This is a genomic window from Nocardioides carbamazepini, from assembly GCF_024614185.1.
GTDB lineage: Bacteria > Actinomycetota > Actinomycetes > Propionibacteriales > Nocardioidaceae > Nocardioides > Nocardioides carbamazepini.
Map to the genome: position 1 here is coordinate 1,142,740 of NZ_JAHTLF010000016.1, position 57,671 is coordinate 1,200,410.

A 57,671-nucleotide genomic window follows, 5' to 3' on the forward strand; every position below is an offset into this window, starting at 1 on the left:
GACGGCGAGCGCGATCGAGCCGCCGAGCAGGCCGATGACCGGCACCGACTTGCCGGCCGCGGCCCAGGCGAGGAAGCCGATCATCGCGACCACGGCGAAGAGCGCCACCAGCCACACCGGCGTACGGCGGCCGCGACCGACCAGCAGTGCGGACACCGCCGTGCAGGCGGCGAGCAGCACGATGACCGTCGCGACCGTGGCGGTCGAGGGGACGGTGATCTCGGGCAGGTCGAAGAAGTCGGTGTCGGCGGCGAGCCGGAACGTCGTCTTGCCGGAGCGGGCCTTGAAGGCGATCAGGAGCGAGACCAGCAGCGTGACCACGCCGAGCATGATCGGCGCCTTGAGCGCGGTCCGCAGGGGCACGGTGGTGGGCGCCGACTCGTCGACGGGGACCGGGACCTTGGCGGTGGTGCTCATGCCGTCGCCTCCTTCGGCAGCCGGAAGATCGCTCGCACCAGTGGGGGAGCGGCGATGAACAGGACGATGAGCGACTGGATGACGAGCACGATCTCGACCGGGATGCCCTCGGCCGCCGCCATCGAGAAGCTGCCGGCCTTGAGGCCGCCGAACAGGAGACCGGCCGCCAGGATGCCCAGCGGTCGGGACCGCCCGAGCAGGGCGACCGTGATCGCGTCGAAGCCGATGCCGGCGTCCAGGTCGACGGTGATGCCACTCGTGGCCGTGCCGAGGATCTGGTTGGCGCCGGCGAGGCCGACGAGGCCGCCCGCGATCAGCATCACGGTGATGTAGGTCCGGCCGACGTCGATGCCGGAGGCGCGCGCGGCGTCCGGGTTCTCCCCGACGGCACGGAACCGGAAGCCCATCGCGGACTTGTTGAGCAGCCACCACACGACGCCGACGGCGACGAGCGCGATGACGAAGCCGAGGTGGAGGTTGAACCGGTCGCCCAGCAGCTTCGGCAGGATCACCGACTCCGGCATCGGCTTCGACTTGGGGTTGAGCGAGCCGGGTGCCTGGAGCAGCCCCTGCTTGGAGAGTGCGTAGAAGACCAGGTAGTAGCCGACGTAGTTGAGCATGATCGTGACGATCACCTCGTGAGCGCCGCTCTGCGCCTTGAGGAAGCCCGCGATCCCGGCCCACAGGGCGCCGGCGAGGGCACCCGCCAGGACGGCCAGCGGCAGGTGCAGCACGAGCGGCAGGTCCATCCCGATGCCGACCCAGCCGGCGGCGGCACCGGCCAGCAGCATCTGCCCACGGCCGCCGATGTTGAACAGGCCCGCGCGGAACGCGAGGCCGACGCCGAGACCGGCGAGGATGAGGGGTGCGGAGAACTTGAGGGTCTCCGTCAGCGGCTTGATCCGGCCCTCGAAGCCCTCGACGTTGGTGTTGTAGATCGCGCCGCGGAACAACGCCGAGTAGGCGTCGGAGATGGACGTCCACACCGCGCTGAGGAAGTCACCCGGCCGGGCCCCGATGTAGCCGACGGTGTCGCGCACGTTCTCGTCGGTCAGCAGGATCATCAGCGAGCCGACGACGACCGCGAGGACGACCGACAGCACGGACACCAGGGCGTTGCCGACCACGATCTCGCGCAGGACACCGTTGAAGCGGCCGGGATCGCGCCGCGGCTCCTTCGGGTCCGGCGCCGGCTCCTCGACGGAGGTGGGCTGGGTCTCGTCGTTCGCGCTCACGAGGGGTCCCTGCGGAGTTGTTCGGGGGAGCGAAGCGGAGGAGAAGAACTCCGTGGGGTGTTCATGCGGCCGTCCCTTCGGGGCGCTCGCCGGCCATCATCAGGCCGAGGGTCTCGCGGGGGGTGTCCGCCGGCACGATGCCGACGACCTGGCCGCGGTAGAGGACCATGATCCGGTCCGACAGCGCGACGATCTCGTCCAGCTCGGTGGACACCAGGAGCACGGGGACGCCGGAGTCCCGGGTCGCCACGACCTGCTTGTGGATGAACTCGATGGAGCCGACGTCGACGCCGCGGGTCGGCTGCGCAGCGACGAGCAGGCTGAGGTCGCGGGACAGCTCGCGGGCGACGACGACCTTCTGCTGGTTGCCGCCGGAGAGCTGGCCGGCCTTCGCTTGGATGCCGGAGGCGCGGACGTCGTACGCGTCGAGGGTGCGCTGCGCGAACTCCTCGAGGACGCCCGAGCGGATGGTGCCGGCCGACACGAAGGGCAGGCCATGGCTGCGGTTGAGCATCAGGTTCTCGGCGATCGTGAACTCGCCGACCAGGCCGTCGACCTGCCGGTCCTCGGGCACGAAGCCGACGCCGGCGTCGAGGACCTTGCGGACCGACCTGCCGACCAGCTCGTGCTCGCCCAGCCGGATCGAGCCGCGTACGTGACTCTGCAGCCCCATGATCGCCTCGGTCAGCTCGGTCTGCCCGTTGCCCTGGACGCCGGCCACGCCGAGCACCTCGCCCCGGGCGATGGAGAAGGTGATGCCGTCGAGATGCGTGTGACCGGTGTCGTCGAGCACCCGCAGGTCGCGGACGACGAAGGCGTCGGGCCCGGGCTGGGCCGGCTCCTTGTGCACGGTCAGCTCGACCGGCCGCCCGACCATGAGGGAGGCGAGCTCGGCGTTGGTGGCGGTCGGGCTGGCCTCGCCGACGACCGCACCGCGGCGGATCACGGTGATCCGGTCGGCGATGGCACGGACTTCGCGCAGCTTGTGGCTGATGAACACGATCGCGGTGCCGGACTCGCGGAGCTGGCGCATGATGCCCATCAGCTCGTCGGTCTCCTGCGGGGTGAGCACCGCCGTCGGCTCGTCGAAGACGAGGACGCGGGCGTCGCGGGAGAGTGCCTTGATGATCTCGACGCGCTGCTGGACACCGACCGGCAGGGTCTCGACCAGCGCGTCGGGGTCGACGTCGAACCCGAATCGCTGGGAGATCTCCCGCACCCGCTCACGGGCGGCGCCGATGTCGAGGGTCCCGGCGAAGCCGGTCGCCTCGTTGCCGAGCATGACGTTCTCGGCGACGGTGAAGACGGGGACCAGCATGAAGTGCTGGTGGACCATGCCGATGCCGGCGGCCATGGCATCGCCGGGCCCGGCGAACTTCCGCACCTCGCCGTCCAGGACGAGCTCGCCCTCGTCGGCCTGGTAGAGGCCGTAGAGCACGTTCATCAGGGTGGACTTCCCCGCGCCGTTCTCGCCGAGGAGGGCGTGGATCTCGCCCTCGTTGACGGTGAGGGAGATCCGGTCGTTGGCGACCAGAGGGCCGAAGCGCTTGGTGATGCCCCGGAGTTCGAGCGTCATGGGGGAATCCTCTCGGAGCGGGGATGCAGAAGCCAGCAAGAGCGCCGGGAAACGATGGGCGCGTCCGACGCGAATGCCTCCGGGGGAGGTCGGAACCGACCTCCCCCGGAGGGTGTCTCCGCCCTGCCGTCCGTCAGCGCGTGGCCGACGGAGGGCAGGTGGGCATCACTGGGTGAGGTACGACGTCACCGGGATGCTGCCGTCGATGATGCCGGCCTTGACCTCGTCGAGCTCGGCCTGCAGCGTGTCGGAGATCTTCGACTCGAAGTTGTGGAACGGCGCGATGCCGACCCCGTCGTTCTCGAGCGTGCCGACGTACGCCTCGGTGTCGAACTCGTCGTTGCCGGCGGCCACCACGGCCTCGGTCGTCGAGATCTTCATGTTCTTCAGGATCGAGGTGAACACCAGGTCCTGGGTGTTCGGGTCGGTCTCGAAGAAGTCGGCGTCGACGCCGACGAGGGCGACGTCCTTGCCGGAGTCGGCGATGGCGGTGAGCGCACCCTGGTAGATCGGGCCACCGACCGGCAGGATCACGTCGACGTTCTGGTCCAGGAGCCCCTTGGCCGCGTTGGTCGCCTTCTCGTTGGCGTCGAAGCCACCGGTGAAGACGCCCTTGTCGTTGCCCTCCCAGCCGAAGAGCTTGACGTCCTTGCCCTTCTTCTCGCTGTAGTACTCGACGCCCTGCTTGAAGCCGTCCATGAAGATGGTGACGGTCGGGAAGGGCTGGCCGCCGTACGTGCCGACGACACCGGTCTTGGTGTAGTCCGCCGCCGCGTAGCCGGCGAGGAACGCGGCCTGCGCGGTGTCGTAGAGGATCGGCTTGATGTTGTCGGCGTCCTTGGTGCCGTCGAAGTCGTTGTCGGCGGCGTCATCGATGAGGATGTACTCGATGTCCGGGTTGGCCTTGGCCGACTCGACCGTCGCCGCGGAGAGCGCGAAGCCGACGGTCACGATCGCGTCGCAGCCCTGGCCGACGAACTGCTCGAGCGCTCCCGCGTAGTCGTTCTCGTTCTTGGACTCGAACTCCTTGTACTCGCTGCCGAGCTCCTCGGCGGCGTCCTGCACGCCCTCGTAGCTGAGCTGGTTGAACGACTTGTCGTCGAAGCCGCCCGCGTCGGAGAGGATGCAGGGAAGGAAGTCGCTCTTCTCCGACGCGTTGTTGTCGTTGTCCTCGTCGGGGGCGTCGCCACAGGCCGCCAGGGCCGCGCTCGCGATCAGCGCCACGGCCGCCGCGGCCGTCGTCCTCTTCCAGGTCTTCACAGATGTCCTCCAGGTCGACGCCCGGCTCCGAGTCGCAGGGCAGCTTTGTCTTCGGTTCGCACAGCTTTGGTTCGGTATCCCGGGGTGCATCCTCACCCACAGACCGCTCCGCGGGAAGCGCATTCGTCGAAACGGTTACCAACTTGGGACATTTCCCGTCGAAACCTGCCCCAGCGGAAGATCCTCGCGGCGGCCCTCCATGCCCTAGCGTGGCGGGGTGGTCGACTGGGACACCCTCACGCAGGCGGCGAACGAGATCGCCGCACGGGCCTACGCGCCCTACTCCGGCTACCGGGTCGGCGCCGCGGCGCTCGCCGACGACGGGCGCCTGGTGGTCGGCTGCAACGTCGAGAACGCGGCGTACGGCGTCACCCTGTGCGCCGAGTGCGGGCTCGTCTCGCAGCTGCACGCCACGGGCGGCGGTCGGCTGACCCACTTCGTGTGTGTCAACGGCGCGGGCGAGGTGATCATGCCGTGCGGCCGCTGCCGCCAGCTGCTGTGGGAGGCGGGCGGCGCCGCGCTGGAGGTGTTGACGCCGCAGGGCGCGCTGCCGATGGACGAGGTGCTGCCGCAGGCGTTCGGCCCCGAGGATCTCGACCACGTGGCGCCTCCTGGTACAAACGCACCGTGAGCAGCCCAAGCGCGAGCAGTCAAGGCGCCCCGCCCCGTCCCCAGCACGATGCCGTCGAGGTGATCCTCGCCAAGCGTGACGGAGGGGCCCTCAGCGGCAGCCAGATCGACTGGATGGTCGACGCCTACACCCGGGCCGCCGTCGCCGACGAGCAGATGTCGTCGCTGCTGATGGCGATCCTCCTCAACGGCATGGATCGCCGCGAGATCTCCGACTGGACGGCGGCCATGATCGCGTCCGGCGAGCGGATGGACTTCTCCTCGCTCTCGCGACCGACCACCGACAAGCACTCCACCGGGGGAGTGGGCGACAAGATCACCCTGCCGCTCGCTCCGCTCGTCGCGGCCTGCGGGGTCGCCGTACCCCAGCTGTCGGGCCGCGGCCTGGGCCACACCGGCGGCACGCTCGACAAGCTCGAGTCGATCCCGGGCTGGCGGGCGCTGCTGTCCAACGACGAGATGCTCGCGCAGCTGGAGTCGGTCGGCGCCGTGATCTGCGCGGCCGGCGACGGCCTCGCGCCCGCCGACAAGAAGCTCTACGCGCTGCGCGACGTGACCGGCACGGTCGAGGCGATCCCGCTCATCGCGTCGTCGATCATGAGCAAGAAGATCGCCGAGGGCACCGGTGCCCTCGTCCTCGACGTCAAGGTCGGCAGCGGCGCGTTCATGAAGGACATCGACAAGGCGCGCGAGCTCGCCGAGGTCATGGTCGCGCTCGGCACCGACGCGGGCGTGCGCACCGTCGCCCTGCTCACCGACATGGAGACCCCGCTGGGCTACACCGCCGGCAACGCGATCGAGGTCGCGGAGTCGGTCGAGGTGCTCGCCGGCGGCGGCCCTGCCGACGTCGTCGAGCTCACCCTCGCCCTGGCCCGCGAGATGCTCGCCGGGGCCGGCCGTGACGACGTCGACCCCGCCGACCGGCTCGCCGACGGCTCCGCCATGGACGCCTGGCGACGGATGATCCAGGCGCAGGGCGGCGACCCGGGCGCCGCGCTTCCCGTCGCCCGCGAGCAGCACGTCGTCACGGCGCCGTCCGACGGCGTGCTCACCCGCCTCGACGCCCTCTCCGTCGGCATCGCCGCCTGGCGCCTCGGCGCCGGCCGCGAGCGCAAGGAGGACCCCGTGCAGGCCGGTGCCGGCGTCGTCTGGCACGCCCGGCCCGGCGATGTCGTGAGGGCCGGCGAGCCGCTCTTCACGCTGCACACCGACACCCCCGAGCGCTTCGAGCGGGCGCTCGCCGCGCTCGAGGGCGGCTACGACGTGGCAGCGGCCGGGACGCCGTACGCGCCCCGGCCGCTGGTCATCGACCGCGTCGACTGATCAGGCGCGGTCCCGCGTACGCCGGGCCAGCTCGGCCAGCGCGGCCGGGAAGATCGACGCCGGGGGAGTGACCAGGCCGGCACCGACCTGGCCGACGCCGGCAACCTTGCCGGCCATGCCGGTGTTGATCTGCGGCAGGATGCCGGTGCGGCACACCGACGAGACGTCGATGCCGGTGGCGGCGCCGGCGAAGTCGAGCACCGGGATCGGCCAGCGGTTGTTCTCGCTGATCGTGATCTCGCGCATCCGGCGGCTGGTGGCCAGGGCGTCGGGGACGGTGCCGCCGACGAAGCGGACGATCGCCGGGGCGGCGGCCATCGCGAAGCCGCCGATGCCGGCGGTCTCGGTGATGGCGGAGTCGCCGATGTCCGGGTTGGCGTCGTCGGGGCCGTAGTCGCCGAGGAAGAGGCCGTCGGCGAGCTGGGCCGGGCCGGTGAACCACTGGTCGCCGGTGCCGGACACCTGAATGCCGAAGTCGGTGCCGTTGCGGGCCATCGCGACGACCATCGTCGAGCCCGGTACGTCGCGGGCCGCGTCGAGCGCGAGCTTGCAGGCCGGCATGGCGACGTTGAGGAAGAAGTGGTCGTTGCCGCCCATGAAGGCGAACGCCTCGGCGACCTCCTCCGAGGACCGCGACGCGCGCACCAGCGAGGGCGCGATGTCGCGCAGCAGCATCAGGGTCCCGGCACGGTTGCGGTTGTGCGCCTCGTCGCCCATCTGCAGCATCTGGCCGAGGATCGCGGTCGCGTCCACCGGGCCGGCCGCGGCAACGGCCTCCCCGAGCAGCGGGCCCAGCAGGTCGCGCATCCAGCGCAGCCGCTCGAGCACCTCGGGGCCGTACGCGCCGTAGCGCAGCACCTTGCCGAGGCCCTCGTTGAGCGAGCAGTAGGTGCGGCGACCGGTGGCCGGGTCCTCGAGGACGAACATCCACATCGACGGCGAGACCACGCCGGCCATCGGGCCGACGGCGCTGCGGTGGTGACAGGGCTCCAGCGACACCTCGGTGCCGGAGGCGAACAGGGCCGCGGCGTCCTCGGGGTCCTCCACGAGGCCCTCGAACGCGGCGGCGCCCATGAGCGCACCGCGCAGCGGGCCGGAGGTGCGCGCCCACTCGATCGGCGGGCCGGCGTGCAGGAACTGGCCCTTCTCGAGGCCGAGCAGCTCCGACGCCGGGGCGACGCCGACGAGCATCGCCTGCACGTCGAGCATCCGCGAGACGGCGAGGGCGTTGGCGTCGCGGCGCAGCGGGTCGGCGGCGACCGTGGCGAGGTCGTCGGCGGTGCCGTCCATCGGGGGCGTCCAGTCGACCCGCTCGACCGGCACGGCCTGGTCGGCGACGGCGGTGGCGAACATGTCGGCGCCGACGGCGGCGACGGCGGCGGGGGTCGCGCTGGGCAGGGACCTGGGTAGTGATGTGGTGCTCATCGGGCTCCTCCGGTGGCGAGGGCGATCGCCCGGCGCGTGGCCGCGGCGTTGGACAGGTGGACCTCGGCGCCGGCGGCCGCCAGTGCCTCGGCCTGGCGGGCCAGGCCCTGCGGGTCGGCCGAGGTGCCGACACAGGCGACGACCACGGGGACGTCGCGGATCGCGCGGGCCGCGGCGATCGCGGGGGCGAGCCCGGCGGCCGGGTCGTCCTCGGCACCATGGCCGAGCACGACGTCCATCACGATGACGGCGGTCTCCGGGTCGGCGGCGACCTTCGCCAGGTGCTCCAGGCGCAGGGTCGGGTCGATCATCGGGTGCGCCCGGCCGCGGGTGAGGCCGTCGTCGCCGAAGTCGATCATCAGGTGGCCGGGCTCGAGCAGGCTGCTGTCGAGGGCCAGCTCGGGCGAGAGCGGGATGTTGCTGCGGATCGGGCCCAGCGTCTCCGCGGCGAGCAGCATCGCCTCGTCGCACAGGGTGCCGCCGACGAAGAGGCCGCGCAGCGCGGTGCCGCCCGACGCGCTGCGGACAGCGGGCGTGCCCCACGTCGGCCAGGCCGGTACGGCGACGCCCAGGTCGCCCAGCAGCGCCTCGACCTGCGTGGTGAGGTCGGGCTGGCCGGCGCCGAGCAGGGCGAACCGCACCGGCGTGGTGAGGCCGGCGGCGTACTTCTCGACGGCGGCGGCCACCTCGGCGGCCGGCGGCTTGGACACGACGACGACCTGCTCGACCGACGGGTCGGCGTCGAGGCGGTCGAGTGCGGTCGTGGTGGAGATGCCGCCGATCGCCGCGGACAGGTCGCGGCCGCCGACACCGAGCGCGGCGGCGACACCGACGCCGGCGGCGTCGAGGAGGGCGAGGATCTGCTGGCAGCCGGTGCCGGAGGCGGCGACGATGCCGACGCTGCCCGGGGAGACCGTGTTGGCGAAGCCGAGGCCGACACCGCCGACGACGGCCGTGCCGCAGTCGGGGCCCATCACGAGCAGGCCGCGGTCGCGGGCGATCCGCTTCATGGCGAGCTCCTGCTCGACAGGCACGTTGTCGCTGAAGATCATCACGTCGACGCCCGCGTCGAGGGCGTCCATGGCCTCGACCAGCGCCGAGGCACCGGGCACCGAGACCAGGGCGAGGTCGCCGCCGGCACGGCGCAGCGCCGAGCCGGTGGTGCGCGGCGGCGCCGTGACCTCACCCCCGGACGAGCCCTTGCGGGCGGCGGCGAGCGCGGCGTCGACCGCGGCGAGCGCGGCGGGCAGGGCCGACTCGTCGTCGAGCCGCACCGCCACGACCATGTCGTTGGGGCTGGCTGCGGGCAGCGTGAAGCCCATGCCCTGCAGCACCTCCACGTTCAGCTCGGTCGCCATCGCCACCTGGGCGGCGGTGACGCCGGGCGTGGCGGCGACGTCCCGGCTGACCTGCAGCAGTGCGACGCTGTCGGCGTACGCACCGGGCCGGATCTCGACGTGCTCGACGGTCATCGAGTACTCCCTTCAAGGGCTTCATGAGTGATGGACACGGACTGACTGTCAGGTGTGGAGAGGGCGAGGTGGGCGCCGAGGAGCATCCCGGTGCCGGAGGTGTGCCCCACGGCGAGCAGCGCGGCGACCGCGGCGGCGTCGCCGGTGGCGAGAGCGGCGCGGAACGGCGCGATCGCCTCCCCGTCGACCGCGTGCCGGAGCAGCGTCGCGGAGAGGCCGGTCGTGCGGTGGAGGTGTGCCCGGACCGCGTCGGCGACCGCGCCGGGGTCGACGCCGCGCGCGAGGGTGGTCGCGAGCCAGCCGCAGAGCACGTCGTCGCCGACCGGGGTCAGGCCGTCGCCCCGGCCGACCAGGTCCGGCACGGCAGCCGGGTCTCCGGCGGCGAGCAGGTCGAGGGCGTCCGGGGGCAGCTGGTCGCGTGCCACGCCCAGGTCGACGGTGACGGCGACCAGCCGACGTGCCGTCTGCGGGGTGAGCGGCGCGGGCCGGAAGCGGACCAGGCGGTCGACGCCGACGGTCAGGGGACCGACCCGCAGCACGCCGTCGCCGGCGGTCGCGGGGGAGCCCACCTCGATGTCGGGCAACGCGTCGAGCGTCGTGGCGATGCCGCAGGGGACGTGCACCGCGCCGTGGGCGAGGATCCCGACGACGCCGCCGGTGGCACCGCCGCCGAGGTCGGCGTACACCGCCTGACGTCCGGAGTGCACGACCGTGCCGGTCGCCGGGGGGCCGTGGAGCAGGCCACGCAGCGCCGGCGAACCGGCGCCTCCGACCTGCGATTCGACCCGTTGCACCTCTGGGACGCTAACGGCTGGGTATCGTGCATCGAATGGTGAGCATTGCCAACGTCGGAGCAGAAGTCGGGCAAGAGTTGATAGCCACTGCGGGGGGCGGTATCGCGGACCATGGCGTGATGGATGTGGAGGAGCTCGCCGAGTCGCTCGCCCAGCTGGTGCTGGCCGGGGCCGACCTCGGCGACCTCGTCGCCGCGATCGGCGACGCGCTCGACGTCCAGGTCGCCGTGACCACGACCGACGGCCGGGAGCGCGCGGCGCGGATCGACGACGCCATGCGGGAGCGGATCACCGCCGCGGGCCTGACCGACGAGACCGGCCGACTGCGGGTCGAGTGGCTGGGCGACCGGGGCGGTCACGAGGGCCAGCCGGTGACCGGTGCCCATGTCCACCGCGAGCCCCTCGCCGCGCCCAACCAGGCGCTCGGCCACCTGGTCGCGATCGCCGAGGAGGGCATGGTGCCGCAGCAGGTCGTCGCCCTGCAGCGCGCGGCCACCGCGGTGTCACTCTCGATCACCCGGGAGCAGGCGGTCTCCGCCGTGGAGAACAAGTACCGCGGCGACTTCCTGCGCGATGTCTTCCTGGGCCGCGCCGGCTCCGACGAGTTCGTCAGCGAGCACGTCGTCGGCTTCGGCTGGGACCTGAGCGGCCCGACGATCGTGCTCGCCGCGCAGATCGACCCGCAGCCGTCGTACCAGCCGCCGGCGTCGGTCGAGGATCGCCGGCACTGGCAGGAGCGGTTCGCGAACGCCTGGCGCCAGGTGGCCGCCTCGGTCGACCGGGCCATCCCGATCGCCGACTTCGGCTCCGAGGTGGTGGCGGTGCTGCCGGCCGAGGACTTCCAGGCCGCCACGGCGCTGGTCCGGCGCCTCGTGCACGCCGTCGCGGGTGACAAGGGTGGCGGGCGGCGTCCGTTCACGGCGGGTGTGGGCCGCGTGGCGTCCGTGCCGTCCGGCCTCCCCGACAGCTACGGCCAGGCACGGCGGGCGCTCGAGGTGGGGCGCCGCTTCCGGGGCCCGAGCACCACGACCTGGTTCGACGATCTCGGTTTGCACCGGTTGATCGCGATGGTGCCGGACATCGACGAGCTGCGGGCCTTCGCCCACGACGTCCTCGGGGAGCTCGCCGGCACCACCGAGGAGGCGATCACGCTCCGCGAGACGCTGCAGGTGCTGCTCAACACGAACTTCAACGTGGCCGAGGCCGCGCGCACGCAGTTCTTCCACTACAACACCATGCGCTATCGGGTCGGGAAGCTCGAGCGGCTCCTCGGCCCGGTCGCGTCCGACCAGAACCTGCGTCTCGACGTCGCCGTGGCGCTCAAGGTGCTCGAGGTCGTCAGCAAATGACAGGGCGGAGCTGAATCACAGGCAAACATCGACAGCAGTTTCCCCGGTTCCTTTGGCGGAAGTGGCCAGTGAGGTGTGATCTCGCCCTCAATAGGTTGGAGAGCCTCGGCGGCACCATCAAGGGAGCACCAAGTCGAGCAGCCCCAGATCAGGAGGACTCAGTATGTCGATGTTCAAGTGGGAGGTAGTCAACCCGGCGCCCGGCGAACCGGTCGCGCCGCACCAACGGCTCCCTTGGGGGCGAACCGTAGGCCTCGGGGCACAGCACGTCGTCGCCATGTTCGGCGCGACCTTCGTGTTCCCGATCGTGATGGGCCTCGACCCCAACCTCGCCATCATGTTCTCGGGTCTCTGCACGATCGGCTTCCTGCTGATCTGCAACAACAAGGTGCCGAGCTATCTCGGCACCAGCGCCTCGTTCGTGGCCGGTGTGGCCGCGATCCGCACGCAGGGCGGTGACTCGGCCGACGTCACCGGTGCCATCCTCGTCGCCGGTCTCGTGCTGGCCGCGATCGGTGTCGCCGTGCACTTCGCGGGCGCCGGCCTGATCAACAAGCTCCTGCCGCCCGCCGTCACCGGCGCCGTGGTCATGCTGATCGGCTTCAACCTGGCGCCCGTCGTGGCCGGCGTCTACTGGCCGCAGGACCAGTGGATCGCTCTCCTCACGGCGGCGTTCATGGTCGGTGCGTCCGTGCTGCTGCCGGGCTTCTGGTCGCGGATCGCGGTGTTCCTCGCCCTCATCTTCGGCTACCTGATCTCCTTCGTCGCCGACAAGCTGTTCGGCGCGATCACCTCCGTGACCGGGGCCAGCGCCGGCGTCGAGGTCGAGCACGACCGCGTCTCCTGGGCGGGCGTCAAGGCCGCCGACTGGATCGGGTTCCCGAGCGGCGACCTCGCCGACGGCGTCTCCGTCGTCCACGGCCCCAGCTTCTCGCTGACGTTCATCCTGCTCGTGCTGCCGGGCGTCATCGCCCTCATCGCCGAGAACACCGGTCACGTCAAGGCCGTCGCCGAGATGACCGGCGAGAACCTCGACCCCTACATGGGCCGCGCGATCGGTGCCGACGGCGCCGCGACCGCGTTCGCCAGCATCTTCGGTGGCTCGCCGACGACCACGTACGCCGAGAACATCGGTGTCATGGGCGCGACCAAGGTCTACTCGACCGCGGCCTACTACGTCGCCGGCATCGTGGCGATCCTGCTCGGCCTGTGTCCCAAGTTCGGGGCGGTCGTCAACGCGACCCCGGGCGGTGTCCTCGGCGGCATCACGCTCGTGCTCTACGGCATGATCGGGCTGGTCGGCGCGAAGATCTGGGTCGAGAACCGGGTCGACTTCGGCAACCCGGTCAACATGGTCGGCCTCGCGGCCGGTCTGATCGCCGGCATCGGCGGCGTCACGCTCAAGATCACCGACGACTTCGAGCTCGGCGGCATCGCCCTCGGCACGATTCTCGTCATCGTCTTCTTCCACCTCGTCAAGGGGCGGAACGCGGACCTCGGCTCGGGTGAGGTGACCAAGAGGCTGTGAAGCCCGCACCGTTCGACTACGTCCGGCCGGGGACCCTGGAGGAAGCCCTCCAGGCCCTGGCCGGGCACCCGGAGGCCAAGATCCTCGCCGGCGGCCAGAGCCTGGTGCCGCTCCTCTCGATGCGCCTGGCCGCACCGGCGGTCCTGGTCGACATCAACGACCTGCCCGACCTCGACCACGTCCGCGCCGACGCGGACGGCGTGCGGATCGGCGCACTCGCCCGGCATGCGGAGGTCCTCAAGGACGCCGAGGTCGCCCGTGTGCAGCCGCTCGTGCCGCTCGCGCTGGCCAACGTCGCCCACCCGACCATCCGCAACCGCGGCACCACCGTGGGCTCGCTGGTCCACGCCGACGCGGCGGCGGAGATGCCGATGGTGCTCCGCCTGCTCGACGGCTCGGTCGACGTGGCCGGACCGGGCGGGCGTCGTACGATCCCCGCAGCGGAGCTGTACGTCGGCCCGCTCGAGTCCAGCCTCCACCACGACGAGATCGCAGTGGAGGCGTTCTTCCCGGCGCTCGGGGCCGGGAGCGGCGTGGCCTTCGAGGAGATCGCCCGCCGGCACGGCGACTACGCCATGTGCGGCGTCGCGGCTGTCGTCACGGTCGAGGGCGACCGGGTCGTGTCGGCGAAGGCCGGCTACCTGTCGGTCTCCGACATCCCGGCCGTGGTCGACCTGACCGAGGCGCTCGACGGCTCCGTCGACGCCACGGCCCTGGCCGCGGCCGCCGCGGCGGCGCTGGAGGAGCTCGACCCCGAGACCGACATCCACGCCACGGCGGACTACCGCGCGCACCTGGCCACCGTGCTGACCGCGCGGGTCGTGACCGCCGCCTACGACGACGCCCGAACCCGGGCGGGGGGAAGCCGATGAGCGAGAAGCAGCACGAGATCAGGCTGAGGATCAACGGCACCGAGCACGATGTGGCGGTGCCCGCCCGGCGGCTGCTGTCTGACGCGCTGCGGCACGACCTCGGACTCACCGGCACCCACGTGGGCTGCGAGCACGGCGTCTGCGGTGCCTGCACGGTCCTGGTCGACGGCGAGCCGATGCGCAGCTGCCTCATGTTCGCCGTCTCCGCCGCGGGTCACGACGTCACCACCGTCGAGGGCCTGGCCCGGCCGGACGGCGAGCTGGGGCCGGTGCAGCAGGCGTTCCGCGAGTGCCACGGCCTCCAGTGCGGCTTCTGCACCCCCGGCTTCCTGACCACGATCACCGCCGGCATCGCCGAGAACCCCGAGCCCACCGAGGACGAGGCGCGCGACATGATCGCCGGCAACCTGTGCCGCTGCACGGGCTACCAGAACATCGTCAAGGCGGTCTGCCGCGCTGCCGAGCTGGCCCGCGACGACCGCGCGTCCGAGGACGGTGCCGCATGAGCACCCCACGGATTTCTCCTCCCCCGCTTCGCTCCTCCGAACAACTCCGCAGGGACCCCGCATGACGACCAAGATGATGGGCGCGAAGGTCCAGCGGGTCGAGGACGACCGGCTGGTCCGCGGCACGGGGCGCTACGTCGACGACGTGGCGCTCGACGCGCTGCACACCGCCGTCCTCCGCAGCCCTCACGCCCACGCCCGGATCCTGTCGATCGACGTCGACGCCGTGCTCGACGTCGAGGGCGTCCACGCTGTGTGGACCTACGACGACCTCGAGGGCGCGATGGCCGAGCCGCTGCCGCTGCTCATCCCGCACCCGACGCTGACCCACGGTCGCACGCAGTACGCGCTGGCCAAGGACGAGGTCAACTACGTCGGCGAGGCGATCGCCTTCGTCGTCGCCGACGACCGCTACGTCGCCGAGGACGCGCTCGCCAGGATCGTGGTCGAGTACGAGCCGCTGCCCGCCGTCGTCGGCCTGGAGGCCGCCCGGACCGCCGCGAACCTCGTGCACGACGACGTGCCCGGCAACGTCGGCGCGCGGATGGAGCAGTCCAACGGCGACGCGGCGGCCGCCATCGCGGCCGCGCCCCACACGCTCTCGCTCGACCTCAAGATCGAGCGCAGCGCCTGCATGCCCATGGAGGGCCGCGGCACCGTCGCGCGCTGGGACCCCGACCAGGGGCGGCTGCAGGTGTGGACGTCGACGCAGACCTCCACCGGCGTGCGCGCCGCCGTCGCGGCCAAGCTCGGTCTCGACCTCGGTCAGGTCGACGTCATCACGCCCGACGTGGGCGGCGGCTTCGGGGTCAAGATCGTCCACCCCTGGCCCGAGGAGCTTCTCGTCCCGCTCGCCGCGCAGAAGCTCGGCCGTGCGGTCAAGTTCACCGAGGACCGGCGCGAGCACTTCATCTCCTCGGCCCACGAGCGGGCGCAGGAGCACCACGTCGAGGTCGGCTTCGACGACGAGGGTCGCGTGCTCGGCCTGGACGTGCGGTTCTGGCACGACCACGGCGCCTACACGCCGTACGGCCTGATCGTCCCGATCATCACCTCGACGCAGCTGCTCGGCCCCTACAAGCCGGGCGCCTACCACGTGCAGTTCGACTCGCTCTACACGAACACCGTCATCGTCACGCCCTACCGGGGCGCGGGCCGGCCCCAGGGCTGCTTCGTCATGGAGCGCACGATGGACGCCATCGCGGCCGCGCTCGGCAAGGACCGGGCCGACGTCCGCGCGGTGAACTTCATCCAGCCCGACGAGTTCCCCTACGAGCAGGGCCTGATCTTCCAGGACGGCCGCGAGCTGACGTACGACTCCGGCGACTACCCGGCGATGCTCGACAAGATCAAGGAGCTCGTCGACTGGGACGGCTTCGAGTCGTTCCGGGCGGCCAAGGCGGCCGAGGGCAAGCGGGTCGGGCTCGGCCTCGCCTGCTACGTCGAGGGCACCGGCGTCGGCCCCTACGAGGGCGCGCACGTGCACATCGAGACCTCCGGCAAGGTCAAGGTCGCCACCGGCCTCACCTCGCAGGGTCAGGGCCACCAGACGGCGTTCGCGCAGATCGTCGCCGACGAGCTCGGCGTGCGGTTCGAGGACGTCGAGATCACCACCGGCGACACCCGCCGGATGGCGTACGCCGTGGGCACCTTCGCCTCGCGGGCCGCGGTGATGAGCGGCTCGGCCATCCACCTGGCCGCCAAGCGGACCAAGGAGAAGGCGCTGCGGATCGCGGCCGACGCGCTCGAGGCCGACGTCGACGACCTCGAGATCGTCGACGGCGTCGTCAGCGTCAAGGGCACCGACAGCTCGATCCCGCTCGGCACGATCGCCGTCTTGTCCAACCCGCTGCGCTACGCCTTCGACGAGGCATCCAAGGCCGCCACCCAGTTCAACGTGGGCGACCCGACGAAGCCGCCGGTCGCCGAGGACGACGAGCCGGGCCTGGAGGGCACGGACTTCTACTCGCCGCCGCGCTCGACCTTCGCCTCCGGCATGCACGCCGTGATCGTCGAGACCGACGTCGAGACCGCCGAGATCCGGATCCTCAAGTACGCCGTCGTCCACGACTGCGGCCACCTGATCAACCCGATGATCGTCGAGGGCCAGATCCACGGTGGTGTCGCGCAGGGTGTCGGCGGCGCGCTCTACGAGCGGATGGCCTACGACGAGTCCGGCCAGCTGCTCAACGCGTCGTTCATGGACTTCCTGATGCCCTACGTCACCGAGGTGCCGACCAGCATCGAGATCGACCACCTGGAGACCCCGTCTCCGCTCAACCCGCTCGGCATCAAGGGCGCGGGTGAGGCCGGCGTGATCCCCGGGTCCGCCGCCTTCGCCGCCGCCATCGAGGACGCCGAGCGGTCTGCCCTTCCGTCCTTTGGCATCACTGCCATGCCCATCTCGCCGTCGGAGCTGTTCGCGCTCCGGGCGGTCCACGCCAGCTCCGAGGAGTCGAAGTGAAGATCTCCGGCCAGAACACCATCGCCGCCCCCGTCGAGAAGGTCTGGGGGGCCATCCTCGACCCGCGCGTCCTGGTGGCGACCATCCCTGGCTGCGAGCGGCTGGAGGCGACCGGCGAGAACGCCTACGCGATGACCGTCAGCGCCGGTGTCGCCGCGATCAAGGGGACCTACTCGGGGTCCTGCGTGCTCGAGGACCTGCGCGAGGGCGAGGGCCTGACGATGAAGCTGAAGGGCGCGGGTGCCCCGGGCACGATCGACGCGACGGTGCTCGTCACGTTCGCGGGCTCGGGCGAGGAGACCGTCCTGTCCTACGACGCGGACGCGGTCGTCGGCGGCATGATCGGCGGCGTCGGCCAGCGGATGCTGACCAGCGTCTCGCGTCGGATGGCGGCCGAGTTCTTCGGCAACGTCGAGAAGGTCATCGCCAACGGGCTGCCGGCCGAGATCGCCGCGGCCGAGCCGGCCGTGTCGGCCGAGGGCGCGCCCGTCTTCGCGGCGGCCCCCAAGGCTGCCGCCGGTGGGGGTCTCAGCGGTGCTGTCGGTGCCGTCGGTGGCGGCGAGTCGTTCCTGATGGGCGTCGTCGTCGGTGGCGGGCTCGTCCTCGCCGGTGTGATCGTCGGTGGCCTGCTGGGCCGTCGTCGATGACCGTGCTCTCGACCGACTCCACCGCGCGGGACCAGGCGGCCGCCGTACGACGCCGCGAGATCTCGGCGCGTGAGCTGCTCGACCTGCACCTGGACCGGATCGCCGAGCGCAACCCGGAGCTGAACGCGATCGTCTCGCTCGACGAGTCCCGTGCCCGGGAGGGCGCGGCGGCCGCCGACCAGGCGCTCGCCTCGGGCGCCGAGGTCGGTCCGCTGCACGGCCTGCCGTTCGCGTTCAAGGACACGCACGCTGTCGGCGGCTGGCGCACGACCTACGGATCCACGGTGATGGCCGACAACGTGCCCGAGCGCGACGAGCTGATCGTGGAGCGGGTCCGCGGCGCGGGCGCGGTGACGATCGGCAAGACCAACGTGCCGGAGTTCGCGGCCGGCTCGCACACCTTCAACAAGGTCTTCGGGACCACGCTGAACCCGGTCGACCCGACCCGCTCCGCGGGTGGGTCCAGCGGGGGAGCGGCCTGCGCGCTGGCGGCGGGCATGGTCCCGCTCGCCGACGGCTCCGACATGGGCGGCTCGCTGCGCAACCCCGCGTCGTTCTGCGGCGTCGTCGGCATGCGGCCGAGCCTGGGCCGGGTGCCCGAGTGGCCGCTCTACAACCAGTGGGAGTCCACGTCCGTCGGCGGGCCGATGGCCCGCAACGTCGGTGACCTGGCCCTGCTGCTGTCGGTCATGGCCGGCCCCGACCCGCGGGCGCCGCAGGCGTTGGGCGCGCCCGGCGCGGACTTCGCGTCGCCGGTGGCGGCCTCCCTCGCGGGGCTGCGGGTCGCGCTCAGCGTGGACCTCGGCGGAGCGCTGGACGTCGACCACGAGGTCGCGGCGGTCGTCGAGGCCGCCGGCAGCGCGCTGGCCGCGGCGGGAGCCTCCGTCGCGTCGGCGTACCCCGACCTGTCGCTGGCGGAGGACACCTTCCGCACCCTGCGCGCGTGGCACTTCCAGGCCAAGCTGGGCCGGCTGCTCGCCGAGCACCCCGACGCGTTCAAGCCGTCGCTCGCCGACAACATCCGGGCGGGGGAGTCACTCACCGGCCCCGACATCGCCCGCGCCTACACCCAGCGCACCGCGCTGTCGGAGACGATGCGGCTCTTCTTCGCCGACCACGACGTGCTGGTGCTGCCGGTCTCCCAGGTCCCGCCGTTCCCGGCGACCCAGGAGTTCCCCAGCGAGATCAACGGCAAGCCGATGGCGACCTATCTCGACTGGATGCGCTCGGCGTACTTCATCACCGTCACCGGCTGCCCCGCCATCTCCGTGCCCTTCGGTACGACGTCCGCCGGGCTCCCCGTCGGCGTCCAGCTGGTCGCCCGGCACGGTGCCGATCGGCAGCTGCTCGAGGTGGCGCTCGCGTTCGAAGGACTCGCTGCCCGCTGATTCGTTCGGCGGCCTCCGGACAGATTCGCCGGTCGACCGGCGAAACTCTTGCTTGACCGACGGAACTTCGTCGGTCAAGCGCCAGTTTCGCCGGTCGACCGGCGAAACTGTCGCGCCCATCCAGCGGACCACGAGGCAACATCTGCCCATCAATACCGAATCCCTCGGCAGATCATGCCGTCGTGCGCAGCGATCTGGCTCACTTGAATGTGAGCCATGACAGCGAGGCGGATCAGGATCGGCATCGACACGGGCGGCACGTTCACCGACGTCGTTGCCTTCGACGAGGACAGCGGTGAGGTCGTCACGACCAAGACCCCGAGCACGCCGGGGAACCCGGCCGACGGGTTCCTGGCCGGCATCGACAAGGTGCTCGGGATCGCGGGGGCGGAGTTCGCCGACGTGGTCGCCGTCAGCCACGGCACCACGGTCGCGACCAACCAGCTCCTCGAGGGCAAGGTGGACGCGCTCGGGTTCATCACCACCGAGGGCTACGAGGCGATGCTGGAGATCGCCCGGCAGTCCGTGCCGGACGGCTACGGCAACTCGTACTTCTGGGTGAAGCCGGACCGGATCGTGCCCCGCGACCTGGTCAAGGGCGTCGGTGGCCGGCTCGACTTCACCGGTGCGGAGATCCGCCCGTTCGACGAGGACGGCGCCCGCACCGTCGCCCGCTGGTTCAAGGCCAAGGGCATCGACACGCTGGGGGTCTGCTTCCTGCACGCGTATGCCAACCCGGCGCACGAGGAGCGGATGCGCGAGATCATCGCGGAGGAGCATCCCGACGCCGTCGTCTCGATCTCGAGCGAGGTGCTGCGTGAGTACCGCGAGTACGAGCGCTCGATGACCACGCTGGTCGACGCCGCGGTGAAGCCGAAGCTGAGCCGGTACGTCAACAACATCAAGGACCGGCTCGAGACCCAGAGCGGCCGGACCATCCCGTTCTACGTCATGAAGTCCAACGGCGGCGTGCTCTCCGCCGACGAGGTCGTCCACCAGCCGATCACCACCGTGCTTTCGGGTCCGGCCGCCGGCGCGCTCGGCGCGGCGCTGATCGCCAAGGTCGCGGGCTTCGACAAGGTCCTCACCTCCGACGGCGGCGGTACGTCGACCGACGTCTCGGTCGTCATCGACGGCGAGCCGACGCTGACCACCGAGGGCAGCGTGGGGGTGTACCCCTCCAAGATCCCGATGATCGACGTGGTCACCGTCGGCGCGGGCGGCGGCTCGATCGCCTGGCTCTCGCCCGAGGGCACCCTCAAGGTCGGCCCCCACTCGGCCGGCGCCGACCCGGGCCCGATCTGCTACCGCAAGGGTGGCACCGACGTCACGATCACCGACGCGCACGTCTTCCTCGGCCGGATCCCTCCCCACCTGCTCGGTGGTGAGATCCCGCTCGACGTCGACGCCGCCACGTCCGCGATCCAGCAGCTGGCCGGCAAGCTCGGCATCTCGCCCGAGGCCTGTGCCACCGGCATCCTCGAGATCTCCGCGTGGAACCAGGCCAACGCGCTGCGCCAGGTCACGGTCAAGCGCGGCCTCGACGTCCGTGACTTCGCGCTGACCACGTTCGGCGGCTCGGGCTCGCTGCTCCTGTGCCGGCTGATGGACATCCTCAACGTCCCGACCGTGCTCGTCCCGCCGAACCCGGGCAACGTCTCGGCCTTCGGCCTCCTCACCGTCGACGTGAAGAACGACTACGTGCAGACCCACGTCGCCCTCCAGGAGAACGTGGATCCCACCGCCCTCCAGCGCGAGTACGACGTCCTCTCCGAGCGGGCCGCGGCCGCGCTCACCAAGGAGGGCTTCGCCGATGCGGACCACGTCTTCGTGCGCACCGCCGACGTCCGCTACTTCGGCCAGGCCTTCGAGGTCCGCGTCGGCGTGCCGGACGGCCCGATCACCACGGAGACCCTGACCGCGATCGCGGACCGCTTCCACGCCGAGCACCGCGTGCTCTACGGCTACGACTTCTCAGGCGACGCGTCGCAGCAGGTCGAGGTCGTCAACCTCCGGGTGTCGGGCGTCGGCCCGATCAAGCGCCCCGAGATCCTGCGCGCGGACGCCGCGAAGCCGGAGCCGCAGCCGACCGGCTCGCGCTCGATCTGCTTCGACGCCGAGGCCGGGTACGTCGAGACGCCGATCTTCTGGCGACCCGACCTGCCGGCCGGCCAGGTGCTCGCCGGCCCGGTGATCATCGAGGAGTTCGGCTCGACCGTGCCCATCCACCCCGGCTTCACTGCTCGGGTCGACGACTACGCCAACATCATCGTGACGCGCACCCAGCAGACTAGGGGAAACTGACATGTGCCTGAGCTGCCAGACCGTCTCTGTCCAGAACCCGGGCGCCCCGCGCTCGTTCACGCACGACGGTGACATCACCTCGCGCCGCGCGCCGACCGACTTCCCGTTCGGGACGCTGACCGCCGACGCCGGCCGCAGCGCCGACCCGGTGCTCGTCGAGATCGTCCAGGGCTCGCTCGCCGCCGTCGAGCACGAGGTCGAGACCGCCATCGGCCGGACCAGCCGTTCGCCGATGATCCGCGACGCGCACGACTTCCGCGCCGGCATCCACGACCGGCTGCTGCGCAAGCTGACCGGTCGCTCGTACTCCGCGCTCGTGCACCCGGTCGCCCGGGACTTCCCGATCGAGGAGATGAACGAGGGCGACGTCTTCTTCCACAACGACGTCTACCTCTCCGAGGGTGGCATCGGCCACCTCCCCGACCTGTGTGTCACCGTCCCGGTGTTCGCGGGTCCGGAGGGGGAGCGGCGCGTCGTCGGCTTCATCCAGGCCTTCGGCCACCACGACGACATCGGCGGCGCGGTGCCCGGCTCGATGCCCTCGCATGCCACCAGCGTGTACGAGGAGGGCCTCGCCGTCCCCCCGATCAAGCTGTGGGACGCCGGCGTGCCCAACAAGGCCGCGCTGCGGATCATGACGCGCAACTCGCGGATGCCCGAGTCACTGGCCGCCGACCTCGACGCCGAGTGCTCGGCCTGCCTGATGGGCGCCCGGCGCCTGGGCGAGTTGTTCGACCGCTACGGCATCGAGACCGTCGAGGCGTGCTTCGACGCCGTCATCGACCGGTCCACGGAGACCTACCGCCGCGAGATCCTCTCGAAGATCCCGGTCGGCACCTGGACCTGGGAGGACTACGCCGAGCACGACGGTGTCGACGACCCGAAGCTGCACACGCAGCGGATCACGCTGACCCGTACGTCGGCCGACGACGCCGACGGCGAGCGGCTGATCCTCGACTTCGCGGGCACCGGCCCGCAGGCCAAGGGCCCGATCAACCACTGTGGCGACTACGCCGACGGCGCCTTCCTCAAGAAGTGGCTCGCGCCGATCCTGCGCAACCTGGCCGACACCCCGGAGCGGATGGCGGAGCTCGACGTCAACGAGGGCGTCGTGCCCCTGATCGAGATGCGGTTCCCGCCCCCGGGCACGCTGCTCACGCCGGTCTTCCCGGCGCCGACCAACGCCCGCACGTTCGTGATCCTGCGTCTGCTCGGCGTCCTCGCCGGTGTGATCGCCAAGGCGGTCGACGGCAAGATGCCCGCCGACCAGGAGACGATCCGCTACACCGGTGTCTACGGCGAGGACCTCGAGGGTCGCTCGTACCTCATGCGCGAGGTGCTCGGCGGCGGCTCGGGCGGCCGCTACTACGCGGACGGCGAGGACACCATCCACGTCGTGCCGGACTCGCGGAACCTGCCCTCGGAGTTCACCGAGTCGCGCTTCCCGTTCGTCGTCGAGTCGCTCGGTCTCGCCATGGACTCCGGCGGCGCCGGTCAGTTCCGCGGGGGGCTCGGCTACGAGAAGCACATCCGGATGCTCAAGGACGCGGACTTCATGTCCATCGCGGACCGCTCGATCCTGGCCTGCTGGGGCGTGAAGGGCGGCAAGGCCGGCAAGCCGTTCCAGGTCACCATCGACGCGGGCGGCCCCAACGAGCGGGAGGTCGACGCCCTCGCCGACGCCGAGCCGGTCGTGGCGGGCGAGACGATCCGGATCCGCACCACCGGCGGCGGCGGCTGGGGCAACCCGCTCGAGCGCGACGCGGAGCTGGTCGTGCGCGACGTCGTGTGGCGCAAGGTCTCCCCGGAGGCGGCGCTCGCCGACTACGGCGTGGTCCTCACCGGCGCGCTCGACGACGACAGCCTCGGGTACGACGCCGCCGCGACCGCCGCCGAGCGGGCCTCCCGTCCGGTGCCGGCCGAGGACGACGCCTTCTTCGACCGGGGTCCCGGCTACGGCACCCTCTCCGGTGGCGCCGCCGCGGCCGCCGTGGACATCCTCTAGGACACGAGGACGACGATGAAGGTCGCGATCCTCGGGGGATCCGGCAAGACCGGTCGCGCGGTCGGCGCGGCCCTGGCCCAGGCGGGCGTGGCGACCCGCCCCCTGGGCCGGGCCGCGTTCGACGACCTCCCGGCCGCTCTGGCCGGGGCGGACGCCGTGCACGTCATCGCCCCCAACCTGCACCCCGACGAGCCGGCCTACGTCGCCGCGGTGCTCACCGCCGCCACCGAGGTCGGCGTCGGCCGGGTGAGCTACCACTCGGTGGCCTCGCCCTATGTCCCCGCCATGCCGCACCACCTCGGCAAGGCCGTGTCGGAGGACCTCGTGCGTCGCTCCGGCCTGGCCTGGACGATCCTGCAGCCCTGCGCCTACCTCCAGAACCTGCTGCCGGCGCTGCGCTCGGCCCGGTCGTCGGCGGCCGGCGGGCTGGAGGTCCCCTACGCCGTCGACACCCCGTTCGGGATGGTCGACCTGCACGACGTCGCGGCCGCGACCGCGGCGGTGCTGACCGGTGAGGGGCACGTCGGCGCGACCTACGAGCTCGGTGGCCCGGCGCTGGTGAGTGTCGCCGACGTCGCCGCCGCTGCCGGCGTCACCGCGCGACGCGTCCCCGCCGACGGCGACGTGCACCCCTGGCTGCGAGCGATGTTCGACTACTACGACGACCACGGACTGCCCACCGGCGGCGTGCCCCTGCGGGCGCTGCTGGGGCGCCTGCCCACGTCGGTCGCCGAGGTGCTGGCGCGCGATCTGGGCTGAGAGTCAGTCCCAGCCCAGGGTCGGGTCCAGATAGCGCGTCGGATCCATCCGCTCGTGGAGGACACGGCCGACGACCAGCACGTCACCACGCCACCTGCACACGAGGATGTGGACCGGATGACGGACTCGGGGAGCCGGGCAGCGGCTGATGCTCTGCTTGAGGTGCCATGTCAGGACGCCGTCGCCCAGGTCCACATGGGTCTGGAAGTCCACCCCGTCCGGATGCTCGGCCGCATGCTGCGCGGCCGCGGCGATGAGGCTCGCGTAGCGCGTTCGAGCGACATCGCCGAAGTCGCGTTGGGATCGGGCGAGGATGTCCACGACGTCCAGGTCGGCGGCGTGGACGAACCGGAAGGACGGCATCAGCCGGCGTCGGCGGCTTCCCGGGCTGCGCGGGCGCTGAGCATGGCGATGTGATCGGGGAGCTCGTCCGCGGTGAGGTCGGTGGAGCGCCCAGCCGCCTCGTCGTCCCAGCCACGTTGTGCCTCCCGTTGGAACGCTGCCAGTCGTGCGCGGAGCTCGAGCTGGTCCTTCTCGACCAGTCGAAGACCCTCGCGCAGCACCTCGCTCGCGTTCTGGAACCTGCCTTCCGCGACGAGCGCCGCGATCAGCTCCTCCTGCTGCCGGGTCAGCACCACGTTCCGTGTCGCCATGACTCTCCACCTCCATTGGCATCTTATGCCATCGCTGGTCCGCTGGCAGGTGTTGCCAGCCTTCGTGCTTCGAGTTGGCTGTTCTCCACGATGAACGCCGGTGATCCGGCTCACTAGGTTCGCTGCATGAGGATCCTGCTGGCGCTCGGTGGCAACGCGATGACGTCCCCGGACGGGAAGGCCCGACCGGAGGACCAGATCGCGGCCGCGACCGAGGCGATGGAGGCCGTGGCCGACCTGGTCGCCGCCGGTGTCGACGTCGTCGTCACCCACGGGAACGGCCCGCAGGTCGGCAACCTGCTCGTGAAGAACGAGATCGCCGCGCCCGTCGTACCCCCGGTCCCGCTGGACTGGTGCGGGGCCCAGACCCAGGGCACCCTCGGCAACATCTTGATGAACGCGCTGGACGGCGCCCTCGCCGCCCGCGGCCTGACCCGGCCGACGGCCGCCCTGGTCACCCGGACCCGGGTCGACGCTGCGGACCCGGCGTTCGCCAAGCCCAGCAAGCCGGTCGGCCGCTACCTGTCCGCCGACGAGGCGCGCACCATGATCGAGCACGGCGAGACCTGGGAGGACCGCGGTGAGCGCGGGTGGCGGCGGATGGTCGCCTCGCCCGAGCCGCTCGAGGTCCTCGACGCGCCGGCCGCCGTCGCGCTGGTCGAGGCCGGCTTCGTCGTCGTCGCCAACGGCGGTGGCGGCATCCCGACCGTACGCCGACCCGACGGCTCCCTCGCCGGCGTCGAGGCGGTCATCGACAAGGACCTGGGCGCGGCCCTGCTCGCCCAGGCGATCGAGGTCGACCTCCTCGTCATCGCCACCGACGTCGCGCACGCGGTGCTCGGCTTCGGCACGCCCGAGGCCGCCGACATCGGTCAGGTCACCCTCGACCAGATGCGGAGCTACGCCGCGGACGGGCACTTCGCGGGCGGCTCGATGGGACCGAAGGTCGACGCGATCTGCCGCTTCGTGGCCGAGTCCGGCCGGCGCGGCGTCATCACCGACCTCAGCAGCATCCTCGCGGCCGCCGACGGCCGCGCCGGAACGATCGTCACGCCCAACTGAAGAACCCGAAAGGAAGCTTGACCATGCCTTCTGCCATCGAGGTCCGCAAGGTCCCGATCCACTCCGTCGCCGACGCCTCCGAGCTGGCCAAGCTCATCGACGAGGGTGTCTTCAAGGCCGACCGCGTCATCGCGATCATCGGCAAGACCGAGGGCAACGGCGGGGTGAACGACTACACCCGGATCATCGCCGACCGTGCCTTCCGCGAGGTGCTCGTCGACAAGGGCGCCCCGGCCGACCAGGTCAAGCAGGTCCCGATCGTGTGGTCGGGCGGCACCGACGGTGTCATCAGCCCCCATGCCACCATCTTCGCGACGGTCGACGTCGCCGAGGACGACCCGAGCCGCGAGGAGCAGCGCCTCACGGTCGGCTTCGCGATGAGCGAGCCGATCCTGCCCGAGGAGATCGGGTACGTCGCGATGATCGAGAAGGTCGCCGCCGGTGTGAAGGTCGCCATGGAGCGCGCCGGGATCACCGATGTCGCCGACGTGCACTACGTGCAGACCAAGACCCCGCTGCTCACCATCCACACCATCCGCGACGCGCACAGCCGCGGCAAGGAGGTCTGGACCGAGCACACCCACGAGTCGATGGACCTGTCCAACGGCGTCACCGGCCTCGGCATCGCCGTGGCCCTCGGCGAGATCGAGATGCCGACCGACGCGGACGTCATGAACAACCGTGAGCTGTACTCGTCCGTCGCGTCCTGCTCCTCCGGCGTCGAGCTCGACGTCGCCCAGATCGTGGTCGTCGGCAACGCGAAGGGTGTCGGCGGGCGCTACCGCATCGGTCACTCGGTGATGACCGACGCCCTCGACCAGGACGGCATCTGGAACGCCATCAAGGACGCCGGCCTCGACCTGCCCGAGCGCCCGCGCACCGCCGACCTCGACGGCAAGCTGGTCAACGTCTTCCTCAAGTGCGAGGCCTCGCAGAACGGCGAGGTCCGCGGTCGCCGCAACGCCATGCTCGACGACTCCGACGTGCACTGGCACCGCCAGATCAAGTCCTGCGTCGGTGGCGTCACCGCCGCCGTGACCGGTGACCCGGCGGTCTTCGTCTCGGTCTCCGCCGCCCACCAGGGCCCGGAGGGTGGCGGCCCCGTCGCAGCCATCGTCGACCTGGGCTGATCACCGGCTCGACCCCTTCACCGATCCCCGTCCCTGCCGCACGCAGGGGCGGGGATCGGTCGTTTTCGTGATCGACATAGGGGACCGGGTCCCGACCGGTCATGGCTCTTTCGGGCCATTGACGGGACGGGAGGGGGCCGAGCACCATCGCTGCCCTGATGTGGCGCCGATCACGCTCGCGTGAGCGTGGTTGGGGGGCCGGGCCGCGGTGAGGGACACTCCGATGGCTTCTCGTGCGCTCGAACTCGTTCGGTCCGTGCTCAGGACCACCGCCGCGCAACGGCGCTGGCTGGTCCGGATCCTCACTCCGACCGGCGCAACGGTGGTCCGTCGGGTCGCGGTGCTCGCCACTGCGGCGTTCGTGCTGGTCACCGGCGTGGTGACCGTCGTGCTGGTCACCGACGAGCCCGGGCCGGATCCGCTCGCGCCGCTGGCAGGAGCGGGCGACGCCTTCGACGTCGAACTGGATCCACTGCGGGCGATGAAGCGTCCGAAGGCCGACCGAGGCACGAAGCTGCCCGCACCGGAGGAGCCGCAGTCGGACGTGGTGGAGCGCCCCGGAGTCACGTCGAAGAAGGTCTGCGTCGAGCAGGGCGGAGCGGGCGGCACCGCAGGCGGGGGCGCCGACGCCACCGATCCGCTCGGCGCCCTGCTCCAGGAGGAGGGCACGGCGGAGGTCTGCTCGTACGACGCGACCCGCCAGGCCGACGACGTGCCGGATGTCGCTCCGCTGACCATCGCGGAGGGATACGAGCCGGCGCCGGCGCCGCAGACGCCGTCGGGTCCGACCGATCAGCCCACGGACTCGCCCACGGACGAGCCGACCGACGAGCCGACCGACGCGCCGACCGATGAGCCGACCGATGAGCCGACGGACGAGCCGACCGACCAGCCGACCACTCCGCCGTCGGACCAGGCGACCGGCGGTGACGACCAGCCGAGCGGTCAGTCACCCGGAAGCCCGTCCGGACGGGTGCGTTCGGCTCGTTCGGAGCGAGACGGGGTCGGGGTGGTCCCGGCGATGGCGACCGTGCGCTCGGCTGCGCGGAGTGGGGCTCCGGCCGCTGGGGAGTACCTGTCGCCGAACTGGGTCCAGTTGAACCCGAGCACGCAACCGGCCGGGTCGGTGGAGGCCGCGATGGCCTACGACAGGATCCGCGGCCAGGTCGTGCGGTTCGGTGGTCGCACCGGCGCGACTGGGCTCGCCGAGACGTGGGTGTGGACCGGCACGACCTGGGTGCAGAAGTTCCCGGTGACGAGTCCGCCGGGGCGGTTCCGTGCGTCGATGGCCTGGGACGAGTCGCTGGGCAAGGTCGTCCTGTTCGGCGGGCAGGCTTCGGCCTCGGCTCCACTCAACGACGTGTGGGCGTGGGACGGCACCACGTGGACGCAGCTCACGCCGACGGGGACGGCTCCGGTGGCCCGCACCGGCGCGTCGATGGCGTACGACGTCGCGCGGGACGGATTGGTGGTCTTCGGTGGTGCGACCACCGCGGGGGAGCGCAACGACACCTGGCAGCTGAAGGCCAATGCCTGGACGCAGATCCAGGCCAACGGGACCGCGGGAGCGCCGGCGGCGCGCAGTGACGCCGCGCTGGCGTACTCCGCGTCGACGGGCCAGCTGGTCCTCTTCGGTGGGGCTGTCGACTGCTGGACGGCCTGTGACGCGGTGGGCGACACCTGGATCCTCGGTCCCAGCACCACCGTGTGGACGCAGCAGGCGCCGGCGCACAGTCCGCCGGCACGAACCTCTGCGGCCGTGGCTCTCGACCGAGGTCTGGGCATCGTCGAGGCGGGGCCCGGCCGGGATCCGAGCAAGGGAGCGATGGTGCTCTTCGGTGGCGTCGACTTCGACGCCGGCGCATCGATCCTGCGCAACGACACGTGGGCGTGGACCGGCGATGACTGGGCGAAGGCCGTGGGCATCGCCTCTCCGGCGGGGCGCGGCGGCGCGGCGATGGCGTCGGACGGCCAGGGCCGGATGGTCATGTTCGGTGGGGTCACCTCGACCGCGATCGTCCAGGAGACCTGGTCGTATGACGTGACGGTGCCGATCCTCGAGATCTCGGTGACGGGCGCGTCCGATGGCACGGCCGAAGAGCCGGTGTTCTGGGTCGGCGACACCGCCGAGGTGTCGATCACCGCCCACAACGCCGGATCGGCGCCGATCACGGGTGTGACGCTCACGTCGGCGCTTCAGGACACGCTGTTGGCGGCGGGAAGCCTGATCAAGCTGGACGGCACCACTCTCCAGCCGTGTGCGCCGGCCGGGCTGGATCCGTGCGGAGCGGTGGCGGACCTCACCGCCTCCCTGGCTCGGATCGACATCCCGCTGGGGGCATCACGGGTCGGAGACTTCCTCGCCTCGGTCGTCGGCACCCAGCGCGGCTGCGAGCTGATCGACGTCCCCGCGATCGCCGCCCAGCTGAGCGGACCTTCAGCAGAGGTCTTCGCCCAGATCACGGTGTGCGGCGGCGGCCTCGGCATCGAGGACTGGTGGACCTATGACAGCACCGACCTGGGTGGCGGTGCGAGCGCCAACGTCAACGTCGCCAACGGCAACCTCGTCATCGAGCAGCAGGACACCACGCCGGTGCAGACCCGTGGGCGACTGGCCCTCGGGCTGGGACGGGTCTACAACTCCCAGGACCACATGTCGCCCGGCGGGCCGATCGGGGCCGGCTGGCAGTTCGACCTCGGCGAGACCGGGGAGTTCGCCGGTGGATTCGGTGTCGGCGGCCTCCCGATCCCGAACCTGCAGACCGTGCTGCAGCCCCTCTCGATGCCCTACATCGACCGCGACGGCACCCGGCACACCTTCAAGCTCCGGTCGGTCGGCGCCTCGGTCGGCGACCTGAGCCTGCCGATCGACCTCACCGGCCAGAGCGGCATTGCCGACTCCGTCCTCGGGCTGCTCAACCCGCAGTCCCTGCGGTTCGCGCTGTCCTCGGCCGTCGAGGGGCTGATCTACGGCAAGCTCTGCATCGACCAGGCCTACACCGGCCCGCCAGGGTCGAACCTGTTCCTGTTCCGCTACATCGGCACCGCGGCGAGCGGCTGCAACAACCCGGCGGAGAACGGCTTCGTCGACGTCGGCTGGTCGCTGGTCCGGCCCGACCGGGTGCGCTACGACTACGACATCCTCGGCCGGATCACAGCGGTCACCGACCCGGCCGGTCAGCAGATCCGCTACGACTACCAGGCGGGCGAGACCCGCGGTCCTTGGAAGATCTACACCGCCTCCTGTGGCGACGGCGGCACGTGCCCGGTCATCACCGTCGACTACGACGCCCCGGGAGCGCCGGAGGACCACCGGCACGTCAAGGTCACCGACTCCGCCGGCCGCGTGACGTCGTACCTCGTCGACGAGACCGACCCGCTGCTCCCGCGGCTGGTCGAGGTCTGGGCCGCGGGCAACCCTCTTCCGCCCGTCAACGGGGCGCCCGGCAGCGCCACCACAGCCCGGCCGTCCGCGAGCTACACCTACTCCACCTCGACGGAGCGCTGCGACGACTCGCCCTCCGGGGCCACCACGGTGGGCCAGCTGTGCTCGGTCACCGACGCCCGCGGGCACCGCACGACGTTCGGTCACGCGCCGGCGCCGATAGGTCCCGACCGCGTCATCGAGGTGACCGACCGGCGCGGCAACGACACCGCCAACGGCGGCGGCGGAGCCACGAAGGGCCTGACCACCGTCTACGGCTGGCACGACAACACGAGCGACGAGCAGGCGCCACCGGTCTATGTCACCGCGGACATGGGCAGACCGGACCAGGTCGCCTCCTGCGGCAACGCGTGTCAGCGGGTGCGCTACTCCAAGATCGACGACTGGGGACGCGTCGGCGTCATCGAGGAAGGGGACTCCGGCGACTCCTACCTCCGGCAGGCCGGGTATCTCTGGGACGGCATGGGGGCAGCCGGCGGCATCGAGTCCTGCGCCCAACCCGCTGGCAGCCCGATGAACCACAACCTGTGTCAGACCATCCGCAAGGCGCAGCCGGTCGACTGGTCCGCCGGCCCGGTTCCCCCGGGCCAGGCGACCACCGCGACCGTCGACGGTGTCACCGTCCACGACGAGGCGATCGCCTACACCTACGGCACGCTCGGTCAGACCCTGCGCCAGAAGGTCCTCCTCGATGCCGCACCGGTACCCACCGAGGGGTGGACCGACGCGAACTCGGCGATCACGACCTGGGGCAGCCACGACCAGTACTTCGACGCCAACGGCGACCAGCGGGCGTTCGACAACCACGTGCGCGGCAGCGGCCAGATCGCGTCGAGCGCCGCGGGCAGCAACTATGTGTCCACCGTCGGCCACGACAGCCCGCTGGGCTACTGGCGCCTGGGCGACGCGAGCGGCACGACCATGGACGCCCACACCGGACCGGACGGCACCTACGGCCCCGCGGTCGGGCTGGGGGCCCCGGGTGTCATCGCCGGTGACGGCGCCGTCACGGAGTCCACGACGAGTACGGGAGCAACCATCCCCGGCCTCACCGGCTTCGCGTCGGGCACCTCGGCGTCCTCGTCGGACTTCACCGTCGAGGCCTGGCAGCGGACGACCGACACGACCAAGCAGGAGCGCACCTTCGCCTGGGGGACGGCGAACGCGTTCGGCCAGGTCGGCCGCAACTTCGGCGGATACCCGATGATCTACCTGGCCTCGGACGTCGCCGCCGGCAAGAGCCTGACGGTGTACTCGCCGGTGTCGATCGCCGACGGCGAGTGGCATCACGTCGCCTACACCTACGACGGCTCCGGCACCGCGTCCGGAGCAGCGATCTGGGTCGACGGCGTCAAGCAGACGCTCGTCGTCTACGACAACGACCTCGCCGGACAGTTCGCGGGCAGCCCCACGCAGGGTCAGACCGCGACCGCCGGTCCCGGATCGAGCCTCGACGAGCTCGCGATCTACACCAAGATCCTCGCCCCGGCACGGATCAAGGCCCACTACGCAGCAGCCGTCGGCGGCGACCGGATCAAGCCGGACACGCTGTATGCCGTCACCGACCAGACCCAGGAGCTCTCCCCACGCGGGAACGCGCCCGCGGACGCGGACCCGAGCGACAGCTGGGGCGACCACCTGACCACGACCCGGCGCGACATGCCGCCCAACGGCCAACTGGCCTCGACCAACAAGCCGGCGGCCACGACGATCTGCGGCAGCGCGGCCCGCGGCAACACCGGGCTGGTCTGCGAGGTCGACACGCCGGCGTCGGCGAATGTCCCCGCGGGCTCCTGCGCCTCGCCGGTGTCCGGCCCGCCAGCGGGCAGTCCGAGCGTGCCGACCAGCGGCGGCTACACCCACACCTGCACCACCTACGAGTACAACGCCGCCGGCCAGCGGACCTCGATGAGGCTTCCTCAGGCCAATGCCGCCAACCGCCCTGAGGCCACCGAGTACCGCTACTACGCCAACGCCGACAACGACCTCTCCGGCACGGTCTCGGCCGGAGGCTGGCTCAAGGCCGTCGTGGATACCCGTGGGAAGCACACGGTCTTCGCCTACGACGCCGCAGGCAACGTCGCCCGCACCTGGGAACGCAATGCCACGCGTGGCCTGGCGCTCGGCGCCGACTGGACCAATGCCGCAGCGCCGCCGTCGGCGGCGTACACCGACCAGGTCAACGCCACGCCGGTGACCTCGGACTCGCTCAGCGTCTCCAACACCGCCCTGGTCGCCATCGGCCCGGACGGAACAGTCCGGGGCTCCGGCGCCAATGCGTCCGGCGAGCTCGGCGACGGCACCACCACGGCTCGCTCGCACGCGGTCCGCGCGGTGGGCATGAGCAACGTGGTCCAGGTGGCCCAGACCTCGACGGGTGCACTGTCGGGCTGCGCGTTCACGGTCTATCTCACAGGCGACGGACAGGTGTGGGCGAGCGGAGCCGGCGTCACCACCCCGGTCCGGATCGGTGACCTGACCGACGTGATCTCGATCGCCGCAGGCGGTTGTCATGCGCTGGCCCTCGATGACCGCGGGCGGGTGTGGGCGTGGGGATCCAACACCTTCGGGCAACTCGGCATCGGCGTGACCGGCGGCTCGTCGAACGTGACCCCGCTCAAGGTCCTGGACAACGCGTCGACCATCGGCGCCGGCTACCTCCACTCGCTGGCGGTCAAGACCGACGGGACCCTGTGGAGCTGGGGAGCCAACAACGCCGGACAACTCGGCCACGGCGACACCACGCTGCGCAACGCACCCGCCCAGGTCAGCGGTCTGAGCGGAGTGCGGGCCGTGTCCGGCGGAGCAGGTGCCTCCTACGCACTGACCCGCGACGGCAAGGCCTGGGCGTGGGGCAACAACACCCAGGGCGACCTCGGTCTCGGCGACACCACCCAACGCAACGCTCCTACCCGGATCACGACCATGGGCGACGGCACGGCGGCCGGGCCGGTACGGCAGGTCATCGGAGCCGGCTACGGCGCAGCCGCGTTGATGGTCGACGGCAAGATCCGCGCCTGGGGCTCCAACACCACCGGCCAGCTCGGCGGGACTCCCGGCACCCCCGCCAACTCGACCAGCCCGGTCGTCGTACCCGGGGTCGAGGGCCAGGTCGCCCTCGCCGGTGGCTGGGCCACCTGGGCCTCGGCCGACCGCGCGGGCAAGGTCACCGTCTGGGGTTCCACGACGAGCCACCAGCGAGCGGACGGCACCAACCCTGCCACCTCGCCTCCGACGACCGCCGGGATCGACGTGTCGCCGTACCGGCTTCCCGGCTGGAGCCTGCGCGGCACCAGGGACGCCACCGGCAACCTGACCACCCAGACGACCGACAGTCTCGGGCAGGTCCGCCGGATCCGCGGCGGTCGTGGCAACGAGGTGCTCTCGTCGGCGTACGACCGGACCACCGGCTATGACGCCGCCGGCCGCCCGGTCCGCTCCACCGGCGCGCAGCACCGGTCGACCGGCACGGTCGCGACGGTGGATTACGACCCGTACGGCAACCCGGTCAGGACGATCGACGCCCGTGGCGTCGCGACCCGGGCGAGCTTCGACGACGTCAACCGGCCGCTGACCAGCGAGGCGACCCGTGGGCCGGTCGACCCCCAGCTCACCACCTGCGCCGGCACCGCGACGGCCGCCGCGTGGACCCCGGGCCAAGACGGCCACCAGATCTGCGTGACGTCCTCGACCTACGACGGCGTCGACCGACAGATCACCGCGACCGACGGCGCCGGCCAGACGACGCGGACCTGGCTGGACGCGGCCGGCCGGCAGGTCAGAGTCGACGCCCCGCGCAACGACGGTGTCTACACGACTCTCACGAGCCGCTGGAACCACGACCGCAACGGCAATGTGCTCGACTTCTGCCCACCGCGCGAGCTCGACACGAGCCTCGACGGGAACGGTGCCCGCCGGGAGCCCGACGCCTCAGGCGGTTGCACCGGCACCGGCAGGCTCTCCACCCACTACCAGGTCGACCGCGCCGGGCGAACGGTCAGCGAGAAGCGCTACCGCGGCTCCACCGAGCTGGTCACCAGCTATCGCTACGACGCCGACGGCAACACGATCGCGGTGTCCGACCCGAACGACCACGAGACGACGATGACGTACGACGACCAGGGCCGCCGCACCAGCCAGACGGTTCCACGTGAGGCCGGCAAGTCGAACACCACGACCTGGTCCTACGACGACTCGGGCAATGTCACCGCGGTCAACGCCCCGGGCTTCCTCAACACCGGCTCCGGCATCGACGGCAACCTGGTCGTCGACGGGGCGATCAACGGCGCCGGCAATCCGTTCCAGATCCCCGACGGCGCGCAGTACCGCAACGTCACCCTCCAGAACGGCGCCCATGTCACCGCGGCCAACACCGGCAGCGGCCTGGCCTTCTACGCCACCGGCACCGTGACCGTGTGCTCGACCTGCGTGGTGACCATGGATGGCAAGGGGGAGCAGGGCGGTGCCGCCGGTACGGCGGGCAACGGGCTCAGCGGTGCCGGCTCGCCGGCCAGCAACCCCAACCCGGGTAACGGCGGCGTGGGCGGCGTGACGGGACTGCTCGGGCTCTCCGCGTCGGGTGGCGGCGGTGGCGGCCACCGCGACGACGGCCAGCCGGGCCAGGGTGGCACCGGCCCCGGTCTGCCAGGCCTGGCATCGGGCACACCCGACTTCGCCGAGGTCGGCAGCGACTACCTGAAGGGCTCCGGTGGCGGCGGAGGCGGTGGCGGGGTCGGCCTCCTCGGCACGGCCGGCAAGGGCGGCAACGGCGGCGGATTCGTCCACATCTCCGCCGAACAGGTCATCATCGACGGCACCATCACCGCTGCCGGCCAGAGCGGCACCAACGGCGGCACCAACTCCGGCGGAGGAGGCGGAGGCGCAGGCGGCGGGATCTGGCTCTCCGCCCCGAGCGTGAGCCTGGCCACGACCACCGTGCTCAAGGTCGGCGGAGGCGCCGGCGGCACGGGAGCCGGCGCCGGCGACCGCCAGAAGAACGGAGGCGCCGGATCGCCAGGCCGGATCCGGATCGACGCGGACTCGGTCACCAACGCGCCAGCGGGCGTCGATCTGTCGAAGACCGGATCGGTGACCGCGATCTCCTACGACGCCGCGAACCGGCCACTCGACACCCTCGAGGGAGCCCAGACCCGGCAGGCGGACCCGGCCCTCGAACACGGCCCGGTCGCAGCACCCGACCCGTCCGGCCTGGCCAACACCCGGACCCGCGCGTTCTACAACGCCGACGGTCAGATCGCCGCGGTGCTGCCACCGCAGGCGTTCACGGACGCGGCCTCGGTGACCGCGCCGAACCTGAACACGGCCAAGCGGATCGACTACGACCTCGACGGCAACGCGACGCGGACCTATGCGCCCCGCTACGACGCCACGGTCACCTCGCTGGGCGGTGGTGACGACGGTGGGCTGGGGACGAACCAGCAGACCGCGCAGTGCCCGACCGGCCCGGTCACGGATCGCATCGACGGGTTGGCGGCGTACAGTTCGACGGTCGGGGTGTGCGTCGTGCGTTCCGTCTATGGCCCGGTCCGCAACATGGTGCGGCAGTATCTGCCGACAGCGGCTCCTGTAGGTGGGGACAACCGGTATCTGGAGTACTTCTACACAGGGGATGGGCTGGTCGCAGGGGTCAGCGGGCCCGACCCGCGGACCAGCGGGTCAGGGAGCGGCAGCACTGCGCGTGTTGATCTTGCGACAATGACCTATGACGGCGCGGGCCGGACGACGAGGACGCTCAATGCCCTCGGCTACGGGCCGCAGGCCGCCTACACCGGCGACGGTCTGGTCAAGCAGGCCACGGGGCAGGGCTATACGGATGGCAGCAACACCGTCGCCGAGGTCACGCTCAACAGGTACGACGCGGGCGGGAACCTGGTCGACGTCCAGAATCCGGAGGGCGATCACACCGGGCAGATGTGGACCACCGACGGCCGACTGGCGTCGATCACCGCACCCGGACCCGACATCGGGCAGACCGCGACCACGAGGTACACCTACGACAAGGTGGGCAACCCGGTCGAGGTGCTGAACCCGAAGGCGGAGCACAACGGTGGGAAGCCGGTGGTGAACCGGTTCACTGATGACAACCTGATCGTGGCGACGCACACGCCGATCACCAATGGGTCGTATCGGTCGGTGCGGTACACCTACACGCGTGCGGGGCTGAAGTCGGTGACCGAGACCGCGCGCTGCTCCTCGGGCACGGTGAGTGATTGCGTGCGTGGGAACCCGGCCTGGCACTCGGGTGGTGCGATGAAGGTGGAGTACGGGCCGAACGGCCGCGTGCATCATCAGATCGGTCGTGAGGACGGTACGTCGCGGGCGATCACGTCGTTGTATGCCCAGTCGGGCGGCATCAGCCAGGTCGCGGATCCGATCAGTGACGTGACGATCGATGTGGGCTACTACCTCGATGGCCGGATCCGGACGGTGAGCGAGACCGGCACCGGTGCTGGCGGCGGAAATGCGAACACTTACGCCTACAACGCGGCTGGTCAGCTCACCGTGCGCAGCGACCAGACCGGTGCCGCCGGAGCGACCGGTGGTGTGAAGAAGACGACGTCGTATGCCTATAACCAGGCCGACTTGGCCGACACGATGGCGTCTGAGGTGCTGGGGCGGAGCACGTCCTACGCCTACGACAAGGCTGGACGGCTCCGTGAGGCGGCGACCGGCATCCATGCGAACGAGTGGTCGTGGCACCCCAATGACGCTTTGGCGGGAGCCAGGAGCAGCGTCGGCCCCTCGACCATCAGTCAGTACGGCTACGGGTACGACAACAACCGCAACATCACTCGGCAGGAGGCCTCTGGTGAGGTAGCGGGTGGGGTCGGGAGCTTCACCTCGACCTACACCTACACCCCCGGGCAGCAGATCAAGACGTGGGACCCGGGGTTCGGGGACGTCTCCCGGTATGCGTGGGAATACGACCGCAACAGCAACCGGACCAAGGAGACCACGACCGCTTCCGGGAGTGGGCCGGCTGGTGGTGTGACGACGTGGACCTACAAGCTGGACAACGCGATCGATGTCCAAGACGGCCCCGCCTCTGAGGTTGGGGGTGTCGATCCAGATCGTCGGGTGTACTCCTACGACGAAGACGGGTTGTTGGAGTCCGATGGGTGCGCCACCAACACCTATGACGTGTTCGACCGGATCCGACGGGTCGAGGTCAACAACACAAGCGCATGTGGCGGCGATGACAAGACAACCACCTACACCTATGACGGTCTGAACCGGCAGCGAGAGATCACTGTCGCGGGCGCGAGCCAGGCGGGTGCAAACACGACGACGCGCAACGTGTACGACGGTCTCGTCCCGATCCTGGTGGGGCAGAACAACGCGGTCAACGGGGAGTTCTCGAAGCCCACGGTGCTCTATCAGCTCGACGCGGACCGTGCTGCTGTGGGCTATGAGCAGGTTGCAGGTCCCGGTGGTGGCGGTGCGGGCCGTGCGTTCCTCGATACCGACGGGCACGGGAATGTCACAGCCATCACGACCGGCAACGGAGGTGCCTCCGGTGGCGGTTCCGGGGTCTTGGGGTGTGGGGTCGTGTACAGCCCGTACGGCATCCCGTACGACACCGCGACTGGCCCGAACGCGAACAAGGTCTGCAAGAACGGGTCGCAGACGGCTTCGAGTGGCAACAGCCAGTGGTATCGCGGGATGACCCGTGATGGGTCGACGGGTAGCTACCAGATGGGCACGCGTACCTACGACCCACGAACAGGTGCCTTCACCACCCCGGATTCGTATCGGGTGGCGCCGCCCTCGACCGATCTGTCGGTGGGGACCGATCCGTTGACCGCGAACACGTATGCGTATGTCAACGGCAACCCGTTGAACTTGATGGACTCTGACGGGCATCGGGCGGTGGATCCCAGTGGGAACGAGTTGTCGCCGTGCCTTTCCAACCCCAGTTCCTGCACGAAGGAAGCCGCGGCGGAGGCGCGGGACTCCTATCGGGGCCTTCTGGATCGCCAGCAGGAGGCGTTTGACGCTGCGGAGCGCGAGCGTCGGCGCGAGTTGGCTAAGGTGACGGTCTATGAGGTCACCGATCTTGACCCGGACACGGCCGGGGGGACCGGTAAGTTCTGCCCATTCGGCGGTAACGGTGATGGCTGCGCGATCCAGGAGATGTCGGCCTGTGAGGTCGATAGCAAGGTGTGGTGCGTCGTCAGCGGTGAGAGAGTCCCGAAGACGGGACTCACGCTGGCGGAGGGCTTCAAGCTGCTGGTCTTCGACCCGTCTGCCTGTACCGAGGGTGCAGTTTCGTGCCTTCTGGAAGTGGTCATGGCCGTGCCAGGTCCAGGCAAGGCGTTCAAGCTCGCTCGGCTCGCCGAGATGGCCGACGACGCGGGCGATCTCCGGAAGATCGAAGACGCCGCTCGGGGCCTCGACGAGGCGGCGGCGGCCGTTGACGTCGCGAAGAACCGGGTGAAGCTCCGTGTTGGCACGAAGAAGGCGATCCTGGACGCTCAGCGAGCACCCGACGGGAAACTGTACGATCCAAACACAGGTCTGCCCATCACCGAAGGGGCCGGGCATTTCGGCCATCGGCCAGGATTCGAATGGTGGCGCACCCAGCGGCGAGCTCGCGACGAGGGCTGGACTCGTCAGGAAGTCATCGAGTACGAAAACGATCCCACCCATTACTGGTATGAGGACCCAACATCAAACATGAGCCACAAGTATGAGATGCCACGATGACCGGCGCTAGCGATCCGCAGGGTCGGACGCGGCTTCACCAAGTCGCGCTGGAGGGCGATGTTTCGGAAGTCTCCGCGCTGGTTGCGGCAGGGGTAGACCTGGGCGCTGCGGACAAGTCCGGCGCCACAGCGCTCCATCTAGCTTGTCAGCAGGGCAATGTCGAAGTCGCCAGCCTCCTGCTCGAGGCAGGCGCTCCTGTCGATCCGCCTGATTCCTTTGGCAACACGCCCTTGTGGCGTGCGGCGTTCGGGTTTCAGGGTGGAGACCCTGCCCTGATCCGACTACTGCTTGCCGCCGGAGCAGACCCCGACGCGGAAAATGACTCGGGGCGTTCGCCGAAGGACATGGCCCTTACCTTCGACAGACCGGGCATCCGGACGGTCTTCCAATGACGAGTTGGAGCAAAAACGGCGGCTAGTGGCGTGGGTTCGAAGTAGTTGAGCGGTTGGCCTTCGCGAGGATCTGGTCGGCAGTCTTGGTCCACACGAACGAGTGGGAGCGGTCGTTCCAGCCGTCGATGAACGCGCGGATCTTGGCATTGAGGTCACGCACGGACTTGAAGACGCCGCGGCGGATGGCTTGGCGTTCGACGATCCCGAACCAGACCTCGACGAGGTTCATCCACGAGGCGTGGGTCGGGGTGAAATGCACGACGAACCTCGGGTGCTGAGCCAGCCAGCCGCGGACGTTCGCGTGCTTATGAGCGGCGTAGTTGTCCATCACCAGATGCAGCTCGACCGGGTCGCCCGCCTCGTCGACCACGTCGCGGTAGGTCCGTTCGATCTGACGCAGGAACGCCAGGAACGCCAGGAAGTCCTGGTGACGGTGCCGCTTCTTCAACGACGCCGTGACTTGACCGGTAGCGATGTCGAGCGCGGCGAACAGGGTGCTGGTGCCGTGGCGGTAGTAGTCGTGCGACCTGCGCTCGATCCGGCCCTCCTGCATCGGCAGGATCGGCACGGTCCGGTCCAGCGCCTGGATCTGGGACTTCTCGTCCACACACAAGACGATCGCGTTCTGTGGCGGGGCCAGGTAGAGCCCGCAGATGTCGGTGACCTTCCCGACCAGCTCGGGATCGGTGGAGAACCGGAACGACTCGGCCTTCCACGGCTTGATCCCGTAGGCACGCCACGCCCGGGCGATCGTGCCGTTGCTGACCTTCAACCGCTCACCCAGCAGCCGGGTCGACCAGTGCGTCACCCCGAGCTTCTTCGGCGGCGGCCTCAGCGTCTCGGCCACGATCGTGCGGTGATCCAGCTCGCGCGGACGCCCAGGCCGCGGAAGATCGCCCAGCCCTCGAAGTCCGCGTTCTTCATAGCGGCCACGCCACGAGAGCACGGTGTTCGCGGTGACATCGGTCAGCTCCGCGATCCGCGCGTTCGCGACCCCATCGGCTGCCAACAGCACGATCCGCGCCCGCTTGGCTGCCGAAGCCGGCACCGTCGATGACCGAGTCCACCGCTCCAGCTCTTCGCGGTCACCATCACGCAGCACCAACGGCGGGGCAGGACGATTCGCCATGCCTCATGATTTCAGACCCCAACCACTCAAAGACTTACGACACGCGACACTAGCTTCCCAGATCAGGCCCAGCCATCTCCGAGAGGGGCGTGAGAACCTGGGCTGATCCTGGGCTGGTCGTTAGACATCTCTGAGGGGCTGGAACACCACCCCTACGGGGGCGGCTTCGTCCATATCTCGGCCGAACGACTGGTCGTGGACGGCACGGTCACGGCGATCGGCCGGGCCGGCACCGACGGCGGCGCTAACTCGGGCGGTGGCGGTGGTGGCGCCGGCGGCGGGATCTGGCTGTCCGCACCGAGTGTCGAGCTGGCGTCGGCGACCGTGCTCGACGTCGGCGGCGGTGCCGGTGGGTCGGGTGCCGGTTCCGGTACGAGCAAGAAGCTCGGCGGTCCGGGGCACCCGGTCGGATCCGGATCGACGCGGACTCGGTCACCAACGCGCCAGCGGGCGTCGATCTGTCGAAGACCGGATCGGTGACCGCGATCTCCTACGACGCCGCGAACCGGCCACTCGACACCCTCGAGGGAGCCCAGACCCGGCAGGCGGACCCGGCCCTCGAACACGGCCCGGTCGCAGCACCCGACCCGTCCGGCCTGGCCAACACCCGGACCCGCGCGTTCTACAACGCCGACGGTCAGATCGCCGCGGTGCTGCCACCGCAGGCGTTCACGGACGCGGCCTCGGTGACCGCGCCGAACCTGAACACGGCCAAGCGGATCGACTACGACCTCGACGGCAACGCGACGCGGACCTATGCGCCCCGCTACGACGCCACGGTCACCTCGCTGGGCGGTGGTGACGACGGTGGGCTGGGGACGAACCAGCAGACCGCGCAGTGCCCGACCGGCCCGGTCACGGATCGCATCGACGGGTTGGCGGCGTACGGCGCGAGTGTGGGTGTGTGCTCGACGCGGGCGACGTTCGACGCCGTCGGTCAGTTGGCGCGCCAGTACCTGCCGAACTCCACCGGCGCTGACAACCGGTACCTCGAGTACACCTACACCGGCGACAGGCTGGTCGCGAAGGTGACCGGGCCTGATCCGACGACGACGGGCAGCACGGGCCGCGTGGACGCGGTGACGAGTACCTATGACGGTGTCGGCCGCCCGACCAGGACGGTCAACGCGCTCGGGTTCGGTCCGCGGACGGCGTACACGGGCGATGGGCTGGTCAGGCAGAGCACGGGGCAGGGGTACACCGATCCGTGGGACGCCGGTCATACCGTGTCCGAGGTCGTCGCGTACCGGTACGACGCGGGCGGGAACCAGGTCGACGTCACCAACCCCGAAGGTGACCACACCGCGCAGGTGTGGACCACTGATGGCCGGTTGGCGTCGATCACCGCGCCGGGACCGGACACCGGGCAGACCGCGATCACGAGGTACACCTACGACAAGGTGGGCAACCCGATCGAGGTGCTGAACCCGAAGGCGGAGCACAACGGTGGGAAGCCGGTGGTGAACCGGTTCACTGATGACAACCTGATCGTGGCGACGCACACGCCGATCACGAACGGGTCGTATCGGTCGGTGCGGTACACATACACGCGTGCGGGGTTGAAGTCGGTGACGCAGACCGCTCGGTGTTCCTCGGGGACGGTGGCCGACTGCGTGCCGGGGAATCCGGAGTGGCATCCGGGTGGTGCGTTGAAGGTGGAGTACGGGCCGAACGGGCGGGTGCATCACCAGATCGGTCGTGAGGACGGCACCTCGCGGGCCATCACGTCGGTGTATGCGCAGCATGGTGGGGTCACCCAGGTCACCGATCCGATCAGCGACGTGACGGTGGGGGTGGGCTACTACCTCGATGGTCGGGTCCGGACGGTGAGCGAGTCGGGTGCCGGCGCGGGTGGGGGCAATGAGAACACCTACGCCTATGACGGTGCCGGGCAGGTGACGGTCCGTTCGGACAAGACCGGTGCGTCCGGCCCGAGCGGTGGGGTGAAGAAGACCACGAGCTATGGCTACAACCAGGCGGGTCTGGTGCGTGCGATGTCCTCGGAGGTGTTGGACGCTGCCACGTCGTACACCTATGACGCCGCGTCGCGGCTGCTGGAGGCGTCCACGCCGAGTGGTGGTGGGTCGCATGTCAACCAGTGGGCGTGGCATCCGAACAATGCGCTGGCGAGGGCCATGTCGAGCGAGGGGACCGGCGGCGGCACGACGGTGGGTGACTACCGCTACCGCTATGACAACAACCGCAGCATCACGAAGCAGGACGTGACGGGCCTGGTCGGGACCTACGTGTCGACGTACAAGTACACGCCTGGTCGGCAGTTGAAGGAGTGGACGCCAGGATTCGGCGACGTCTCGAAGGTGGTGTGGGACTACGACCGCAACAGCAACCGGACCGCGGAGACATCCACGCCATCTGGCGGTGGTGCGGCTGGGGTGACGTCGTGGGCGTATCGGATGGACAACTCGATCGAGTTCGTCGACGGGCCGGTGGCTGGCACGGGTGATCGTCGTGACTACACCTACAACGACGACGGGCAGTTGGCCACTGATCAGTGCGTGTCGAACGAGTACGACGTGTTCGACCGGGTCAAGAAGGTCACGGTCGACAACATGGGTGTGTGTCCGGGTGATGTGAAGACGATGTCGTACACCTATGACGGGCTGGACCGGCAACGGTCGATCACGGTGGTCGACCCGCCCAATGGCGGGGGTGATGTGGACGAGTCCGGTGTCACGAAGAACGTCTACGACGGACTGACAGCCACGGTGGTCGGGCAGGCCGACGCGGTCAGTGGTGCCATCGGCAAGCCGGAGGTGTTGTACCAGCTCGACGCGGCCGGGGACCAGGTCGGGTTCGACCAGACTGGTGGTGGGGGTGGTGCCTCGGCGGGCCGGGGGTTCTTGGATACCGATGGGCACGGGAATGTCACCGCGGTCACGACCAAGCCCGGTACCGGTAGCGGGGTGTTGGGGTGTGGTGTGGTGTACACGCCGTACGGCAACCCCTACCAACCGACCACCGGGACGAACGCGAATGGGGTGTGCAAGAACGGCAGCCAGACCACCAGCACGGGCAACGCGGTCTGGTATCGCGGGCAGGTGCGGGACGGGTCGACCGGGACCTATCAGCTGGGGGTGCGGACCTACGACCCGGACACGGGTGCGTTCACCACCCCGGACAGCTATCGGGTGGCGTCCCCGTCGACCGACCTGTCGGTCGGAACCGACCCCTTGACCGCGAACACCTATGCGTATGTGAACGGCAACCCGGTCAACATGATCGACGACGACGGACACCGACCAGCCTGCAACGGGGAGGACTGCTCCTTCGACGTCGACGCCAAGGGGCACTACACCAACATCAAGGCCGCCTCCCCGGCGCCGGAGGTCCCGGAGCCGCGGAATGCGACGGCCGCCTACACCCGGGATCTGACCGGGCAGCCGCCGCTGCCTGAGGATCTTATGAGCGCGGAGGGCTACGCCGACTTGCAGCGGCGGGCCTACTTCAATGCGCTCTTGTCGCAACTTGACTCTCGGATATCAGACGAGGCGGACGACCCGAGTTGGTTCGACAAGGTGCTCGACCACGAGTTCACGCTGCCCTCGCTGAGTTGCTTGTTCCCCAGGCCCGGGCCGAACGGGCGGTTCCTGTGCAACCGGGAGGGAGACAAAGTCACGGTCGAAGAGGTGATCTCGACTACCGCTCGGATGTTGAAGACGCTGCTCGTGCCGGACCCTGGTCAGTGTGTCGGGGGAGGCGCATCGGCGCTAGGGTGTCCATTGGAGATCGTGGCGGCGTTGCCGCTTCCTACGAAGGCGGTGAAGCTTGGCAAACTCCCTGACCTCGTCAAAGCCGCAAACGGCGGTGACGACCTCACCCGTGTCGGCAGGTGGATGGGCGACGACGAGCTCCTCAAGATGCAGAAGACCGGCCTCGTTCAGGAAGGCGGCGGCGGGCGAACGTTCGTCACCAATCCAGCGGACCCCTCCGCATTCCCAGCCGGGAAGGGCGTGTTTGCGGAGTTCAATGTGCCCACGAACTCGCTCTTCCCAGCGGGCAAGCCCGAGTGGTCCGTCATCCCAGGACCCCACGTAGGCACCACTCGCTTTGGCCCACCGCCGATTCAGATGCCGCCGGCCACCTGCATCGTGGTGGTGTGTCGACGATGACCCACCTCACCCGCCTTGCCTCCTGGGTCGAAGCGAACCGGGACGTCCTAGAACAGAACGGCCAAGTCTCGTTCTCATACGGACCCGCTGGGACTGACAACCCTTCCGCGCACCTCCTGGTTGCGCTGTCAGATGACGCGGACGCCGAGTTGCTTCTCTGGGAGTCCGGTGATGCCGAGTTCAATCACGGCTCATTCGCGGCCTCGGAGTTCGAACACGTCGAGTTGCAAAACCCCGATGAGCTTGTAGAGCTCCTCCGTCGTTTCCTCGATGTCGTGACCGGAGGATCATGATCCGGCGACTCGTCACCATCCTCACCGCGGCACCGCTGTCTGTTCTGGACCTAAGATCAAACATGAGTCACAAGTATGAGATGCCACGATGACCGACGCTAACGATCCGCAGCGTCGGACGCGGCTTCACCAAGTCGCCGTGGAGGGCGATGTCTCGGAAGTCTCCGCGCTGGTTGCGGCAGGGGTGGACCTGGGCGCTGTGGACAAGTCCGGCGCCACGGCGCTCCACCTAGCTTGTCAGCAGGACAATGTCGAAGTCGCCAGCGTCCTGCTCGAGGCAGGCGCTCCTGTCGATCCGCCTGATGCCTCTGGCAACACGCCCTTGTGGCGTGCGGCGTTCGGGTTTGGGGGCGGAGACCCTGCCCTGATTCGACTACTGCTTGCCGCCGGAGCAAACCCCGATGCGGAGAATGACTCGGGGCGTTCGCGAAGGACATGGCCCTTGCCTTCGACCGACCGGGCATCCGGACGGCTATCAATGGCGAGACAACGGCCACGACTCACGGTCGCGGCCGTGAGATGCACGCAGCCTGGAACTACGGCTCTGGCTTCCAGCGCGAGTTCCGGCTGCCAAGCGGCCGACGAGTTGACGGCATCAACCTCCAGACGCGCCAGATCGTCGAACTGAAGCCCTACAATCCTCGCGCGATTCGACTTGGGCAGCGGCAGCTCGATGACTACCTGAAAGAACTCAACGACGCCTATCCGGGAAGTACGCCTTGGACCGGCTCGATCCAGACTTACACGAGGCCATGACCGTGAACACCATTCAGACCACGTTCGCCAACGCGATGAAGAGCCTCGGCTTGACCAAGAAGGGCGGCGCCTGGTATCTCCACAGCGATGACACCGTCTTGGTGGTGGAGCTTCAGAAGTCAAATTTCGGTTTGACCTACTTCGTCAACGTCGCCGTGTGGCTACGTAGTCTCGGCGACAGTCATTTTCCGAAGGAGCATGCGTGCCACATTCGGACTCGGCTGGGCGAACTCGTCGCGGATCCTGAACGCATTGCTGAACTGCTCGACCTTGAGCGTTCGGTTGACGACTTGCAGCGCGCCGACGAACTCGAGGCAGAACTCACGACAACGCTCCGTTGGGTCTTCGAGGCCACTGATTCACTTGGCGCCTTGAGTTCGAAGGCAGGCGACAGGCTACGAGATCATTCGCTCGTGACCGGCGCCGCCCAACGACTCATCGCGGGCGAACCGTGAGAGGACGTACGACGGCCCGCCTCGGCCGCCTGAGCGGCCAAGGCGCAACTTGACGACCTGATCAGTTCCTGTCAGGCGAGGAACGTGGCAGTCGCGGAACCTACTTCATCCGCCCAATCCTCGGGGTGGGGGGAGATCGCGGGCGAGAAGTGGTCGACGGCTTCGCGTTTGAGCCACAGCGCCGGGTTCTGGGGGTCCGCGTTCGCCGTCGAAGAGGAGCGAGTCAGCGCTGACGTTGAGCTCGAGGGCAAGGGCGCGGACGTCGAAGGATGAGCCCGTCGACGCACACTGGTGACAGTTTGACCTGTCCGTGCCGCTGACCCAGTGGGTCGAAGGACCGTCAGATGCTCTCTGGGCGCCACGCCGATCTCTATCGCCAAGTCAGGCGAAACCAGCCGCCATCGTCGACCTGGGCTGATCCGCGCCGGTCGTTTCCGGTGACAACGTCATACGTTCCGTGGGCTCGAGCCCACGGAACGTATGACGTTGCGGCGTTTTCGGCGCCGGTCGCTCAGGCGGGCGGGGAGAAGATGCTGATCTGGTTGCCCGCCGGGTCGCGCAGGTAGGCGAACGCGGGCACACCCGGCCCCACGTCGAGGTGCCGGCTCACGACCGTGCCGCCCAGTTCCTCGGCCGCGTCGCACGTTGCCGCGACGTCGGCGACGAGCACGGAGAACACGGCGTGCCCCGGCGCCTGGCCGCCGGTGCCGAACAGCCCGCCCGTCGGGGCGGCGGCGCCCGGCGTCGTGACGAGGCGGTAGTCGAGCCCGCCCGCGACGGAGGCGTCGTCGGCGGTGAAGCTCCAGGAGAACAGGCCGCCGTAGAACCTCTCCGCGGCGTCGGGGTCGCCCGTCGCCACTTCGAACCAGGCGACGGCGCCGGGGGTGGGTGCGGATGCGGTGGACTCGGTCATGACGGTCACTCCTTCGAGCTGCTGATGGGTCGTCACCACCGTCCCAGCGCCTCGCGACAGCCCTATGTCGGTGTTTCCGCGGCCATCGCGACATTCTTCTCCGGGTGCAGCGCCGCCTCCGGGCGGGCGATGAGCTGTCCGGGGATCTCGGGCTCGATCGGCCGGCGCGGGCCGCGGGGGAGCGCGGGGGTGCGCTCGGCGCTGGTGATCCGGTCCATCCGGAAGACCCGGTCGTCCTCGCGCAGCCGGCACCACGCGGTGAGATAGGAGCCGCGCGGTCCCACCACCACGTGCTGCGGCTCGACCTCGCGCTCGGAGATGACATGGTCGATGTCGACGTACCCGATCCGGAGCACCTGGTTGCGGCGGACCGCCTGCCAGATGGTCTCGGCGACGTCGGCGTCGGGCGCGGCCCCGACCGGGACGACGAGGCGCACCTTGGCCGCGGCGGTGCGCGCCTCCTCGAGCGCGGCGGGCGGCATGGCGGCGACGATCTTCTGCAGCGCGGTGCGCGCGTCGCGTGCGAAGAGGACGTGGGCGCTGCTGCTCAGCGCCACCGCGACCGCCGTCGCCTCGCGGGGAGTGAAGTTGAGTGGCGGCAGCGTCATCGACGCGTCGAGGCTGTAGCCGCCGGTGCGGCCCTGCCGCGTGGCCAACGGGACGCCGGCCTGGCCGAGCGCGCTCAGGTCACGCTCGATCGTGCGCACGCTGACCTCGAAGTGGGCGGCGAGCTGGGGCGCCGTCCGGCCCCGGGGCCCGGCCGCGCGGAGCTCCTCCACGAGGGCGTAGAGGCGGTCGGTGCGGTTCATGTCCGCAGGCTAGGCGCCACCGGCGACACCCATCCGAGCGCGCCAACCCCGCACCAACCACTCCTCCCTAGCGTGAGCCGGGTCACAGGTCCCTCACGCTCAAGGGAGAGTCATGACCCGGATCAACCTCACCGTCGACGGCCAGCGGGTCGCCGACGACGTCGAACCCCGGATGCTGCTCGTGCAGTACCTCCGGGAGAAGCTCGGCAAGACCGGCACCGTCGTCGGTTGCGACACCAGCAACTGCGGCGCGTGCACCGTCCACCTCGACGGCAGGAGCGTGAAGTCCTGCAACGTGCTGGCCGTCCAGGCCGACGGGGGTGAGGTCACCACCATCGAGGGGCTGGCCGGTGAGGACGGTCAGCTCCACCCCGTGCAGGAGGCCTTCCGCGAGTGCCACGGCCTGCAGTGCGGCTACTGCACGCCCGGCATGATCATGCAGACCGTCGACCTGCTGGCCGAGAACCCCAGCCCCTCCGAGGAGGCGATCCGGCTCGGCCTCGAGGGCAACCTGTGCCGCTGCACGGGCTACCACAACATCGTCCGCGCGGTGCAGCACGCGGCCGGTACGACGGGCGCGGCCGAGGGAGCGTCGGCATGACCGCCACCCAGGAGCCCACCGCGCGGGCGGAGATCGGCCGCGACCGCAGGCGCAAGGAGGACCAGCGCCTCATCACCGGCCGCACCCGCTGGACGGACAACATCACGCTGCCCGGCATGCTGCACCTGGCGATGGTGCGCAGCCCCTTCCCGCACGCGCGGATCACCGGCATCGAGACCGAGGCGGCGAAGCAGAGCCCCAACGTGGTCGCCGTGCTCACCGGCGCCGACCTCGGCGAGGCCCAGGGCGCCTGCATCAACGCCTGGCCGGTCGTCCCCGACCAGGTCACGCCCGCCCACGTGCCGATGCCGAGCGACCGGGTCGCCTTCGCGGGCGAGACGGTGGCCGTCGTGGTCGCCCGCAGCGCCGCCGAGGCCCGTGACGCCGCCGAGCTGGTCGAGGTGGACTACGAGGAGCTGCCGGCCGCGCTCGAGCTCAAGGAGTCGGCCGAGGCCCACGCCAACGGCGGGGCGCTCGCGCACCCCGACCTCGGCACCAACGTCAGCGCCGTGTGGCGCTTCGACTCGGCCGAGGCCGGCACGGGCGGCGACGTCGAGGCCGCGATCGCCGAGGCTCGCGAGAACGGCATCGTGATCGAGCGGGAGTACCGCCAGCAGCGGCTGATCCCCGCGTTCATGGAGCCGCGCAGCACCGTGGTCGACCCGACCGGCGAGCAGATCACCGTGTGGTCGGCGACCCAGGTGCCGCACATCCTGCGCTTCGCGATGGCTGCCACGACCGGCGTACCGGAGTCGAAGATCCGGGTGATCGCCCCCGACGTGGGCGGCGGCTTCGGTGGCAAGCTGCAGCAGACGCCGGAGGAGATGATCACCTTCGCGGTGGCGCGCCGGCTCGGCAAGCCGGTGAAGTACACCGAGACCCGCAGCGAGTCCCTCCTCGCCGCCCATCACGGTCGCGACCAGTGGCAGCGGCTCACGCTCGCCGCCACCAAGGACGGCCACGTCACCGGCCTCAAGGTCGACCTGCTGGCCGACCTCGGCGCCTATGTCGCGATCGTCGGCGGCGGCGTCCCGGTCCTCGGCGCCTTCATGTTCAACGCGATCTACAAGTTCCCCGCCTACCAGTTCCAGACCACGAACGTCCTGACCAACAAGACCTGGACCGACGCCTATCGCGGCGCCGGCCGGCCGGAGGCGACCTTCGCCATCGAGCGGCTGATGGACGAGCTCGCGGCCGAGCTCGGCAAGGACCCGCTCGAGGTCCGGGAGATGAACTGGATCAAGCACGAGGAGTTCCCGTTCACCACGGTGGCCGGTCTCGAGTACGACTCCGGCAACTACGAGGCCGCCACCGCGCGCGCCAAGGAGATGTTCGGGTACGACGCCCTGCGCGCCGAGCAGGCCGAGCGCCGGTCCCGCGGCGACAAGGTCCAGCTCGGCATCGGTGTCTCGACCTTCACCGAGATGTGCGGCCTCGCGCCCTCCCGGGTGCTCGGCTCGCTCAACTACGGCGCGGGCGGCTGGGAGCACGCCGAGGTGCGGATGCTCGCGACGGGCAAGGTCGAGGTCGTCACCGGCGCCTCGGCCCACGGACAGGGGCATGAGACGGCGTTCAGCCAGATCGTGGCCGACCGCCTCGGCGTCCCCTTCGAGGACATCGAGGTCCTGCACGGCGACACGCAGATCTCCCACAAGGGCCTGGACACCTACGGGTCCCGCAGCCTCGTCGTCGGCGGCGAGGCCCTGGTGCGGGCGGCCGACAAGGTGATCGAGAAGGCCCGGCCGATCGCGGCCCACCTGCTCGAGGCCTCGGTCGACGACCTCGAGTTCAGCGCGGGCCGGTTCGCCGTCAAGGGGACCGACCAGGGCATGGCGATCACCGAGATCGCGACCGCCGTCTTCGCCGCCCACAACCTGCCGGACGGGCTGGAGCCGTCGATCGACTCCGAGGCGACGTTCGACCCGGTGAACTTCAACTACCCGCACGGGACGCACCTGTGCGCGGTGGAGGTCGACACCGAGACCGGTCAGGTGAGGCTGCGCAGCTACGCCTGCTGCGACGACATCGGCAACGTGATCAACCCGCTCATCGTCGCCGGTCAGGTCCATGGCGGCCTGGTGCAGGGGATCGCGCAGGCACTGTGGGAGGAGGCGGTCTACGACGACAACGGCACGCTCGTCACCGGGTCGTTCGTCGACTACCTGCTGCCCACGGCGGCCGACACGATCAGCTTCGACCTCGACCACACCACCTCGCCGGCGACGACCAACTCGCTCGGCACCAAGGGGGTCGGCGAGGCCGGCACCATCGCCTCGACCCCGGCGGTGGTGAACGCGGTCGTCGACGCGCTGCGTCCGTACGGCGTCCACGACGTCGCCATGCCGTGCACCCCGGAACGGGTCTGGCGGGCGATCAACAGCGGCGGGTCCGGTGGCGAGACCACCGAGGCCGCCGCCCCCCACTTCGACGAGTCGGAAGGAGCAGCCCAGTGATCCCCGCAGCCTTCGAGTACGTCGCCCCGGCCTCGGTCGAGGAGGCGCTGGCGGCGCTCGCCGAGCACGGCGACGACGCCAAGATCATCGCTGGTGGCCAGAGCCTCCTCCCGGTGCTCCGGATGCGCCTGAACGCTCCGGAGTGGGTGATCGACCTCGGTCGGATCGCGTCGCTGCGCGGCGTGCGCGACGGGGGAGACCATCTCGCGATCGGCGCGATGACCACGCACCACGACGTCGGCCAGGACCCGATGGTCCACGAGCACGCGCTGCTGATCAGCAAGGCGATCACCCACCTCGCCGACGCGCAGGTGCGCCACCGCGGCACCTTCGGTGGTGCGCTCGCCCATGCCGATCCCGCCGGTGACCTGGGTGCGCCGGCGCTGGCCCTCGACGCGACCTTCGTCGTCCAGGGGCCCGGCGGCACCCGCGAGATCCCGGCCGCCGACTTCTTCGTCGACCTCTTCGAGACCGCCATCTCCGACGACGAGATCCTCACCGAGGTGCGGGTCCCGAAGTACGACGGCTGGGGGGCGGCGTACGAGAAGTTCGTCCGCATCGCCCACCAGTGGCCGATCGTGGCGGTGGCGGCGACCGTACGGCTCGAGGGGGACACGATCGCCGAGGCGCGCATCGGCCTGACCAACATGGGCTCGACGCCGGTGCGGGCCAGGGCCACGGAGCAGATGCTGGCCGGGCAGCCGGCGACGGAGGAGGGAGTGGCCGCCGCCGCGGCGCTGGCCGCCGACGGCACCACGCCGCCGAGCGACCTCAACGGCGACGCCGACTACCGCCGGCACCTCGCCACGGTGCTGACCCGGAGGGCCGTGCTCGCGGCCGCGGGGAGGGGCTGACCTTGGACCTCAGCCACTCCTTCACCGTCCCCACGTCGCTCGACGCGACCTGGGCGCACTTCCAGGACATCGGCGGCCTCGCCGAGTGCTTCCCGGGCGCCCAGGTCACGGCCGTCGGCGAGGACGACGACGGCGCGCCGACCTTCGAGGGGACCTGCAAGGTCAAGCTCGGCCCGATCGCGCTCGTCTACGCCGGCTCCGGCAAGTTCGTCGAGCGCGACGAGGCCGCGCACCGCTTCGTCGTCGACGCGAAGGGTCGTGACAAGCGGGGCAACGGAACGGCGGGCGCCAAGGTCACCGTGACCATGGCGGCCGCGGGCTCCGGCGACACCCCTGGTGCTGCCACGCAGGTGGACGTGGTCACCGATCTCGCGATCACCGGCAAGCCCGCCCAGTTCGGCCGTGGGGTGATGCAGGACGTCTCCGACAAGCTGCTCGGGCAGTTCGTGTCCTGCCTCGAGCAGCGGCTCGCCGGCGAGCCGGAACCGTCCGACCAGGACGCCGGGCCGGCGTCGCAGCCGACCGGGGCTGCTGCGGTGGGAGCGCCGTCCGGGGATCCGGACGCCGGACCGGCCTCGGCACCGCCGTCACTCGCCCCGTCACCCGCCCCGGCGGACGACGCGCTCGATCTCGGCTCGGCCGTGCTGCCCGTGCTGGTCAAGAGCTACGGCAAGCAGATCGGCGCCGTGCTCGGCGTCCTCCTCGCGATCGCGCTGCTGCGCCGCAGGCGCCGCCGCTGAGGCCCGTCACCAGGCGTCGGGCCGGGTGTAGTCGTCGTCCTGATACAGATCCTGGTCCTCGTGGCGCTGCTCCAGGCCACGGTCGTTCTGCTCGTCGAGCCGGTCGCGGCGCGGGTCGGACTCACCCGGGTCCTCCGGCGAGGGCTGCTGCTCGGGCTGCTCCTCCGGCTGCTCGGGCGGAGGCTGGTTCTGGGCCAGCTTCTCGCGCAGCCGCTTGTCCACCGCGGCGGCGTCGGCGCTCTGGTCCGCGCCGCGACCGGAGTCGGTCGGGCACGTCCCGGCGGCCAGGGCGTCGATGCCGGCCTGGAAGGACGCCCGGGCGTCGTCGGCCGCCCCGGACGCCAGGGCCGCGTCGCCGACGGCTTCGTGGGCGAGGGCGAGGTTGATCCGGACGGTGCACTCCTCGCGGCGCGGGACGTCGTCGAGGGCCGCCTCATACGACGCGATGGCGTCGTCGTACCGCTCCTGGGCGTGGTCGGCGGTGCCGGCGTCGAAGGCGGCGACCCAGGACTCGAACCAGTTCAGTCTCCGGGTGCCGGCGAAGTCCGCGGCCGCGGCGTCGTAGTCGCCGCGGTCGAAGGCATCGCGACCGGACGCGTTCGCCTGGAGCATCAGGGTCACCTTGAGGGCGTACGCCGCCAGCAGCAGCGCGGGCAGCAGGCCGGCCAGGAGGAGCACCCGCCGCAGCCGGCGGCGGGGGTGGGCGGGCCGGTCGGGACGGACGTTCATCGCAGCGCCTCCGACGGATGCTCGTGGCGGGACCGGCCGGGCGGCCCGGCGGCGCGGGTGGGTGTCAGCGCGTGCCGGGAGGACCACACGGCCCGCCAGCCGGCGTGCAGCTCGAGGAGCAGCAGTCCCAGCAGCAGGACGGCGGCCAGCCAGGTCAGGTCGTGCTTGGCCGGGCGCTGGTGTCCGCCCGCGCCGTCCGAGTACGTCGCCCGGAACGACTCCGCGACCTTCTCGAGGCCACCGGGCCCGGTGCGGTGCTCGAACGGGACGCCGAGCTCGTCGGCGATGCCCGCCAGGTTGTCGAGGTCGGCCCGGGACACGGCGGTGTCACCGGTCTCGGGGTCCTGGACGTAGCCGAGCGAGCCGTCCAGCTCGTCGTCCTGCGGCATCGGGGCGCCCTCGGCCGTGCCGTAGCCGAGCACGACGCCGCCGGCAGTCAGGCCGTCGAGGTCGGCGTACGTCTCGTCGTCGCCCTCGCTCGTGGTGTCCTCGCCGTCGCCGACGTAGACCAGGATCCGGCGCCGCTCCGGCGCCTGCTCCGCCGCCCGCTCCAGCATCTGCTCCAGCTCCGGCACCGGGCGGTCGGCGCGGGAGCCGACGCCGTCCTTGGGACCCTCGAGGTAGAGCGTCTCGACGGCGGCGTCGAAGGCGGCGCTGTCGGAGGTGAGGGGCAGGACGACCCGCGCGTCGGTGCCGAAGGCGAGCATCCCGAACCGGGCGCCGGGCAGGGCCTCGGCGAGTGCGGTCAGGTCGGCCCGCGCGCCGGTGATCCGGGGCTCGTGCCCTGAGCTGCCGGGGTGGTCCAGCGCCGCCATCGACCGGGTCCGGTCGATGACGACGACCACGTCGACGTCCGCGAGCTGGGTGGGGGCCTCGGCGCGGCCGAAGCCGGGCCGGAGCAGGATGACCACGAACAGCAGCACGATCCCGACCCGGCGGGCCAGGACGAGGGCGGTCGCGGTGGCGGGCCTCATCACAGGCTCTCCTGGCGGCGGTCGCGCACGACGAGCACGCCCTGCGCCGCCCACAGCAGCGCCATCCCGACCAGCCCGACCCCGAGCAGCCAGGTCCCGAGCCGCGGCCGGTCGAGGACCTGCACCAGCGGCGGCCGCTTGATCGGCTTCGCGTCCAGGTCGGCGATCGCGTCGATCACGGCGCGGGTGCTGCCGTCCTCGCCGAGCAGCGAGAAGGTGCCCCCGGTGGCACCGACCGCGGCCTCGAACTCCTGCACGGCGGCAGGTCGCTCCGCCGTCTTGGGTGCGGCGATGCCGTGCACGACCACCTTCTCCTCGCGGGCGTAGTCGGCGGCCTCCGGCACGCTGAAGATGCCCGTCCCGATCGGCTCGTTGTCGGAGGCGAGCACGATCGCGCGGCTGCGCTCCTCGTCGCGGTGGTCGAAGCGCTGCACGCAGGACGCCAGCCCGTCGCCCATCTGGGACTGGACGTCCCAGTCGAGCACGGTGCCGGCGGTGAAGATGGCGTAGTCGTCGCTGTAGACGTCACCGGACGCGAACGCCTTCTCGGCCGCACTCAGCTGCTCGATGACGTACTCGTAGTCGTCGGTCAGCGGGAACACCGAGATCGCCGCGCCGCTCCAGATGGTCAGTCCCACCCGCTCGCCGCGCAGGCCGGAGATGATCGTGCGGAACTCCCGCAGGACGTGTGCGTCCACCTCCGCCATCGACCCGGACGCGTCCAGGCACAGCACGATGTCGCGGGTGCGGTCCTCCTGGGTCATGGTCTGCCGCTGCTGCAGCCGGCCCGCCAGCACCACCGCACCCGAGCACGCCACCAGCGCCGCGACCGTGAGGCAGGTGCCGAGGACCACCTGGCGCCGCACGAGCGTGCGGTAGCGCGGCAGCGCCCGCAGCCGCGCCGCATGGGCGACGTACGCCGCGCCGGCGCGTGACGGCCGCCGCCACGGCCGCAGCCAGAGCACGAGGAGCACCAGCACGAGGGCGGCGAGGCCCAGCGCCAACCACGGCCACCGGAACGCGGTGCTGTCGCTGTCCCACATCAGCCCGGGCTCCCGGGGACGCTCCACGAGCCGACCAGGCCCCGCGCCTGCGCCACGGCCGCGTCGAACCGGTCGCGCGCGACGCCCTCGTCGGGCGCGAACTCCGGCGGGTAGACGAGCTCGAGCACCTCGACCAGGACCGCCGGTGCCCGGTCGCGGAAGTCGGCCAGTGCCATCGTCCGCGCGGGCAGCGTCGTCACCGTGGCGACGTAGTCGCGGACCACCTCGCTCAGCTGCTGGTGGCCGTCGCGCGCCGCCAGGTCGCCCGTGCGCACCCGCTCGTCGATGCGGTCGATCCGGGTGAGGTGCTGCCGGCGTACGTCGGGCAGGTCGGTGCGCTCGAGCGCGGGTGGCCGCGGCGGGCGGGTGAACCACCACGCGAGGAGGTAGTAGAGGATCAGCGCGCCGGCGAGCGCGGCCGCGATCCACAGCCACCGGTCGGCGTACCCGACGGGGCCGGAGAACTCCTCGGGCAGCTCCGCGAGCACGAGGTCAGCGACGGCGGGCATGACGGTGCCTCTCCAGCAGGCGGAAGATCGCGATGACGGCGCCGTCGAGATCGCGGACCTGCTCCTGGACGATGCCGAGCTGGTCGAGCCGGCGGCGCATGTGCTGCGCCTCGTCGGCGACGAGCGTGGCGAGCTCCCGGTGCAGCCGCGCGTCGCGGCGCAGCCAGGGCGGCACCTCCACGCCGGCGTCGACGTCGAGCAGACGTCGCCCGGCCATCACGGGCGTGGTGGGGTCGAGGTCGCCGAGCGTCAGGATGAGCACCTCGTGCTGGGCGGTGAGCCGGCGCAGCAGCATCGCCTGCTCCTCCGTGACGGCCGGCTCGTCGGTGACCACGAGCAGGATCGTCCGGCGCCGGACGGTCCGCACGACGTGACGCAGCAGGGCGGTGAGGTCACCCGGCGGTCCCTCGGGCGTGATCGCCTCGTGCACGGTGCCGAGCAGTCGCTCGAGGTGGAGCTCGCCGCTGCCCGGCCGGGACACGTGCTGACGGTCCGCGTCGCCGTGGACGAGGCCGACCACGTCGCCGTGCTGGACGGCGAGGTAGCCCGTGACACCGGCGACGAAGACCGCCAGCTCGCGCTTCGAGGTCGGAGCGGCGCTGTCGGCGCCGAGACCCGCGAGCGCGGCCATGCTGCGGCCGGTCGACACACAGAGCAGCACGGTGTGCTTGCGCTCGGCGACGTACCGCTTGACGAGCAGCTGGCGGCTGCGGGCCGAGGCCTTCCAGTCGATGTCCTTCACGTCGTCGCCGCGGACGTACTCGCGCAGGTCGTTGAAGTCGATGCCCCGCCCGGCGTGGATGGCGGCGTACTCGCCCTCGAGCAGCCCGCGCACCTTGCGGTGGGCGTGGATGGAGAGCCGTGACTTGATCCGGGTCAGGTGCGCGGTCATGCGCGGCTCACGGGGTCGGGACCGCCCGGAAGACGGCGTCGATCACCGTCTCGGGACGGACCCGGTCGGCGAGCGCCTCGAAGCTGAGGTGGAGCCGGTGGCGCAGCACGCTGTGCCGCAGCTCGCGGACGTCCTCGGGGATGACGTAGTGGCGGCCCTGGACCACCGCCATCGCGCGGGCGGCCTGGAAGAACGCTATCGAACCGCGCGGGCTGGCGCCGATCTCGACGTAATTGCCGAGCTCGGGACCGAGCAGCCCGGTCACGTCGCGCGTGGCCCGTACCAGTGCCGTGATGTAGCGGCGGATCGCCGGGTCGACGTACACGCGGCGGACGAGGTCCTGCAGGTCGGCGACCTCCTGGGGGGTGACGACCGCGATGACGTCGGTCATGTGCTGGCCGAGGATGCCGTCGTCGATCCGGTCGAGGACGGTCAGCTCGTCGTCCTCGGTGGGGTAGTCGACGATCTCCTTGAGCAGGAAGCGGTCCATCTGCGCGTGGGGGAGGACGTAGGTGCCCTCCTCCTCGATCGGGTTCTGGGTGGCCAGCACCATGAACGGGTCGGGCAGCGGGTGGATCGTGCCGGCGATCGACGTCTGCCGCTCCTGCATCGACTCCAGCAGCGCCGACTGGGTCTTGGCGCTGGCCCGGTTGATCTCGTCGAGGAGCACGAAGTTGGCGTGCACCGGCCCCAGCTGGGTCTCGAACTCGTGCCGGCGCGGGTCGTAGACCTGGGTGCCGATGATGTCGCTGGGCAGCAGGTCGGGCGTGCACTGGATGCGGGCGAACCGGGCGCTGACCGCCTGGGCGAGGGTCGACGCGGCCAGGGTCTTCGCCAGGCCGGGGACGCTCTCGAGGAGGATGTGGCCCTCGGAGAGCAGGGTGACCAGCAGCGCCGTGCGGATCCGGTGCTGGCCGACGACCCGGCTCGAGAACGCGTCGGACACCCTGCCGATCGCCTCGGTGGCGTGCGTCAGCTCCGCCGCCGACAAGGGCGCCCCCGGGCCGGCGGGGGTGCGCCGGGTGGGC

General features: G+C 70.7%; 42 protein-coding genes and 1 pseudogene (2 of these 43 only partly in view). 25 read left to right on the forward strand and 18 right to left on the reverse strand.

The window, feature by feature from the left end; all coding sequences use genetic code 11:
• From KVF89_RS17960 to KVF89_RS17975, 4 genes are all read right to left on the reverse strand, one after another.
• Positions 1–417 carry the 5' portion of an ABC transporter permease gene (locus KVF89_RS17960; protein WP_257427456.1) on the reverse strand. It extends 873 nt beyond the left edge of the window, so only the first 417 of its 1,290 coding nucleotides appear in the window; its start codon is at positions 415–417; its stop codon lies beyond the left edge, outside the window.
• Positions 414–1,652, reverse strand: a complete 1,239-nt coding sequence (locus KVF89_RS17965; RefSeq protein ID WP_257427457.1) for an ABC transporter permease — start codon at positions 1,650–1,652, stop codon at positions 414–416. The genes KVF89_RS17960 and KVF89_RS17965 overlap by 4 nt, the downstream gene beginning before the upstream one ends.
• Before the next feature lie 61 nt (positions 1,653–1,713).
• Positions 1,714–3,228, reverse strand: a complete 1,515-nt coding sequence (locus KVF89_RS17970) for an ABC transporter ATP-binding protein (RefSeq protein WP_257427458.1) — start codon at positions 3,226–3,228, stop codon at positions 1,714–1,716.
• 165 nt (positions 3,229–3,393) lie between these two features.
• The gene (locus KVF89_RS17975) at positions 3,394–4,488 is read right to left on the reverse strand and encodes a BMP family lipoprotein (RefSeq protein ID WP_257427459.1); all 1,095 of its coding nucleotides are present in this window, start codon (positions 4,486–4,488) and stop codon (positions 3,394–3,396) included.
• 217 nt (positions 4,489–4,705) lie between these two features.
• On the opposite strand from KVF89_RS17975, the gene KVF89_RS17980 reads away from it, so the two are divergent.
• Both KVF89_RS17980 and KVF89_RS17985 read left to right on the forward strand, forming a co-directional pair.
• Positions 4,706–5,119, forward strand: coding sequence for a cytidine deaminase (locus KVF89_RS17980; protein WP_257427460.1), 414 nt, complete (start codon positions 4,706–4,708; stop codon positions 5,117–5,119).
• Complete coding sequence (locus KVF89_RS17985; protein ID WP_257427461.1) at positions 5,116–6,441, forward strand: thymidine phosphorylase; 1,326 nt, start codon at positions 5,116–5,118, stop codon at positions 6,439–6,441. Before KVF89_RS17980 ends, KVF89_RS17985 begins: the two co-directional genes overlap by 4 nt.
• Here the strand turns inward: KVF89_RS17985 and KVF89_RS17990 are convergent, their stop codons facing one another.
• The 3 genes from KVF89_RS17990 to KVF89_RS18000 are packed head-to-tail and all read right to left on the reverse strand — an operon-like array spanning position 6,442 to position 10,132.
• Positions 6,442–7,866, reverse strand: coding sequence for a YlbE family protein (locus KVF89_RS17990; protein ID WP_257427462.1), 1,425 nt, complete (start codon positions 7,864–7,866; stop codon positions 6,442–6,444).
• Complete coding sequence (locus KVF89_RS17995; RefSeq protein WP_257427463.1) at positions 7,863–9,338, reverse strand: AllF/FdrA family protein; 1,476 nt, start codon at positions 9,336–9,338, stop codon at positions 7,863–7,865. The genes KVF89_RS17990 and KVF89_RS17995 overlap by 4 nt, the downstream gene beginning before the upstream one ends.
• Positions 9,335–10,132: an oxamate carbamoyltransferase subunit AllH family protein gene (locus KVF89_RS18000; protein ID WP_257427464.1), complete on the reverse strand. Its 798-nt coding sequence runs from the start codon at positions 10,130–10,132 to the stop codon at positions 9,335–9,337. Before KVF89_RS18000 ends, KVF89_RS17995 begins: the two co-directional genes overlap by 4 nt.
• Positions 10,133–10,251: 119 nt before the next feature.
• Here KVF89_RS18000 and KVF89_RS18005 point away from each other — a divergent pair, with 119 nt between their 5' ends.
• From KVF89_RS18005 to KVF89_RS18050, 10 genes are all read left to right on the forward strand, one after another.
• Positions 10,252–11,481 carry a helix-turn-helix domain-containing protein gene (locus KVF89_RS18005; RefSeq protein WP_257427465.1) on the forward strand — a complete coding sequence of 410 codons (1,230 nt, stop codon included), beginning with the start codon at positions 10,252–10,254 and terminating at the stop codon, positions 11,479–11,481.
• Positions 11,482–11,650: 169 nt separating this feature from the next.
• Positions 11,651–13,009, forward strand: coding sequence for a uracil-xanthine permease family protein (locus tag KVF89_RS18010; protein WP_372497938.1), 1,359 nt, complete (start codon positions 11,651–11,653; stop codon positions 13,007–13,009).
• On the forward strand, positions 13,006–13,881 hold the full coding sequence (locus KVF89_RS18015; RefSeq protein WP_257427467.1) for an FAD binding domain-containing protein: 876 nt from the start codon (positions 13,006–13,008) through the stop codon (positions 13,879–13,881). Before KVF89_RS18010 ends, KVF89_RS18015 begins: the two co-directional genes overlap by 4 nt.
• On the forward strand, positions 13,878–14,387 hold the full coding sequence (locus tag KVF89_RS18020) for a (2Fe-2S)-binding protein (RefSeq protein ID WP_257427468.1): 510 nt from the start codon (positions 13,878–13,880) through the stop codon (positions 14,385–14,387). The genes KVF89_RS18015 and KVF89_RS18020 overlap by 4 nt, the downstream gene beginning before the upstream one ends.
• Before the next feature lie 61 nt (positions 14,388–14,448).
• Positions 14,449–16,851: an aerobic carbon-monoxide dehydrogenase large subunit gene (gene cutA / locus KVF89_RS18025; protein WP_257427469.1), complete on the forward strand. Its 2,403-nt coding sequence runs from the start codon at positions 14,449–14,451 to the stop codon at positions 16,849–16,851.
• Positions 16,848–17,498 (forward strand): SRPBCC family protein, encoded by a 651-nt coding sequence (locus KVF89_RS18030; RefSeq protein ID WP_257427470.1) that lies wholly within the window; start codon positions 16,848–16,850, stop codon positions 17,496–17,498. Before cutA ends, KVF89_RS18030 begins: the two co-directional genes overlap by 4 nt.
• On the forward strand, positions 17,495–18,886 hold the full coding sequence (locus tag KVF89_RS18035; protein ID WP_257427471.1) for an amidase: 1,392 nt from the start codon (positions 17,495–17,497) through the stop codon (positions 18,884–18,886). The genes KVF89_RS18030 and KVF89_RS18035 overlap by 4 nt, the downstream gene beginning before the upstream one ends.
• 216 nt (positions 18,887–19,102) lie before the next feature.
• On the forward strand, positions 19,103–21,190 hold the full coding sequence (locus tag KVF89_RS18040; protein WP_257427472.1) for a hydantoinase/oxoprolinase family protein: 2,088 nt from the start codon (positions 19,103–19,105) through the stop codon (positions 21,188–21,190).
• Between the two features lies 1 nt (position 21,191).
• A complete protein-coding gene (locus tag KVF89_RS18045) occupies positions 21,192–23,195 on the forward strand; it encodes a hydantoinase B/oxoprolinase family protein (protein WP_257427473.1) in 2,004 nt (667 codons plus the stop codon).
• 15 nt (positions 23,196–23,210) lie between these two features.
• Entirely contained in the window at positions 23,211–23,954 is a 744-nt protein-coding gene (locus KVF89_RS18050) for an SDR family oxidoreductase (protein ID WP_257427474.1), read from the forward strand.
• Positions 23,955–23,957: 3 nt separating this feature from the next.
• Here KVF89_RS18050 and KVF89_RS18055 read toward each other — a convergent pair whose 3' ends face one another.
• Both KVF89_RS18055 and KVF89_RS18060 read right to left on the reverse strand, forming a co-directional pair.
• Positions 23,958–24,317, reverse strand: coding sequence for a type II toxin-antitoxin system RelE/ParE family toxin (locus tag KVF89_RS18055; RefSeq protein WP_257427475.1), 360 nt, complete (start codon positions 24,315–24,317; stop codon positions 23,958–23,960).
• Positions 24,317–24,607, reverse strand: a complete 291-nt coding sequence (locus KVF89_RS18060) for a type II toxin-antitoxin system ParD family antitoxin (RefSeq protein WP_257427476.1) — start codon at positions 24,605–24,607, stop codon at positions 24,317–24,319. Before KVF89_RS18060 ends, KVF89_RS18055 begins: the two co-directional genes overlap by 1 nt.
• A gap of 126 nt (positions 24,608–24,733) precedes the next feature.
• Here KVF89_RS18060 and KVF89_RS18065 point away from each other — a divergent pair, with 126 nt between their 5' ends.
• The 4 genes from KVF89_RS18065 to KVF89_RS18080 all read left to right on the forward strand — a co-directional run bounded on the left by KVF89_RS18065 (position 24,734) and on the right by KVF89_RS18080 (position 39,363).
• Positions 24,734–25,669 (forward strand): carbamate kinase, encoded by a 936-nt coding sequence (locus KVF89_RS18065; protein ID WP_257427477.1) that lies wholly within the window; start codon positions 24,734–24,736, stop codon positions 25,667–25,669.
• Positions 25,670–25,692: 23 nt separating this feature from the next.
• Entirely contained in the window at positions 25,693–26,799 is a 1,107-nt protein-coding gene (gene bar, locus KVF89_RS18070; protein ID WP_257427478.1) for a barbiturase, read from the forward strand.
• 256 nt (positions 26,800–27,055) lie between these two features.
• Positions 27,056–38,971: an RCC1 domain-containing protein gene (locus tag KVF89_RS18075; RefSeq protein WP_257427479.1), complete on the forward strand. Its 11,916-nt coding sequence runs from the start codon at positions 27,056–27,058 to the stop codon at positions 38,969–38,971.
• On the forward strand, positions 38,968–39,363 hold the full coding sequence (locus KVF89_RS18080; protein WP_257427480.1) for an ankyrin repeat domain-containing protein: 396 nt from the start codon (positions 38,968–38,970) through the stop codon (positions 39,361–39,363). The genes KVF89_RS18075 and KVF89_RS18080 overlap by 4 nt, the downstream gene beginning before the upstream one ends.
• A gap of 22 nt (positions 39,364–39,385) precedes the next feature.
• On the opposite strand, the gene KVF89_RS18085 is transcribed toward KVF89_RS18080, so the two are convergent.
• Positions 39,386–40,492, reverse strand: a complete 1,107-nt coding sequence (locus tag KVF89_RS18085) for an IS630 family transposase (protein WP_257427481.1) — start codon at positions 40,490–40,492, stop codon at positions 39,386–39,388.
• A gap of 476 nt (positions 40,493–40,968) precedes the next feature.
• Here KVF89_RS18085 and KVF89_RS30455 point away from each other — a divergent pair, with 476 nt between their 5' ends.
• The 5 genes and pseudogenes from KVF89_RS30455 to KVF89_RS18105 all read left to right on the forward strand — a co-directional run bounded on the left by KVF89_RS30455 (position 40,969) and on the right by KVF89_RS18105 (position 46,126).
• Positions 40,969–44,622, forward strand: a complete 3,654-nt coding sequence (locus KVF89_RS30455) for an RHS repeat-associated core domain-containing protein (protein WP_257427482.1) — start codon at positions 40,969–40,971, stop codon at positions 44,620–44,622.
• Complete coding sequence (locus KVF89_RS18095; protein ID WP_257427483.1) at positions 44,619–44,915, forward strand: immunity protein TriTu family protein; 297 nt, start codon at positions 44,619–44,621, stop codon at positions 44,913–44,915. Before KVF89_RS30455 ends, KVF89_RS18095 begins: the two co-directional genes overlap by 4 nt.
• An 88-nt stretch (positions 44,916–45,003) precedes the next feature.
• Positions 45,004–45,315: pseudogene (locus KVF89_RS30595) on the forward strand (ankyrin repeat domain-containing protein); the annotation flags it as partial.
• 35 nt (positions 45,316–45,350) lie between these two features.
• Complete coding sequence (locus KVF89_RS18100; protein ID WP_257427484.1) at positions 45,351–45,671, forward strand: hypothetical protein; 321 nt, start codon at positions 45,351–45,353, stop codon at positions 45,669–45,671.
• Complete coding sequence (locus KVF89_RS18105) at positions 45,668–46,126, forward strand: DUF4304 domain-containing protein (protein ID WP_257427485.1); 459 nt, start codon at positions 45,668–45,670, stop codon at positions 46,124–46,126. Before KVF89_RS18100 ends, KVF89_RS18105 begins: the two co-directional genes overlap by 4 nt.
• Positions 46,127–46,637: 511 nt before the next feature.
• Here KVF89_RS18105 and KVF89_RS18110 read toward each other — a convergent pair.
• The gene (locus KVF89_RS18110; RefSeq protein ID WP_257427486.1) at positions 46,638–47,039 is read right to left on the reverse strand and encodes a VOC family protein; all 402 of its coding nucleotides are present in this window, start codon (positions 47,037–47,039) and stop codon (positions 46,638–46,640) included.
• Positions 47,040–47,101: 62 nt separating this feature from the next.
• Positions 47,102–47,848: a helix-turn-helix transcriptional regulator gene (locus KVF89_RS18115; RefSeq protein WP_257427487.1), complete on the reverse strand. Its 747-nt coding sequence runs from the start codon at positions 47,846–47,848 to the stop codon at positions 47,102–47,104.
• A gap of 112 nt (positions 47,849–47,960) precedes the next feature.
• Here KVF89_RS18115 and KVF89_RS18120 point away from each other — a divergent pair, with 112 nt between their 5' ends.
• The 4 genes from KVF89_RS18120 to KVF89_RS18135 are packed head-to-tail and all read left to right on the forward strand — an operon-like array spanning position 47,961 to position 52,496.
• Entirely contained in the window at positions 47,961–48,449 is a 489-nt protein-coding gene (locus tag KVF89_RS18120; RefSeq protein ID WP_257427488.1) for a (2Fe-2S)-binding protein, read from the forward strand.
• Positions 48,446–50,902: a xanthine dehydrogenase family protein molybdopterin-binding subunit gene (locus tag KVF89_RS18125; RefSeq protein WP_257427489.1), complete on the forward strand. Its 2,457-nt coding sequence runs from the start codon at positions 48,446–48,448 to the stop codon at positions 50,900–50,902. Before KVF89_RS18120 ends, KVF89_RS18125 begins: the two co-directional genes overlap by 4 nt.
• Positions 50,899–51,756 (forward strand): FAD binding domain-containing protein, encoded by an 858-nt coding sequence (locus tag KVF89_RS18130; RefSeq protein ID WP_257427490.1) that lies wholly within the window; start codon positions 50,899–50,901, stop codon positions 51,754–51,756. Before KVF89_RS18125 ends, KVF89_RS18130 begins: the two co-directional genes overlap by 4 nt.
• A 2-nt stretch (positions 51,757–51,758) precedes the next feature.
• On the forward strand, positions 51,759–52,496 hold the full coding sequence (locus KVF89_RS18135) for an SRPBCC family protein (protein ID WP_257427491.1): 738 nt from the start codon (positions 51,759–51,761) through the stop codon (positions 52,494–52,496).
• Between the two features lie 6 nt (positions 52,497–52,502).
• On the opposite strand, the gene KVF89_RS18140 is transcribed toward KVF89_RS18135, so the two are convergent.
• The 6 genes in view from KVF89_RS18140 to KVF89_RS18165 are tightly spaced (at most 7 nt apart) and all read right to left on the reverse strand, a layout consistent with a single transcriptional unit that may run on beyond the window.
• Positions 52,503–53,225 (reverse strand): hypothetical protein, encoded by a 723-nt coding sequence (locus KVF89_RS18140; RefSeq protein ID WP_257427492.1) that lies wholly within the window; start codon positions 53,223–53,225, stop codon positions 52,503–52,505.
• On the reverse strand, positions 53,222–54,199 hold the full coding sequence (locus KVF89_RS18145; protein WP_257427493.1) for a vWA domain-containing protein: 978 nt from the start codon (positions 54,197–54,199) through the stop codon (positions 53,222–53,224). Before KVF89_RS18145 ends, KVF89_RS18140 begins: the two co-directional genes overlap by 4 nt.
• Positions 54,199–55,269, reverse strand: coding sequence for a vWA domain-containing protein (locus KVF89_RS18150; protein ID WP_257427494.1), 1,071 nt, complete (start codon positions 55,267–55,269; stop codon positions 54,199–54,201). The genes KVF89_RS18145 and KVF89_RS18150 overlap by 1 nt, the downstream gene beginning before the upstream one ends.
• The gene (locus KVF89_RS18155) at positions 55,242–55,751 is read right to left on the reverse strand and encodes a hypothetical protein (RefSeq protein ID WP_257427495.1); all 510 of its coding nucleotides are present in this window, start codon (positions 55,749–55,751) and stop codon (positions 55,242–55,244) included. Before KVF89_RS18155 ends, KVF89_RS18150 begins: the two co-directional genes overlap by 28 nt.
• A complete protein-coding gene (locus KVF89_RS18160; RefSeq protein WP_257427496.1) occupies positions 55,735–56,643 on the reverse strand; it encodes a DUF58 domain-containing protein in 909 nt (302 codons plus the stop codon). Before KVF89_RS18160 ends, KVF89_RS18155 begins: the two co-directional genes overlap by 17 nt.
• A 7-nt stretch (positions 56,644–56,650) precedes the next feature.
• Positions 56,651–57,671: the 3' portion of an AAA family ATPase gene (locus KVF89_RS18165; protein WP_257427497.1), read on the reverse strand. Its footprint extends 38 nt past the window's final position; only the last 1,021 of its 1,059 coding nucleotides appear in the window; its start codon lies beyond the right edge, outside the window; it ends in the stop codon at positions 56,651–56,653.

Coding starts and splice junctions, on each gene's coding strand:
- KVF89_RS17990 (WP_257427462.1), bottom strand. CDS start 7,866: ATGAGCACCACATCACTACCCAGGTCCCTGCCCAGCGCGACCCCCGCC.
- KVF89_RS18155 (WP_257427495.1), bottom strand. CDS start 55,751: ATGCCCGCCGTCGCTGACCTCGTGCTCGCGGAGCTGCCCGAGGAGTTC.
- cutA (WP_257427469.1), top strand. CDS start 14,449: ATGACGACCAAGATGATGGGCGCGAAGGTCCAGCGGGTCGAGGACGAC.
- KVF89_RS18125 (WP_257427489.1), top strand. CDS start 48,446: ATGACCGCCACCCAGGAGCCCACCGCGCGGGCGGAGATCGGCCGCGAC.
- KVF89_RS18105 (WP_257427485.1), top strand. CDS start 45,668: ATGACCGTGAACACCATTCAGACCACGTTCGCCAACGCGATGAAGAGC.
- KVF89_RS18115 (WP_257427487.1), bottom strand. CDS start 47,848: ATGAACCGCACCGACCGCCTCTACGCCCTCGTGGAGGAGCTCCGCGCG.
- KVF89_RS18060 (WP_257427476.1), bottom strand. CDS start 24,607: ATGGCGACACGGAACGTGGTGCTGACCCGGCAGCAGGAGGAGCTGATC.
- KVF89_RS18095 (WP_257427483.1), top strand. CDS start 44,619: ATGACCCACCTCACCCGCCTTGCCTCCTGGGTCGAAGCGAACCGGGAC.
- KVF89_RS18065 (WP_257427477.1), top strand. CDS start 24,734: ATGAGGATCCTGCTGGCGCTCGGTGGCAACGCGATGACGTCCCCGGAC.
- KVF89_RS17995 (WP_257427463.1), bottom strand. CDS start 9,338: ATGACCGTCGAGCACGTCGAGATCCGGCCCGGTGCGTACGCCGACAGC.
- KVF89_RS18005 (WP_257427465.1), top strand. CDS start 10,252: ATGGATGTGGAGGAGCTCGCCGAGTCGCTCGCCCAGCTGGTGCTGGCC.
- KVF89_RS18010 (WP_372497938.1), top strand. CDS start 11,651: ATGTTCAAGTGGGAGGTAGTCAACCCGGCGCCCGGCGAACCGGTCGCG.
- KVF89_RS18140 (WP_257427492.1), bottom strand. CDS start 53,225: ATGAACGTCCGTCCCGACCGGCCCGCCCACCCCCGCCGCCGGCTGCGG.
- KVF89_RS18050 (WP_257427474.1), top strand. CDS start 23,211: ATGAAGGTCGCGATCCTCGGGGGATCCGGCAAGACCGGTCGCGCGGTC.
- KVF89_RS18080 (WP_257427480.1), top strand. CDS start 38,968: ATGACCGGCGCTAGCGATCCGCAGGGTCGGACGCGGCTTCACCAAGTC.
- KVF89_RS17970 (WP_257427458.1), bottom strand. CDS start 3,228: ATGACGCTCGAACTCCGGGGCATCACCAAGCGCTTCGGCCCTCTGGTC.
- KVF89_RS18085 (WP_257427481.1), bottom strand. CDS start 40,492: ATGGCGAATCGTCCTGCCCCGCCGTTGGTGCTGCGTGATGGTGACCGC.
- KVF89_RS18035 (WP_257427471.1), top strand. CDS start 17,495: ATGACCGTGCTCTCGACCGACTCCACCGCGCGGGACCAGGCGGCCGCC.
- KVF89_RS18055 (WP_257427475.1), bottom strand. CDS start 24,317: ATGCCGTCCTTCCGGTTCGTCCACGCCGCCGACCTGGACGTCGTGGAC.
- KVF89_RS18020 (WP_257427468.1), top strand. CDS start 13,878: ATGAGCGAGAAGCAGCACGAGATCAGGCTGAGGATCAACGGCACCGAG.
- KVF89_RS18110 (WP_257427486.1), bottom strand. CDS start 47,039: ATGACCGAGTCCACCGCATCCGCACCCACCCCCGGCGCCGTCGCCTGG.
- KVF89_RS18045 (WP_257427473.1), top strand. CDS start 21,192: ATGTGCCTGAGCTGCCAGACCGTCTCTGTCCAGAACCCGGGCGCCCCG.
- KVF89_RS18160 (WP_257427496.1), bottom strand. CDS start 56,643: ATGACCGCGCACCTGACCCGGATCAAGTCACGGCTCTCCATCCACGCC.
- KVF89_RS18100 (WP_257427484.1), top strand. CDS start 45,351: ATGGCCCTTGCCTTCGACCGACCGGGCATCCGGACGGCTATCAATGGC.
- KVF89_RS18145 (WP_257427493.1), bottom strand. CDS start 54,199: ATGAGGCCCGCCACCGCGACCGCCCTCGTCCTGGCCCGCCGGGTCGGG.
- bar (WP_257427478.1), top strand. CDS start 25,693: ATGCCTTCTGCCATCGAGGTCCGCAAGGTCCCGATCCACTCCGTCGCC.
- KVF89_RS18040 (WP_257427472.1), top strand. CDS start 19,103: ATGACAGCGAGGCGGATCAGGATCGGCATCGACACGGGCGGCACGTTC.
- KVF89_RS18120 (WP_257427488.1), top strand. CDS start 47,961: ATGACCCGGATCAACCTCACCGTCGACGGCCAGCGGGTCGCCGACGAC.